The sequence below is a fragment of the Pseudomonas sp. HUK17 genome (genome assembly GCF_001566765.1).
The window spans coordinates 1-56406 of record NZ_LSMW01000011.1; the positions used below are offsets into that span (position 1 = coordinate 1).

The 56406-nt window shown below is 66.5% G+C and carries 53 protein-coding genes (1 of these 53 only partly in view); 25 read left to right on the forward strand and 28 right to left on the reverse strand.

The features are described 5' to 3' along the window. Positions 1-428: 428 nt before the first annotated feature. From AX284_RS06495 to rutA, 12 genes are all read right to left on the reverse strand, one after another. Complete coding sequence (locus AX284_RS06495) at positions 429-1121, reverse strand: cysteine hydrolase family protein (RefSeq protein WP_017642614.1); 693 nt, start codon at positions 1119-1121, stop codon at positions 429-431. Beyond that, the gene (locus AX284_RS06500; protein WP_017642615.1) at positions 1118-2044 is read right to left on the reverse strand and encodes an ABC transporter permease; all 927 of its coding nucleotides are present in this window, start codon (positions 2042-2044) and stop codon (positions 1118-1120) included. Before AX284_RS06500 ends, AX284_RS06495 begins: the two co-directional genes overlap by 4 nt. Further along, entirely contained in the window at positions 2041-3168 is a 1128-nt protein-coding gene (locus AX284_RS06505; RefSeq protein ID WP_068384219.1) for an ABC transporter permease, read from the reverse strand. The genes AX284_RS06500 and AX284_RS06505 overlap by 4 nt, the downstream gene beginning before the upstream one ends. Further along, a complete protein-coding gene (locus tag AX284_RS06510) occupies positions 3161-4675 on the reverse strand; it encodes an ABC transporter ATP-binding protein (RefSeq protein WP_068384221.1) in 1515 nt (504 codons plus the stop codon). Before AX284_RS06510 ends, AX284_RS06505 begins: the two co-directional genes overlap by 8 nt. 118 nt (positions 4676-4793) lie before the next feature. Next, positions 4794-5885, reverse strand: a complete 1092-nt coding sequence (locus AX284_RS06515; RefSeq protein WP_068384223.1) for a BMP family ABC transporter substrate-binding protein — start codon at positions 5883-5885, stop codon at positions 4794-4796. Between the two features lie 20 nt (positions 5886-5905). Then, positions 5906-6292, reverse strand: a complete 387-nt coding sequence (locus AX284_RS06520) for a VOC family protein (RefSeq protein ID WP_068384225.1) — start codon at positions 6290-6292, stop codon at positions 5906-5908. After that, positions 6292-7311: an isopenicillin N synthase family dioxygenase gene (locus tag AX284_RS06525; protein WP_068384227.1), complete on the reverse strand. Its 1020-nt coding sequence runs from the start codon at positions 7309-7311 to the stop codon at positions 6292-6294. Before AX284_RS06525 ends, AX284_RS06520 begins: the two co-directional genes overlap by 1 nt. A 351-nt stretch (positions 7312-7662) precedes the next feature. Then, the gene (locus AX284_RS06530; protein WP_068384229.1) at positions 7663-8187 is read right to left on the reverse strand and encodes a flavin reductase; all 525 of its coding nucleotides are present in this window, start codon (positions 8185-8187) and stop codon (positions 7663-7665) included. A gap of 4 nt (positions 8188-8191) precedes the next feature. Next, positions 8192-8977 carry a pyrimidine utilization protein D gene (gene rutD / locus AX284_RS06535; RefSeq protein ID WP_017642622.1) on the reverse strand — a complete coding sequence of 262 codons (786 nt, stop codon included), beginning with the start codon at positions 8975-8977 and terminating at the stop codon, positions 8192-8194. Positions 8978-9062: 85 nt separating this feature from the next. Then, positions 9063-9446, reverse strand: coding sequence for a pyrimidine utilization protein C (gene rutC / locus AX284_RS06540; protein ID WP_017642623.1), 384 nt, complete (start codon positions 9444-9446; stop codon positions 9063-9065). A gap of 5 nt (positions 9447-9451) precedes the next feature. After that, the gene (gene rutB, locus AX284_RS06545; protein WP_017642624.1) at positions 9452-10180 is read right to left on the reverse strand and encodes a pyrimidine utilization protein B; all 729 of its coding nucleotides are present in this window, start codon (positions 10178-10180) and stop codon (positions 9452-9454) included. Continuing rightward, entirely contained in the window at positions 10180-11268 is a 1089-nt protein-coding gene (gene rutA / locus AX284_RS06550; RefSeq protein ID WP_017642625.1) for a pyrimidine utilization protein A, read from the reverse strand. Before rutA ends, rutB begins: the two co-directional genes overlap by 1 nt. A gap of 342 nt (positions 11269-11610) precedes the next feature. On the opposite strand from rutA, the gene rutR reads away from it, so the two are divergent. Further along, positions 11611-12297, forward strand: coding sequence for an HTH-type transcriptional regulator RutR (rutR, locus tag AX284_RS06555; RefSeq protein WP_082731521.1), 687 nt, complete (start codon positions 11611-11613; stop codon positions 12295-12297). Here the strand turns inward: rutR and AX284_RS06560 are convergent. After that, positions 12294-13199 carry an alpha/beta fold hydrolase gene (locus AX284_RS06560; protein ID WP_017642627.1) on the reverse strand — a complete coding sequence of 302 codons (906 nt, stop codon included), beginning with the start codon at positions 13197-13199 and terminating at the stop codon, positions 12294-12296. The two genes, rutR and AX284_RS06560, sit on opposite strands and share 4 nt — an antisense overlap. 127 nt (positions 13200-13326) lie before the next feature. Between AX284_RS06560 and AX284_RS06565 the strand changes: the two genes are divergently transcribed. After that, positions 13327-13761, forward strand: coding sequence for a GNAT family N-acetyltransferase (locus AX284_RS06565; protein WP_068384231.1), 435 nt, complete (start codon positions 13327-13329; stop codon positions 13759-13761). Positions 13762-13774: 13 nt separating this feature from the next. On the opposite strand, the gene eutC is transcribed toward AX284_RS06565, so the two are convergent. The 3 genes from eutC to eat all read right to left on the reverse strand — a co-directional run bounded on the left by eutC (position 13775) and on the right by eat (position 17746). After that, on the reverse strand, positions 13775-14590 hold the full coding sequence (gene eutC / locus AX284_RS06570) for an ethanolamine ammonia-lyase subunit EutC (RefSeq protein ID WP_068384233.1): 816 nt from the start codon (positions 14588-14590) through the stop codon (positions 13775-13777). A gap of 188 nt (positions 14591-14778) precedes the next feature. After that, the gene (locus tag AX284_RS06575; RefSeq protein ID WP_068384235.1) at positions 14779-16170 is read right to left on the reverse strand and encodes an ethanolamine ammonia-lyase subunit EutB; all 1392 of its coding nucleotides are present in this window, start codon (positions 16168-16170) and stop codon (positions 14779-14781) included. A 211-nt stretch (positions 16171-16381) separates the two neighbouring features. Then, positions 16382-17746: an ethanolamine permease gene (gene eat / locus AX284_RS06580; protein WP_068384237.1), complete on the reverse strand. Its 1365-nt coding sequence runs from the start codon at positions 17744-17746 to the stop codon at positions 16382-16384. Positions 17747-18085: 339 nt separating this feature from the next. Here eat and qhpR point away from each other — a divergent pair, with 339 nt between their 5' ends. From qhpR to ureC, 6 genes are all read left to right on the forward strand, one after another. Next, a complete protein-coding gene (gene qhpR, locus AX284_RS06585) occupies positions 18086-19129 on the forward strand; it encodes an AraC-like transcriptional regulator QhpR (protein ID WP_068384239.1) in 1044 nt (347 codons plus the stop codon). 945 nt (positions 19130-20074) lie between these two features. After that, positions 20075-20914 carry an urease accessory protein UreD gene (locus tag AX284_RS06590; protein ID WP_068384241.1) on the forward strand — a complete coding sequence of 280 codons (840 nt, stop codon included), beginning with the start codon at positions 20075-20077 and terminating at the stop codon, positions 20912-20914. Between the two features lie 83 nt (positions 20915-20997). After that, positions 20998-21300 (forward strand): urease subunit gamma, encoded by a 303-nt coding sequence (ureA, locus tag AX284_RS06595; RefSeq protein WP_007162996.1) that lies wholly within the window; start codon positions 20998-21000, stop codon positions 21298-21300. Between the two features lie 10 nt (positions 21301-21310). Then, on the forward strand, positions 21311-21820 hold the full coding sequence (locus AX284_RS06600) for a GNAT family N-acetyltransferase (RefSeq protein ID WP_017642635.1): 510 nt from the start codon (positions 21311-21313) through the stop codon (positions 21818-21820). Next, positions 21817-22122 carry an urease subunit beta gene (locus AX284_RS06605; protein WP_068384243.1) on the forward strand — a complete coding sequence of 102 codons (306 nt, stop codon included), beginning with the start codon at positions 21817-21819 and terminating at the stop codon, positions 22120-22122. Before AX284_RS06600 ends, AX284_RS06605 begins: the two co-directional genes overlap by 4 nt. A gap of 165 nt (positions 22123-22287) precedes the next feature. Continuing rightward, on the forward strand, positions 22288-23988 hold the full coding sequence (ureC, locus tag AX284_RS06610) for an urease subunit alpha (protein WP_017642636.1): 1701 nt from the start codon (positions 22288-22290) through the stop codon (positions 23986-23988). A gap of 87 nt (positions 23989-24075) precedes the next feature. Here ureC and AX284_RS06615 read toward each other — a convergent pair whose 3' ends face one another. Then, positions 24076-25482: an L-cystine transporter gene (locus AX284_RS06615; RefSeq protein WP_017642637.1), complete on the reverse strand. Its 1407-nt coding sequence runs from the start codon at positions 25480-25482 to the stop codon at positions 24076-24078. A gap of 232 nt (positions 25483-25714) precedes the next feature. Between AX284_RS06615 and AX284_RS06620 the strand changes: the two genes are divergently transcribed. Both AX284_RS06620 and AX284_RS06625 read left to right on the forward strand, forming a co-directional pair. After that, on the forward strand, positions 25715-26044 hold the full coding sequence (locus AX284_RS06620; protein WP_068384245.1) for a hypothetical protein: 330 nt from the start codon (positions 25715-25717) through the stop codon (positions 26042-26044). A gap of 81 nt (positions 26045-26125) precedes the next feature. Then, positions 26126-26674: a glutathione peroxidase gene (locus tag AX284_RS06625; protein ID WP_007163002.1), complete on the forward strand. Its 549-nt coding sequence runs from the start codon at positions 26126-26128 to the stop codon at positions 26672-26674. 866 nt (positions 26675-27540) lie between these two features. Here the strand turns inward: AX284_RS06625 and azu are convergent. Further along, entirely contained in the window at positions 27541-27990 is a 450-nt protein-coding gene (gene azu, locus AX284_RS06630; RefSeq protein WP_068384247.1) for an azurin, read from the reverse strand. 331 nt (positions 27991-28321) lie between these two features. Here azu and AX284_RS06635 point away from each other — a divergent pair, with 331 nt between their 5' ends. The 3 genes from AX284_RS06635 (at position 28322) to AX284_RS06645 (ending at position 30789) form a co-directional block, all read left to right on the forward strand. Then, a complete protein-coding gene (locus AX284_RS06635; RefSeq protein WP_068384249.1) occupies positions 28322-28909 on the forward strand; it encodes a TIGR00730 family Rossman fold protein in 588 nt (195 codons plus the stop codon). 100 nt (positions 28910-29009) lie between these two features. Further along, positions 29010-29867, forward strand: a complete 858-nt coding sequence (locus tag AX284_RS06640; RefSeq protein WP_017642642.1) for an SDR family oxidoreductase — start codon at positions 29010-29012, stop codon at positions 29865-29867. A gap of 64 nt (positions 29868-29931) precedes the next feature. Next, positions 29932-30789 (forward strand): glucose 1-dehydrogenase, encoded by an 858-nt coding sequence (locus AX284_RS06645; protein ID WP_017642643.1) that lies wholly within the window; start codon positions 29932-29934, stop codon positions 30787-30789. 460 nt (positions 30790-31249) lie between these two features. Here the strand turns inward: AX284_RS06645 and AX284_RS06650 are convergent, their stop codons facing one another. Beyond that, positions 31250-31900 carry a TetR/AcrR family transcriptional regulator gene (locus AX284_RS06650; RefSeq protein ID WP_068384251.1) on the reverse strand — a complete coding sequence of 217 codons (651 nt, stop codon included), beginning with the start codon at positions 31898-31900 and terminating at the stop codon, positions 31250-31252. A gap of 55 nt (positions 31901-31955) precedes the next feature. Next, entirely contained in the window at positions 31956-33857 is a 1902-nt protein-coding gene (quiC, locus tag AX284_RS06655; protein WP_068384253.1) for a 3-dehydroshikimate dehydratase QuiC, read from the reverse strand. A gap of 445 nt (positions 33858-34302) precedes the next feature. Here quiC and AX284_RS06660 point away from each other — a divergent pair, with 445 nt between their 5' ends. From AX284_RS06660 to AX284_RS06680, 5 genes are all read left to right on the forward strand, one after another. After that, a complete protein-coding gene (locus AX284_RS06660) occupies positions 34303-35700 on the forward strand; it encodes an MFS transporter (protein WP_064307553.1) in 1398 nt (465 codons plus the stop codon). Between the two features lie 252 nt (positions 35701-35952). Continuing rightward, a complete protein-coding gene (locus tag AX284_RS06665; RefSeq protein WP_068384255.1) occupies positions 35953-37218 on the forward strand; it encodes an OprD family porin in 1266 nt (421 codons plus the stop codon). Between the two features lie 149 nt (positions 37219-37367). Next, positions 37368-38432 (forward strand): PA0069 family radical SAM protein, encoded by a 1065-nt coding sequence (locus tag AX284_RS06670; protein WP_064307554.1) that lies wholly within the window; start codon positions 37368-37370, stop codon positions 38430-38432. A gap of 265 nt (positions 38433-38697) precedes the next feature. Next, positions 38698-40515, forward strand: a complete 1818-nt coding sequence (locus tag AX284_RS06675) for a S9 family peptidase (RefSeq protein ID WP_068384256.1) — start codon at positions 38698-38700, stop codon at positions 40513-40515. Positions 40516-40601: 86 nt separating this feature from the next. Next, complete coding sequence (locus AX284_RS06680) at positions 40602-41336, forward strand: DUF502 domain-containing protein (protein ID WP_068384258.1); 735 nt, start codon at positions 40602-40604, stop codon at positions 41334-41336. A 139-nt stretch (positions 41337-41475) separates the two neighbouring features. On the opposite strand, the gene AX284_RS06685 is transcribed toward AX284_RS06680, so the two are convergent. Next, the gene (locus tag AX284_RS06685) at positions 41476-42273 is read right to left on the reverse strand and encodes an SDR family NAD(P)-dependent oxidoreductase (RefSeq protein ID WP_017642651.1); all 798 of its coding nucleotides are present in this window, start codon (positions 42271-42273) and stop codon (positions 41476-41478) included. A 153-nt stretch (positions 42274-42426) separates the two neighbouring features. Between AX284_RS06685 and AX284_RS06690 the strand changes: the two genes are divergently transcribed. Then, positions 42427-42870 carry a thiol-disulfide oxidoreductase DCC family protein gene (locus tag AX284_RS06690; protein WP_068384260.1) on the forward strand — a complete coding sequence of 148 codons (444 nt, stop codon included), beginning with the start codon at positions 42427-42429 and terminating at the stop codon, positions 42868-42870. Between the two features lie 129 nt (positions 42871-42999). Further along, positions 43000-44265: an Hsp70 family protein gene (locus AX284_RS06695; RefSeq protein ID WP_068384261.1), complete on the forward strand. Its 1266-nt coding sequence runs from the start codon at positions 43000-43002 to the stop codon at positions 44263-44265. Between the two features lie 34 nt (positions 44266-44299). On the opposite strand, the gene bdcA is transcribed toward AX284_RS06695, so the two are convergent. Beyond that, positions 44300-45013, reverse strand: a complete 714-nt coding sequence (gene bdcA, locus AX284_RS06700) for an SDR family oxidoreductase (RefSeq protein ID WP_068384263.1) — start codon at positions 45011-45013, stop codon at positions 44300-44302. Positions 45014-45085: 72 nt separating this feature from the next. Here bdcA and AX284_RS06705 point away from each other — a divergent pair, with 72 nt between their 5' ends. Beyond that, positions 45086-45685, forward strand: a complete 600-nt coding sequence (locus AX284_RS06705) for a TetR/AcrR family transcriptional regulator (RefSeq protein WP_068384265.1) — start codon at positions 45086-45088, stop codon at positions 45683-45685. A 15-nt stretch (positions 45686-45700) separates the two neighbouring features. Here AX284_RS06705 and fdhE read toward each other — a convergent pair whose 3' ends face one another. From fdhE to fdnG, 4 genes are read right to left on the reverse strand one after another with little or no spacing between them, the layout of a single operon-like run. After that, positions 45701-46624 (reverse strand): formate dehydrogenase accessory protein FdhE, encoded by a 924-nt coding sequence (gene fdhE, locus AX284_RS06710; RefSeq protein WP_064307559.1) that lies wholly within the window; start codon positions 46622-46624, stop codon positions 45701-45703. Then, the gene (locus tag AX284_RS06715) at positions 46624-47331 is read right to left on the reverse strand and encodes a formate dehydrogenase subunit gamma (protein ID WP_068384267.1); all 708 of its coding nucleotides are present in this window, start codon (positions 47329-47331) and stop codon (positions 46624-46626) included. The genes fdhE and AX284_RS06715 overlap by 1 nt, the downstream gene beginning before the upstream one ends. Next, entirely contained in the window at positions 47328-48248 is a 921-nt protein-coding gene (gene fdxH / locus AX284_RS06720) for a formate dehydrogenase subunit beta (protein WP_068384269.1), read from the reverse strand. Before fdxH ends, AX284_RS06715 begins: the two co-directional genes overlap by 4 nt. Before the next feature lie 10 nt (positions 48249-48258). Continuing rightward, positions 48259-51324 carry a formate dehydrogenase-N subunit alpha gene (gene fdnG / locus AX284_RS06725; RefSeq protein ID WP_143075308.1) on the reverse strand — a complete coding sequence of 1022 codons (3066 nt, stop codon included), beginning with the start codon at positions 51322-51324 and terminating at the stop codon, positions 48259-48261. 262 nt (positions 51325-51586) lie between these two features. Between fdnG and AX284_RS06735 the strand changes: the two genes are divergently transcribed. Together AX284_RS06735 and AX284_RS06740 are read left to right on the forward strand one after the other, a co-directional pair. Then, positions 51587-52036 (forward strand): GyrI-like domain-containing protein, encoded by a 450-nt coding sequence (locus tag AX284_RS06735; protein ID WP_064307562.1) that lies wholly within the window; start codon positions 51587-51589, stop codon positions 52034-52036. 104 nt (positions 52037-52140) lie between these two features. Next, the gene (locus AX284_RS06740; protein WP_068384275.1) at positions 52141-53046 is read left to right on the forward strand and encodes an NAD-dependent protein deacetylase; all 906 of its coding nucleotides are present in this window, start codon (positions 52141-52143) and stop codon (positions 53044-53046) included. On the opposite strand, the gene AX284_RS06745 is transcribed toward AX284_RS06740, so the two are convergent. After that, on the reverse strand, positions 52973-54118 hold the full coding sequence (locus AX284_RS06745; RefSeq protein ID WP_068384277.1) for an acyltransferase family protein: 1146 nt from the start codon (positions 54116-54118) through the stop codon (positions 52973-52975). The two genes, AX284_RS06740 and AX284_RS06745, sit on opposite strands and share 74 nt — an antisense overlap. A gap of 395 nt (positions 54119-54513) precedes the next feature. On the opposite strand from AX284_RS06745, the gene AX284_RS06750 reads away from it, so the two are divergent. Together AX284_RS06750 and AX284_RS06755 are read left to right on the forward strand one after the other, a co-directional pair. Further along, positions 54514-55116 carry a nucleotidyltransferase domain-containing protein gene (locus tag AX284_RS06750; RefSeq protein ID WP_068384279.1) on the forward strand — a complete coding sequence of 201 codons (603 nt, stop codon included), beginning with the start codon at positions 54514-54516 and terminating at the stop codon, positions 55114-55116. Then, positions 55103-55555, forward strand: a complete 453-nt coding sequence (locus tag AX284_RS06755; protein WP_068384281.1) for a DNA-binding protein — start codon at positions 55103-55105, stop codon at positions 55553-55555. The genes AX284_RS06750 and AX284_RS06755 overlap by 14 nt, the downstream gene beginning before the upstream one ends. 30 nt (positions 55556-55585) lie before the next feature. On the opposite strand, the gene AX284_RS06760 is transcribed toward AX284_RS06755, so the two are convergent. Further along, positions 55586-56406, reverse strand: the 3' end of a protein-coding gene (locus tag AX284_RS06760) for a glucan 1,4-alpha-glucosidase (RefSeq protein WP_068384283.1). 1612 nt of this gene lie beyond the right edge of the window; 821 of the gene's 2433 nt are visible here — the last part of the coding sequence; its start codon lies off the right edge, out of view — the gene reads right to left on this strand; the stop codon is at positions 55586-55588.

Consider the following 56406-nt stretch of genomic DNA (forward strand, 5'->3'; position numbering starts at 1 on the left):
GGGCTTCGCTGCGCTCAGCGCCAACCTACAAGAACCCAATCCCCTTGTAGGTTGGGTTGAGACAGCTCCACCGTCGAAGCCCAACACGCGGGGCCTGGCCTTGGGCACCGTTGGGCTTCGCTGCGCTCAGCGCCAACCTACAAGAACCCAATGCCCTTGTAGGTTGGGTTGAGACGGCTCCACCGTCGAAGCCCAACATGCAGGATCTGGCCTTGGGCACCGTTGGGCTTCGCTGCGCTCAGCGCAAACCTACAAGAACCCAATCCCCTTGTAGGTTGGGTTGAGACAGCTCCACCGTCGAAGCCCAACACGGGGTCTGGCCTTGGGCACCGTTGGGCTTCGCTGCGCTCAGCGCCAACCTACAAGAAACCAATGCTCTTGTAGGTTGGGTTGAGACGGCTCCATCGTCGAAGCCCAACGGACCGCGGTCAGGACCCGCTGCTAGCACCCCAGGCCGCGAGCAGATCCCGGGATTCCATCACCAGCCCCAGGTGCAGGGAGACCATGCTCAGCGCCGCCCGCTCCAGGCTTTCATCGGTTCCTCGCACCAGGTCGCGCAGGACGATCACCCTGTAGGTGCGGTTGCTGGCGTCGAAGGCGGTGTTGAGCACGCAGCAGTCGGTGAAGCCGCCATCCAGCACCACAGTGGTGATGCGCTGGTTGCGCAGCAGGAAGTCCAGGTCGGTGGGATAGAAGGCCGACAGCCGCCGTTTGTTTTCCACCCGCAGGTCTTCGGGCAGGACCTCGGTGAGCAGCTCGGTCCAGGGCGAGCCTTCCAGGGCATGGGCGTCGGCATTGGGAATCGGCCCCACGTGTAGCGGAAAGGTCCGCCGCCAGGCCGCAGGAATACCGCCCAGGTCATCGGCGCCATTGGCGCGCAGCACCGATTTCACATGGACGATGCGCACGCCCAGGGCGCGGGCCTGGCGGTGGAAGGCGTCCACCGGCGCCACCAGGTCACGGGCGCGGGGCGCCGGGCAGGGGCACTTCGGCGAGGCGTCCAGGTGGCCGCGGTGCAGGTCGATGGACAGCACCGCCGTGGTGCTCGGATCCAGATAATCGGCGAAGTCCGCCCGCGCCAGCAGCCGGAGTTCTTCATAGACGAAAGCGCGCAGGCTCATCGGCGTTCCTCCCGAACATAGGCTTCGCCCAGGGCGCCGGGCTGGCTCAGGCGGTCACGCCCGGCCAGGGCGACCCAGATCATCACGCCCAGGGTGACGGCATAGGGCGCCATCAGGATGAAGTATTGCGACAGCCGCACACCGGCGGCAGCCAGCTGCGGAATCAGCGCCTCGATGCAGCCGAACAGCAGCGCCCCGGCCAGGGCGCGCCAGGGCGACCAGCGGGCGAAGATCACCAGGGCCACGGCGATCCAACCACGGCCGCCGGTCATCTCGGCGATCCACAGCTTGGTGCTGAGCACGGCGATGTAGCCTCCGGCCAGACCCACCAGCGCCGCACCGGCGAGGATCGCCAGCAACCGGTAGCCGGCCACCGAGAGACCCGCCGCATCGGCCGCCTGGGGGTTCTCACCCACCGCCCGCAGACGCAGCCCGGGGGTGGTGCGTTCGAGCCAGGCGATCACCGCGAAGAAGATCAGCGGGGTCAGGTAGACCAGCAGGTTCTGCTGGAACAGCCGCCCCACCAGCGGCAGCTCCGACAGCGGCCAGAGCGCCAGCGCCGGCAGGCCGGCCACCGGCTGGTTGGTCCAGCCCCAGAGGGTGCCGAGCAGGCCGGTGAGGCCCTGGCAGAAGAACACCAGGGTCAGGCCGGCAATCACCTGGTTGATGCGCAGCCAGATCACCATGACCGCGAACAGCAACGAGACCAGCGCCGCCGCTCCCATGGCCGCCAGCAGCGCCAGGCCGGCATTGCCCAAGGCCAGCTGCGCGCCGATGCCGAACAGCGCGCCGACCAGCATCAGGCCCTCGGCATGCAGGGCCAGCACCCCGGATCGCTCGGTGAGGATCAGCCCCAGCGCCGCCAGGGCGTAGGGTATGGCGAAGTCGGGGACGTTACCCAGCCAGCTGGCGACCAGATTCAAGCGGCACCTCCCTGGCTGCGTCTGAGCCGATGGCGGATGAAGAAATCCGAGGACGCCACGCAGATGACGATCAGCGCCTGGATCAGCTGCACCATGGCGAAGGGGATCTGGTAGAACACCTGCAGATTGCGCCCGGCGACGAACAGGGTCGCCACCAGGAAAGCCACCACGGCGGCGGCCAGGGGGTTGTTGCGCGCCAGGAAGGCGATGAGGATCCCGGAGAAGCCATAGCCCTGGTAGAAGGATTGGGTCAGCCGCCCCTCCTGCCCGGCCGCCACCACGAAGCCGGCCAGCCCGGCCAGGGCGCCGGAAGCCAGCACCGTGGCAAGGATGGTGGCGCGCACCGGCACGCCGACGGCGCCGGCCACCCGCGGATTGGCGTCGACGAATTTCAGGTAGAGCCCGGCCCGGCTAAGGGCGACGAACCACCAGGCCAGCACCGCCACCAGCAGCGCCAGGGGCACCGCCAGACTCAGCCCGGGCAACAACTCCGGCAGCCGTTCGAAGGGGCGGAACAGCGGTGAATAGGGAAAGGCGTCGCGCGGGTCCTTCCAGGGACCGAACACCAGGTGCAGCAGGAAGTTGGCAGCGATGTAGTTGAGCATCAGCGAGGCGATGATCTCGTTGACCCCCAGGCGCAGCTTGAGCAACAGGGGCGCCAGCGCCCAGAGCAGGCCGCCGAGCAGCGCCGCCACCAGCATCAGCGGCAGGCGCAGGGCTTCCGGGCCGATCTCGAACAGCGACACTGCCGTGGCGCCGATGGCCCCCCAGATCATCTGGCCTTCCAGCCCCAGATTCCAGAAGCGCGCGCGAAAGGCCAGGCAGCCGGCCAGACCGACCAGGATCACCGGCGCGGCCTGGAACAGGGTGGCCTGCAGACTCTGGGCATCGAACAGGGTGGCGACCACGAATTCGTTGAGCAACTCGCCGGCCGGCACCCCGGCCAGCACCAGGATGGCGGCCGACAGCCCCAGGCCGACCAGCAACGCCAGGCCGAGGATCAGCGCCTGCCAGGGCCAGGCCAGCTGCTGGCGGATCTCCAGGGTGTAGCGCCGGCTGAACAGCGGTTGCCGTGGTCGCGGGCCATCGACCTGGGAAAGCGGAGCACTCAGGGGTTCAAGCATGATTCACCATGGCATGGCCGATCGCCTGGCGATCGGCGGGTCGCTGGAATTCGGCGACGAGGCGTCCGGCGCTCATCACCCCGATGCGATCGGCGAGGGCCAGCACCTCGTCCAGGTCTTCGCTGATCAACAACACCGCGGCGCCGGCCTCGCGGGCGGCCAGCAGGCGCGCCTGTACCTCGGAGCCGGCGCGCACGTCGAGGCCACGACTGGGGCTGTGGGCCAGCACCAGCCGCGGTTCGCGGCCGAATTCCCGGGCGATCACCAGCTTCTGGGCATTACCGCCGGAGAGCAGCGCCGCCTTCTGCCGCACCGAGCGCACGCCCTGGACATCGAATTGCGTGACCGCCGCCTGGGTCGCCTCTTCCTGGGCGCGGCGATCCAGGCGGGCGAAGCCACCGAAGCGACCGGCATGCACCGCGCCGATGGCGAAGTTGTCAGCCACCGACAGGGACCCGGCCAAGGCGCTGCCATAGCGGTCGGCGGGAATGGCGGCGATGCGCAGATCGCGGCGGCGAGCGCCGGCAGCCGCGGCCAGATCACCGAAGCCCTCCAGCCGTACCTCGCCTTCGCAGGGCTGCGGCAGGCCCATCAGCACGTCGGCCAGCTCGCCCTGGCCGTTACCGCCAACCCCGGCGATGCCATAGATCTCCCCAGCGCGCAGCTCCAGGTCGATGCCATCCAGGGCGCGGCGCCCGCCACGTTCCGGGGTGCGTAGGCCGCGCACCGTCAGCAGCGGTGCCCCGGCAGCACGTCGCGGGGTGTCGGCGAGCGGCTGGGCGTCACCCACGGTGAGGCGTACCAGTTCGTCCACCGACACCTCGGCGGGGTCCAGGCTGCGCAGGGTGCGGCCGCCGCGCATCACCGTGAGGCGGTCGGCGTAGGTCAGGGCGTCCTGCATGCGATGGGTCACCAGCACCACCGCTGCGCCCTCCGCTGACAGGGCGCGCAGGGTCTCTAGCAACCGCTCGCCTTCGCCATCGGTAAGTACTGCGGTGGGTTCGTCGAGGATGAGGATGCGCGCCCCGGCCAGCAGCACCTTGAGGATTTCCACCCGCTGCTGCTCGGCGATGGACAGGTCCGCCACCCGCTGCTCCGGGCGGATGGCGAAGCCCAGGGCGGCCGCCTGCTGGCGGATACGCTCGCTGATCTCGACCAGGCGCCGGCGATGACTACCCTGCCCCGCCGGCAGGCCGAGCAGGACGTTCTCGGCGACGCTGAAGGGCCGCACCAGCTTGAAGTGCTGGTGGACCATGCCGATGTGCAAGCGCGCGGCGTCCGCCGGACCGCGCAGCCGCACCGGGTTGTCGTCCACCAGGAGCTCACCGGTCTCCGGCGCATAGAGGCCGGCAGCGATGTTCATCAGCGTCGACTTGCCTGCGCCGTTCTCGCCGAGCAGCGCATGCACCTCGCCCCAGCGCACCAGGAAATCCGCCTGCTGCAGCGCCTGGAAGCCATCGAAGGTCTTGCCGACGCCGCGCAGTTGCAGGGCGTTGTGTCTTTTCATGCTGGTCGGCCTTTGTCCAAGGATCGCCTCCGTGGAAAACGCTGCGCGGTTTTCCACCCTACCCAGGCGTTAGCTCCGGTGCCGGGCCTGGAGAGGCCCGGCACCCAGGGGTGAGCCGCTACTTTTGCGTCGTCACGCCCTGGACGAACCAGTCCATCTGCCACAGCGCCGGGTCGGACAGTACCTGGCCGGCGGGGACGCGCTCCTTGCCGTCGCGATCGCTCAAGGGACCGGCGTAGATCTGCTTGCCCTTGAGCAGGGCCTCGCGCTCGGCGAGGATCTTCTCCTGGGCCGCCTTGGGCACGGCGTCGCCAAAGCCGGCGATGTCGGTGCCGCCGTCGGCCATGGACACCAGGGCGCCGTTGGGTGCAGGTTTCCAGTGGCCGGCGATGACCTTCTTGAGCTCGGGCACCAGGAAGCGATCCCAGACCCACACCGAGGAGCAGAGGGTGGCCTTGGGCGCGAACTGGCGCATGTCGCGGTGGTGGCCGGTGCCATAGACGCCGCGCTCCTGGGCGACGATCTGCGGCGTGGGGGTGTCCACGTGCTGGCCGATGACGTCGGCGCCCTGGTCGATCAGGGCGGCGGCCGCGGCGCGCTCCTTGACCGGATCGTTCCAGCTGCCGGTGTAGATCACCGTGAGGGTGGCGTTGGGATTCATCTGCCGGGCGCCCAGCTCGTAGGCGTTGATGGTCCAGTTCACCACGCCGAAGGGATTGGCGGCGACGAAGCCCAGCTTGCCGGTCTTGGAGGCCGCGCCCGCGGCCATGCCGCAGAGGTACTGACTCTCGTAGGTGCGGCCGTAGAAGGATTCCAGGTTACGGCCGTTGGTGGTGCCCGAGGCGTTGAGGAAGGCCACCTCGGGATACTGCTCGGCCAGTTGCTTGAAGGTGTCGGAATAGCCGAAGGCGGTGCCGATGACGATGTTGGCGCCGCGCTTGATGAAACGCTCGGCGGCCGGGCGGATGGCCGAGGCGGTCTCCGGCACGTTTTCCACGAACTGGATCTTCAGGCCCAGTTCCTTCTCGATCTTGACCCGCGCCTCGTCCATGGCCTGGGTCCAGCCGCCGTCGTTCTTGGCGGTGAAATACAGCATGGCGATCTTCGGCTCGCCCTTGAGGGTGAAACCCTCGTCGTCCGCCTGCGCCACGGCGCCCAGTCCCACCAGCGCCAGCACACACGCCACTCTTCCCAGCCATCTGCTCAGCATCGTCTCGTCCTTAGTCTTGTCTACAGCATGTAGTTGATACGGAATACGTTGCCTTCCGGGTCCAGCAGCACGGCCTGGTACCAGTGGTAATAGGTTTCGTAGGGCGCCTTCACCAGGCGCGCACCGGCGGCCTCGGCCACCGGCACCAGCCGGTCCACCTCGGCGCGGCTGCCCACCTCCAGATTGAGCAGGAAGCGGCAGCCTTCACTGCCGGCGAATTCGCCCAGCCCCAGCAGTTCATAGGCCTCCGGCGCGTTGAAGCCGATGGCGGTCTTGCCGGTGTCCAGACCGCGAAAGATCGGCGAGCGGATCGCCTCGATCTCCGGGAAACCGAACACCCGCTGGTAGAAGCCGCTCAGGGCCACCACGTCGCGGGCGAAGACGTTGACGTAGGAAAGACTCGGCATCAGGCCACCCGCACGCCGGTCTGGGTGCCACCAAAGGTGGTCTGCTTGACGAACTTGGATCTCAGGTGGTCGCCCGAGGTGATGGGCGCATGGCGCGGCGGCGTGCCGGGCGTGGCGCAACCGGGCAGGCATTCGATGAGGGTGTCGTAGTTGGGCTGGTGGAAGAACACCAGGGACTGGCGGCGGGTGTCGCAACCGGCATCCGCCGGTGGATTCACCACCCGGTGCAGGGTCGAGACCCAGCGGTCGTTGGTCCACTGCATCATCAGGTCGCCGATGTTGACCACGAAGCTGCCCGGCACCTTGGGCACGTCCACCCACTCGCCGTCGGCATTGCGCACCTGCAGCCCGCCGGGGGCGTCATCGGGACGGACGATGGTCAGGCTGCCGTAGTCGGTATGGGCACCGGCGCGCAGCTGGCCAGGCAGCGCCGCTTCCTTCTGGTGGGGATAGCAGAGGGTGCGGAACATGCTGATGTGGCGATCGATGCGGCTGTCGAAGTAGGTCTCCGGCAAGTCCAGCCCCAGGGCGAAGAGCCGCATCAGGGTGCGCGCCAGGTCGCTCATGGCGGCGAAGTACTCGGCATAGGCCTGGCGAAAGCCGGGAATGGCCGCGGGCCAGACATTGGGCGCGAAGTGCGGCCCGGCTTCGGGGCCGCGGTAATAGGCCGTGGCCGGAACATCCAGAGGGCCAATGGAAAAGGACTCCTTGAGATCCCCCGGCGCCGCCTCTTCCAGGCTGTAGGACAGGCTTTCCTCGGCCACCGCGCTGTAGCCGCGCACCTGATCCGAGCGCGGTCGATCAGCCTTGCGTTTCTCCGCCAGCGGCAGGTCGAAGAAGGCTCGCGACAGGCGCGAGACACGCTCGACCAGTTCTTCGGGCACCTGATGGTGAGTGATGACCAGAAAGCCGATATCGCGGCAGGCCTGGTCGACGGCCTTGGCCACCGCCTGCTTGCCGGCGGCAGAACCTTCGAAGTAGGGAGCCAGATCGATAATGGGAACACTGGACAGCGGCATGACGGACCTCACGAGTGGGACGAAAGGAGACAGCGCGACGCACGTTCACCGGGCAGGACGGCAGCAGGGAAATTGCAACCGTTGTGCCATCTTTGGACCATTTGGTAAAAACTATAAAAGCCAATAAAAACAGCGCGTTGAGGGCGATACTCAGGATCCGCTGATGGTGCGCTGCACCTCGAACGGTCAGCGTGCACCGGGGTGGCGCCTGGGGTGCGGTTAAGGCTGACAGGGAAGGCTTTGGGGTGTTGGATCGGCTGGGCGGTGTTGGGCTTCGCTGCGCTCAACCCAACCTACAGCGGTCATGGGTTGGGTGGAGACGGCTCCCTCGTCGAAGCCCGACAGCCCCCGCTAGGCCAGCTCGTGATAACGCCGATCGAAATACAGTAGGCCACCCTGACCACCCGGCTCGGCCACTCCCAGCACCTCGCAGAGCAGCAGGTCGTGGCTGCCCACCGACTGCACTCCGGCGATGCGGCAATCGCAGGCCACCAGGGCGCCGTCCAGCACCGGCGCACCGGTGGCGAGGCGCGTCCAGTTCGCCGCGGCGAAGCGTTCGGCCATGGCGGTCTTGCCCCCGAAGAGGTTGGCCAGCGTCTGCTGGCCGGCGGCCAGGACGTTGACGCAGAGCACGCCGTTGGCGCTGAAGGCCGGATGCACCGAGGCGCCGCGGTTGAGACAGACCAGCAAGGTCGCCGGGCTGTCGCTGACGCTGCACACGGCGGTAGCGGTAAAGCCGGCCAGGCCGGCCGGACCGTCGGTGGTGACGAGGTTGACCGCGGCGCCCAGGCGCGCCATGGCCCCCCGGAAGAGGTCGCGGTCGACAAGAGTGGCGGGCGTAGTGGCGGATAGGGGCACGGCATGGGCAACGGACATGGCGTTACGCCTCCAGGGCTTGGCTGAGATAGTCGAGTACCACCCGGTCGAAGGTGGCGGGGTCGGTGACACTGGAAGCGTGGCCGCCCCACTCCAGCAACTGGAGGGTGGCCTGGGGCAAGCCTGCGGCCAGGCGCTGGGACGAGGTCCAGGGCACCAGCACGTCGTCGCGGTTGGCCAATACCAGGGTCGGTACCTGGATACGTCCCAGCTCGGCGTCCACATCGAAGGCCAGCAGCGCGCCGATGCGCCGCAGGACATTGGCCTCACCGGGGAAGTGCGCCAGGGCATGGGCTTCGTCGGCGGCCAGGCGCTCGCCCTGTTCGGCGATCCAGGTGGCCGGATAGAGAAAGATCGCCTGGGCCTGGACATAGGCCGCGGCGCCGCTATCGCGCAGCAGCCGTTGGCGCAGGGCGAAGCAGCGCGCGGTGTGCGGATTAGGTCGGCTCCAGGCGTTGACCAGCACCTGGCGACGGATCAGGCCCGGCCGTAGCAGCTCGGCCTGCAGGCCCACCAGACCGCCCAGGGCATGGCCCATGAACAGACAGTGGTCGAGTTCCAGGCGATCGGCCAGCGCCAGCAGGTCCTCGGCCATATGCTGGATGCAATAGTCGGCGGGCAACTCGGCCGGGCTCCTGCCGGTGCCGGTCTGGTCGTAGACCACCACCCGGAAACGTTCGCCCAGAGTCGCCAGCTGTGGCGCCCAGAAGGCCCCGGCGCCGCCCAGCCCGGAGCTGAGCAGCAGGGTCTCGGCCGCCGGGTCCTGGCGGCCATGGAGTTCGAAGTGCATGGGCGGTCCTTGGTGGTTCAGTGGTTGGGGCTTCCCTCACCCCAGCCCTCTCCCAGAGGGAGAGGGGGTAGGTACGGAGCGGGAGCTAGCCGACATGGGCGATGCTGGCGATCTCGATCAGGGCGTCAGGCTTCACCAGGCCGCACTGGATGCAGTAGCGCGCCGGCTTCTCGCCAGGAAAGAATTCGGCGTACACCGCGTTGATGGCGGCGTAGTTCGCCCAGTCGGTGAGCATGATCATGTTGAAGGTGACGTCGGCCATGCTGCCGCCAGCCGCCTCCACCACGCCCTGGATGGTGGTGAGCACGTGGCGTGCCTGGGCGGCGGCGTCGCCGACATGGACCACGTTGTTCTGGGCATCGAACGGCAGGGTGCCGGAGACATAGAGCACGCCATCGGCCAGGCTGCCGGGCACGAAGGGGGCGATGGGGGTACCGGTACCGGCTGGGATCACGGCTTGCTTGGGCATGGTGCTCAGTCCTTGGCGAAGGTGGTGTGGAAGTCGGCGCAGCTGGCGACCCAGCCGAAGAAGGTCTCGATGTTGAACAGCGCGGCGTCGTGGGCCGAACGGGGTCCGGCCTGGTGGCAGGCGTCGTGCAGGCAGACGCCGAAGTATTCGAGGAAGAAGCCGTCCCGGAGGGTCGACTCCACGCAGACGTTGGTGGCGACGCCGACAAACACCAGGTTGCGGATGCCACGGGCGCGCAGCAGGCTGTCCAGGTGGGTGTTGTAAAAGCCGCTGTAGCGGGTCTTGGGCACCACCAGATCGGCGGCCGCCGGCTGCAGCTGATCCACCAGGGCATAGTCCCAGCCGCCCTTGGCCAGCAACTGCCCTTGCAATTCGGGTCGCTTGCGCATGGTCTTCAGGGCATTGGACTTGTGCCAGTTGGGCGAACCCGGTCCGCCCGCCTCGCGATACTCCGGATCCCAGCCATTCTGGAACCAGACCACCTGGATACCGGCGCCGCGGGCGGTCTCCACCACGGCGGCGACATTCTCGATCACCGGGCCGGTAGCGGAGACGTCGAAGCCGGCCAGGTCCAGGTAGCCGCCCTTGCTGGCATAGGCGTTCTGCATGTCCACCACGATCAGCGCCGTCTCGCTGGCCTTGAGCCGCAGCGGTTCGGGCCGCGCCGGCAGCGTCACGGCTTCGGCGTCGCTCGCAGGCAGGGCATAGCCCGCCAGGGTTTCCACAGCGTTCATCAGGCACTCTCCTTGAGCAGCTCGACGTGACGGCGGCTCTGCATCAGCGGCTGGATGCGCTCGCCGAAGTCGGTCACGCCCTGGACGAAGTCATCGAAGGTCAGCAGCACCCCGCTGGCCCCGGGCACCTCGGCGATCTCGTCCAGCATCCGCGCCACGCTGGCGAAGGAACCCACCAGGGTGCCCATGTTGATGTTGACCGCCGAGGTCGGATCGGCCATCTGCCGCACATTGGTGTCGCTGCCGGACTTGGTGTCGGCGGCGGCCTGGGCGCCCAGCCAGGCGATGGCCTCCTCGTCGGCCCCGGCCTTGTAGTGCTCCCACTTGGCGCGGGCCGCCTCGTCGGTCTCGGCGGCGATGATCATGAACAGGGCGATGGAGGAGACCTCGCGCCCGGTCTTGGCGGTGGCCGCCTGCAGCCGCTCCACCGCCGGGGCGAAGGCCTTGGGCGTGTTGACGCCCTTGCCGAAGACAAAGCTGTAGTCGGCATGTTCGGCGGCGAAGGCCAGGCCGGCATCGCTCGCCCCGGCGCAGACGATCTCCATGGGCGCCTGGGGCTGCGGACTGACCCGGCAGTCCTCCATGCGGAAGTGCGCGCCCTGGAAGTCCGACTGGCCGGTGCCCCAGAGATCGCGCAGCACCTGGGCGTATTCACCGAGGTATTGATAGCGACTGGCAAAGAATTCATCGCCCGGCCAGAGCCCCATCTGGCTGTATTCGGGCTTCTGCCAGCCGGTGACCAGGTTGACGCCGAAGCGGCCGCCGGAGATGCAGTCGATGGTGGCGGCCATGCGCGCGACGATGGCCGGCGGCAGGGTCAGGGTCGCGGCGGTGGCGAACAGCTTGATGCGCGAGGTCACTGCCGCCAGGCCCGCCATCAGGGTGAAGGATTCCAGGTTGTGGTCCCAGAATTCGGTCTTACCGCCGAAGCCGCGCAACTTGATCATCGACAGGGCGAAGTCGAAGCCGTAGTGCTCGGCGCGCTGCACGATCTCGCGATTCAGCTCGAAGGTGGGCCGGTACTGGGGCGCGTTTTCCGATAGCAGCCAGCCGTTGTTGCCGATGGGAATGAAGACACCGATGTTCATCGCTCGCACTCTCCCGCAGTCAGGAATCGAAGCGCATCCAGATGCGCCGTTGCTGCAGGATCGGAGCAGAAAGCTTGCCAAGTCTTGAAAGTTCAAGCCAATCAAACACTTGGGGTCTGTTCGAGAATAAAGCTGGACCATTTGGTCCAGATTAGAGCACCTAGTTTGTGCAAGGCGCCCGAATCCGGGGCATGAAGGCCGGCGCGCCATGCTAGAGTTCGGAGACTGACGCGCTACCTTTCGGGGTCCGCCGATGATTCGTCACCAGGAAGGTGCGAAGCTCAACGACCGCGCCTGCAGCCGGCCCGCGTCAGATGTCCAAGAAGGCCCAAGGAGCAGTTCGTGAGTCAGGCCAGTGATCTTCCGCCACGCAAGTCCCGCCAACCCAGCCCTGCCGCCCAGCAACGCCGGCAGCGCCAGATAGAAGCCAAGCGCGCCCAGATCCTCAGCGCGGCGCTCGATATCTTTTCCCGCTTCGGTCTGCACGGCGCCAGTCTGGATCAGGTGGCGCTGCAGGCGGACGTCTCCAAGACCAACCTGCTCTACTATTTCAGCAACAAGGAAGAGCTCTATGTCGCCGTGCTGCGTCAGCTGCTGGCGACCTGGCTGAATCCCCTGCGCACCTTCAGCGAAGACCAGGAACCCCTCGACGCCCTGCGCGGCTATCTGCGCCAGAAGCTGGAGATGTCCCGCGACTATCCCGCCGAGTCCCGGCTGTTCTGCCTGGAGATGGTCCAGGGCGCACCGCTGCTGCTGCCCGAATTGCAGGGCAGCCTGCACGACCTGATGGATGAGAAGGCCCGGGTGATCCGCACCTGGATCGCCGCCGGCAAGCTGGCGCCGGTGGATCCGCACCACCTGATCTTCAGCATCTGGGCCATCACCCAGCACTATGCGGACTTCCGGGTGCAGGTGCAGACCCTGTGCGGCCGCTCGCTGAAGGATCCGCTGTTCTTCGACGAGGTCCTGCAGGGCCTGGAGACGCTGATCATCGACGGACTCAGGCCCCGCGCCGGCGACCCGGCCTAGGCCGCCAGGAAGAAGTCGGCGAACAACTCGCTGAGCCTCGGCCAGAGCGGTGCCGGCAGGTCATGGGCCATGTCCGGTATCAGCTCGAAGCGGGCGCCGGGAATGGCCCGCGCCACGGCGCGACCACAGGCCGGACGCAGCAAGGGATCCCGCGCGCCGTGCACCACCAGGGTCGGCGCCTGGATGCGGCGGGCGAAGACGCGCAGATCGCCGCTGCCGAGCAGGGCGAACAACTGCCGCTGCACCCCCTCCACATCCACCCCGCGCGCCAGGATGCGCTGCACCAGCCGTTCCAGATCGGCCTCGCTCTGGCGATACCTCGGACTCTCGATGCCGCGCAGCAGGGCCTTCTGCCGGGCGAGCGCCGCCTCCGCCGGCAGATCGGCCGGGGGTCGCAGCAGCAGGCTGCCAAGCAGCTTGAACGAGGGTGGCGGCAACAGCGGCTGATTGGTCGACGAGAACAGGATGCCCAGCCGCGCCACCCGCTGTGGCCAGTTGGCGGCGAGGATCTGGGCGATCATGCCGCCCATGGAGCCGCCCAGTACGAAGGCGCGTTCCAGCCCCAGGTGATCGAGCAGCCCGACCGCATCGGCGGCCATGGCTTCCAGGCGATAGGGCACGGCGCTGGGCTTGCCCAGTTGCGCCCGCCCCAGCACCGGCCACAGTGAAGGCGGCCGTCCACCCGGCCAGCTCAGCCGCGAGGACTGGCCGACGTCGCGATTGTCGAAACGGATCACCCGCAGGCCCCGGCGTACCAGGGCCTCGCAGAAGCCTTCCGGCCAGAGCAGCAACTGGGCGCCAAAGCCCATGATCAGCAGCAGCGCCGGATCAGCGGGATCGCCCCAGTCCTCATAGGCCAGCTCGAGGGCGCCGACCCGGGCGCGACCTTCACGTATGTCCATGGCTCCCTCGCGAGACGGCTAAAAGGCCATGCTACCCCAAGGCCGCCCCGGCGAAAGCGGCAGAACCGGGCGGTCACGCAGCACTGCTGCGCTATGCTCGGACAGACCTCTTCCCGAGACCTTCGCCATGTCCGCAGCACCCCTGGTTTACCACCTGACCGACGAAGCACGCGAAGACCTGCGCCAGGCCATCGCCGCGCCGCTGAGGCGCTACAACGACAGCCAGGCGGGCCCGAGCGGTTACCGGGCCCTGGTCATCAGCCTGACCCGCGGCGGCGAAGCCCTCGGCGGCCTCTGGGGCTATACCAGCTATGGCTGGCTGACCGTGCAGTTGCTGGCGGTGGACGAGGCCGTCCGCGGCCAGGGCGCCGGCCGCGAGTTGCTGCTGCGCGCCGAGGCCGAGGCGAGCAGCCGCAGTTGCCACGGCGCCTGGCTCGACACCCATGAGTTCCAGGCCCGCGGCTTCTACGAGCGCCTGGGCTATGAAGTCTTCGGCGAGCTGGCGGACTATCCGCCGGGCTTCGCGCGGTACTTCCTGCGCAAGACGCTCACGCCAGGATGAAGGCCAGTCACGCTCATTGAGCAGTGAGAAAATTACCGACCCGGGCGTTCTCTTCCCCACCCTCCAGCAGGGGCACCTCGGCCTCATCCTTGAGTTGCACCCCAGAGAGCTTACGCCGATCCGCTTCGCGCATCAGGTAGAGCAGCTTGTGCGCCGCCAGGCCATAGGCGAGGCCTTCCAGGCGCACGTTGGAGATGCAGTTGCGATAGGCGTCGTTGAGGCCAGGGCGTGGGCCATAGGTAAAGTAGAGGCCGAGGCTGTCGGGCGAACTCAGGCCCGGGCGTTCGCCGATCAGCATCACCAGCAGCCGCGCCTTGAGCAGGCCGCCGATCTCGTCACCCACCGCCACCCGCCCCTGCTCCACCAGGGTCACCGGGGCCCAGCGCCAGCCCTCAGCCTGGGCCTGGTCGGCCAGGCGCTCGAGGAACGGCAGCGCATGGCGATGCACCGCCAGGGCGGAGAGGCCATCAGCGATGACCACGGCGACGTCGAAGCCCTCGGGATGCTCGGCGGCATAGGCCTGTAGCTTACGGGCGGATTCCTCCGACAGCTTGCGTCCCAGGTCGGGGCGCTGCAGATAGGTGTGTCGATCCGGCGCGGCGCTTCTGAGCACCAGGGTCTCGCGGCCCTGGGCGGTCAGGCCTTCATGCAGCGCCTGGTGGTCGAAGGCCAGGTGTACCGCATCGCGGGCCTGGGCATGGGCGGCCTGGAAGTCCAGCTGGGCAGCGGTGGGCAGGCTGGTGCCGGCGCGGCCCAGGGCGATGCGCGCCGGGGTCAGGCGACGCAACTCGGCCCAGGGATCGGAGCGGGCGGTGTCGGAGTCCTTCATGGCAACCTCCTTGGTAGGTTGGGTTGAGACAGCTCCATCGTCGAAGCCCAACAGGTACGGGATGGACAGGGCACTCGGCCTTTCGTAGGTTGGGTTGAGACAGCTCCACCGTCGAAGCCCAACAGGTACGAATCGGGCCTGGCAACGTTGGGCTTCGCTGCGCTCAGCCCAACCTACGAAAAAACCCTTCACATCTGCGCCAACGCGCGCTGGAACGGCGCGGGCAGGCCGTCGCCGAGGCGGAAGCGGCCGTCTTCCAGGCGCAGGATGCCCAGGCGGTCGAGCCAGGCGGCGAATTCCGGCGCCGGTTGCAGGCCCAGCACTTGGCGGGCGTAGAGGGCGTCGTGGAAGGAGGTGGTCTGATAGTTGAGCATCACGTCGTCGGAGCCCGGGATGCCCATGATGAAGTTGATACCCGCCGCGCCCAGCAGGGTCAGCAGCATGTCCATGTCGTCCTGGTCGGCCTCGGCATGGTTGGTGTAGCAGATGTCGCAGCCCATGGGCACGCCGAGCAGCTTGCCGCAGAAGTGATCCTCCAGCCCGGCGCGGATGATCTGCTTGCCGTTGTAGAGGTACTCGGGGCCGATGAAGCCGACCACGGTATTGACCAGCAGCGGCTGGAATTTGCGCGCCACGGCGTAGGCGCGCACCTCGCAGGTCTGCTGATCGACGCCATGGTGGGCCCCCGCCGAGAGGGCGCTGCCCTGCCCCGTTTCGAAATACATGAGGTTGTCGCCCAGGGTGCCGCGGCGCTGCGACAGTCCGGCTTCATAGCCCTCCTGCAGCAGCGCCAGGCTGATGCCAAAGCTTTCGTTGGCGCCCTGGGTGCCGGCGATGGACTGGAACACCAGGTCCACTGGCGCACCGCGCTCGATGGCGGCGATGCTGGTGGTGACGTGGGTCAGCACGCAGGCCTGGGTCGGGATCTCGTAGCGCTGGATCACGGCATCGAGCATCTTCAGCAGCTCGCAGATGCCGCCCGTGCTGTCGGTGGCCGGGTTGATGCCGATCACCGCATCGCCGTTGCCGTAGAGCAGGCCGTCGAGGACGCTGGCGGCGATGCCGGCCGGATCGTCGGTCGGGTGATTGGGCTGAAGCCGGGTCGACAGCCGTCCACGCAGGCCGATGGTGTTGCGAAAGCGGGTCACCACCCGAACCTTCTGCGCCACCAGGATCAGGTCCTGGATGCGCATGATCTTGGACACCGCGGCGACCATCTCCGGAGTCAGCCCCGGGGCCAGCGCGGCGAGACTGGTCTCGTCGGCCGCCGCACCTAGCAGCCAGTCGCGGAAGCCGCCCACGGTGAGGTGGGCGACCGGGGCAAAGGCCTCGGCATCGTGCGTATCCAGGATCAGCCGGGTGACCTCGTCGGCCTCGTAGGGGATCACCGCCTCGCTGAGAAAGTGCTTGAGTGGCACTTCGGCCAGCGCCATCTGCGCTGCCACCCGCTCCACGTCGCTGCCGGCGGCGACTCCGGCCAGGACATCCCCGGAACGCGCCGGGGTGGCCTTGGCCAGCAGTTCCTTGAGATCGGCGAAACGCCAGGTCTGGCCGCCCACGCTATGCTGGAAACCGCTCATGCTACCTCCCGGGTTGCGCTGCGCAGAGCCTGTTCAAAGGCTCGCGAGCTAGAGACAAACAAGGCCTAGGCAGCCCCACGAAAAGGCCTGAGGAAGCGGATCGGACTCGCGCTCGAGTTTACGAATGGTAAATGAGCATTCCGACGGGGCTGGCCCTCCAGGGCCTTTTCAACGCCGTTTGGCCGACGCGCAGCAGACTTTGAATAGGCTCTCAGGCTTCGCCAAAGGCAGCATCGGGTGCAATGTCGCCCTGTCTACGGCTGAGACCGCAGACCAGCGCGCCTATCACCATCAGCACCACGAAGACGCTGGCGATCACCGGGTTGTACCAGACCATGGCGATGAGGCAGACCACCGCCAGCACCAGGGCGATGGCCGGCACCACCGGATAGCCGGGTGCGCGGAAGGTGCGCTCCAGGTTCGGCTCGCTGCGGCGCAGCTTGAACAGGCTGAGCATGCTCATGATGTACATGACGATGGCGCCGAACACGCTCATGGTGATCATGGCGGCGGTCAGGGTCATGCCCTGCAGGCTGATCACCCCGTCGCTGAAGATGGCGGCGATGCCCACCACGCCGCCGGCCAGCACCGCCCGGTGCGGCGTCTGGAAGCGCGACAGCTTGGCCAGGCCGTGGGGCAAAAAGCCGGCGCGGGCCAGGGCGAAGAATTGCCGGGAATAGCCGAGGATGATGCCGTGGAAGCTGGCCACCAGCCCGAACAGGCCGATGCCCACCAGCAGGTGCAGCCACACGGAGCCCTCGCCCACCACCCCCTTCATGGCCTGGGGCAGCGGATCGTTGATGTTGGACAGCGCCCGCCAGTCGCCCACGCCGCCAGCGAAGATCATCACGCCGATGGCCAGGGTCACCAGGGTGAGGATGCCGGCGATGTAGGCCTTGGGAATGGTGCGCTTGGGGTCCTTGGCTTCCTCGGCGGCCATGGCCGCGCCCTCGATGGCGAGAAAGAACCAGATGGCGAAGGGGATGGCGGCGAACATGCCACCCACCGCCGCCAGCGAGAACTGGTCCTGCCCGGCCCAGCCACCGCGGGTGAAGTTGGCCAGACTGAAATCCGGCGCCACCACCCCCATGAAGATCAGCAACTCGATCACCGCCAGCACCGTTACCACCAATTCGAAGGTGGCGGCGATGCTCACCCCGAGGATGTTCAGCGTCATGAAGATGAAATAGGCCGCCACCGCGCACAGCTTGGGATCGAGGGCGGGAAACTGCACATTGAGGTAGGCGCCGATGGCCATGGCGATGGCCGGCGGGGCGAAGACGAATTCGATCAGGGTGGCGATCCCGGCGATGGTACCGCCCCGGGGGCCGAAGGCGCGGCGGCTGTAGGCGAAGGGGCCGCCGGCATGGGGAATGGCGGTGGTCAGCTCGGTGAAGCTGAAGATGAAGCAGGTGTACATCACCGCCACCACCAGCGCGGTAACCAGAAAGCCCAGGGTCCCGGCGACGCCCCAGCCATAGCTCCAGCCGAAGTACTCCCCGGAGATCACCAGACCCACGGCGATACCCCAGAGGTGCAGGGTGCCGAGGGTCGGCTTGAGTTTCTCGTTGGTCATGACAGGCCACTCCCCTTGTAGCGACGTGATCCGAATGGGTCACCGCGATCCCGCGATGCCCGGCTTTTTCGAGCTTAAACAGCTCGGGGCCGTGGCGACTTGACCGCTCGACACGGTTGCCGAGGCCTGGGGTCAAGTCGGCGTTACTCCTCTTCCCAGGCTGCTACCCAAGGCCGCACCACCCTGGTGCGATGTCCGACTCCTCGCCCTGCGATGGGGCACATCAAGGGGCCGAATAGCGTGAAGCCCTCGACGTTATGGTCCCTGCTCTGGATCGACTGCCACCCTGGGGCACAGCCTTTGCTTCATTCATGCCGATCCCCTCCCTGGACCCACCCCATGCCCCTGGCCGCCTCTGGTTTCGCCGCCCTGACCTCAATATCGCGCAACCTCGGCGTGCTCTCTGCTGCCGCCAGCGGGCTGGACACCGTCATCGCCAGCCACGGTGGCGATGTCGATCGCATCTTCGGCACCGCCGGCATCGATCCGGAACAGTTGCAGCATCCCACCCTGAGCCTGGGGCTGGGCAACTACTGCCGGGTCCTGGAAGAAGCCGCCGCCCAGTCCGGCTGCGACAATTTCGGGCTGCACTACGGGCAGCAGTTCAAGCCGCAGATGCTCGGTCTGCTGGGTTACGTGGGGCTCTGCTCGCCCACCGCCGAGGCGGCCCTGCAGAACTTCGCCGCCGCCTTTCCCTTCCACCAGCACAGCACCCTGATCCAGCTGGTGGACGCCGGCGATTGCTGGCGCTTCGACTACCAGGTACGCCACGGCGCCATCGTCGCCCGCCGCCAGGACGCCGAGCTGACCCTGGGCATGCTGCTCAACCTCTTGCGCCATGTACTCGGCCCGACCTGGGCGCCGCGGGCGGTGCAGTTCGAACACCCCCGGCCCGAGGGCTGGCACGAGCATCGCCGGCTGTTCGACGCCCCGGTCAGCTTCGGCCAGGCCTGCAACGCCATGCTGGTGCCCAAGGCCGACCTGCGCGACCGCGCCATGCCCGACCACGATCCGCTGCTCCTGCTGGTGGTACAGGACGCCATCCGCCAACTCGGCCAGCGCCTGCCGCAGCTGGAACTGCTCGAAGAGGTCCGCGCCTCGGTACGCCTGGCGCTGCCCCTGGGCGAACCCAGCCTGGAGTCCATCGCCCACCGCCTGGACCTGTCCACCAGCCAGCTACAGCGCCGCCTGCGCGACCAGGGCGCGAGCTTCTCGGCGCTGGTCGAGGGTGTCCGCCGCGACCTGGCGCAGCACTACCTGCGGCAGCGGCTACCGGTCACGGATTTGGCGCCGCTGCTGGGCTATTCGGAGACCAGCGCCTTTTCACGGGCGTTTCGGCGGTGGTTTCAGGTGAGTCCGCGGCAGTGGCGGGGGATTTCGTAGGGAAGGGTCGGCGCGCCGAAGACCGGCTGACGTAGATTGGTGCTGAGCGGAGCGAAGCCCAAAGCACCTGTGCTCATCGGTACCCAGCCGATTACTGAAGTCTGCTGAGACTTTTTGTTTCGCCCACCCGGGCGAGTCACTTTTGCCAATCGCGGCAAAAGTAACCAAAAACGCTTGCCCCGGACATCCGGCCCTTCGCTGCGCTCCGGGTCCGCTCACGCCAGCGCCGTTCCGGGGTCGGTCCAGATGGGCCGTCCATAGCCCACTGGACCTCTCGCCGCATCCATGCGGCTCGACCCACTCCACGACACTGGCGCTTGCCCTCCTGAACGGGGCGATTCGCCAGCCTGAAAGTGTTGGTTGAAGAACCATAAAACCCGTAGCCCGTAGCGTGGACAGCGTCGCCTTGTCCACTGATAGTGTCGGTACCTTCCAGTGGAAAACGCTGCGCGGTTTTCCACGCTACAAACCTGTGAACATCCGGACATCAGGCTTGCGCCCCGTCCCCGTCAGTGAGGCCGAGTGTAGGTGTCGTGGAAGGGGATGCGAGGCAGGACGCCGAGCAAGGCGCGAGGGGCAGGAAGCCCCTTCGTGCCGTGCCCCCGGAGCGGCGCCGGAGCGAGGGAGACGTAGCGAAGCGGAGTAACAGCCGCAGGCTGGCCCGAAGGGTGAGCGGAGCGAATCACCCGGAGCGCAGCGGAGGGCCGAAACGTGGGGTGTGCTTTCTTTTGCTTACTTTTCTTTGCACCGGGCGGCGATCCGCAAGCAAAGAAAAGTAAGTCGCCGGCCAGGCGAAACAGGAACTACATACAAAACTCAGCAAATAGCCCGGGCACCTATCCCGACGCCCTCCATAGCGCCCCCGCTTCACAAATACCCCCCACCCGGTCAGATTCTTGCAAGGCCCTCCCCAAACGGCCCAACCAAAACAACGACCAACCCCCGATGACCTCTGCTCTGCCTCCTGCCCTGTTCACCCCTGCCTGGCTGGCGCGCCTGGAGCTGGCCTATGCCCGCCAGGGCGACTGGACCCGGCCGACCACCCGCCGCCACGTCGGCCCCTTGCGGGTGCAGAAACATCTGCACGCCGAAGGTCCCGAGGTCTGCCAGCACATCATCGTCCATCCACCGGGCGGCATCGCTGGGGGCGATCGGCTGGACATCGACGTCAGCGTCGGCGAGAACGCCTGGGCCCAGCTCACCAGCCCCGGGGCGGCCAAGTGGTATCGCGCCGACAGCGCAGCGCATCAGCAGATCGAGCTGCGCGTCGCCGCCGGCGCTACCCTGGAATGGCTACCCCAGGAGACCATCGTCTTCTCCGGCGCCCAGGCCCATCTCGCCACCCGTATCGAGCTGGCAGGCGACGCCCGCCTCTGCTACTGGGACATCGTCGCCCTGGGCCGCCCAGCCAGTGCCGAGCGCTTCACCGAGGGGCTGTTCCAGGCGCACCTGGACATCCGCCGCGACGGCACTCCGCTGTGGCATGAGCGCCAACGCCTGGTCGGCGCGGATCGGTTGCTGGACTCGCCCATCGGCCTGGCCGGTCAGCCGGTGTTCGCTACCTTGTTGATCACCGGCACCCTGGACGCCGACACCCTGGCGCGCTGCCGCGACCTCGCCCTGCCGGTTCGCGGCGACCTGACCCAGCTGCCCGGCCTGGTGGTCGCCCGCTGCCTGGCCACCGAATCCCTGCAGGCCCGCGCCTGGCTGATCGACCTCTGGCGCCTGCTGCGCCCGGCCCTGCTGGGCCGCGCCGCCATGCCGCCACGGATCTGGAGCACCTGAGGCCGCGACACTCTTGTAGGCGCGGCCCATGGCCGCGATGATCGACCGACTTTCCTTGACCGCATCTGCCAACCGGAACACCCATGGACCTGACGCCCCGCGAAAAAGACAAGCTGCTCATCTTCACCGCCGGCCTGGTGGCCGAACGCCGCCTGGCGCGTGGGGTGAAGCTCAACTACCCGGAAGCCATGGCGTTGATCTCAGCCGCCCTGCTCGAAGGCGCCCGTGACGGTCGCACCGTGGCCGAGCTGATGCACTACGGCACCACCCTGCTGACCCGCGACCAGGTGATGGAAGGCGTTCCGGAGATGATCCCGGAGATCCAGGTGGAAGCCACCTTCCCCGACGGGACCAAGCTGGTCACCGTCCACCAGCCGATCGCCTAGGGAGACCGCCATGAGTCTGATCGTCCGCGACGCCACGCCTGCCGACCTGCCGGCCGTGCTGCACATCTACAACGACGCCGTCAGCAACACCACGGCGATCTGGAACGAGACCCCGGTGGACCTGACCAACCGCCAGGCCTGGTTCGACCTGCGCGCCACCCAGGGCTACCCCATCCTGGTCGCCGAGAATGCCGACGGCGCGGTGGTGGGCTATGCCTCCTTTGGCGACTGGCGGCCCTTCGAGGGCTTTCGCCACACCATCGAGCACTCGGTCTACATCCACCCCGACCAGCGCGGCCAGGGCATCGGGCCGCGCTTGATGACAGCGCTCATCGAACGCGCCCGTGCCTGCGACAAGCACGTCATGGTGGCCGCCATCGAGAGTGGCAACCAGGCCTCCATCCGCCTCCACGAGCGCCTGGGCTTCATCACCACCGGGCAGATGCCCCAGGTCGGCACCAAGTTCGGTCGCTGGCTGGATCTCACCTTCATGCAACTGATGCTGGAGCAGCGCCCATGATCCCCGGCGAATACCAGATCCAGGACGGCGACATCGAACTCAACGCCGGCCGCCGCACCCTGAGCCTGACCGTAGCCAACAGCGGCGACCGGCCGATCCAGGTGGGCTCGCACTACCACTTCCACGAGACCAACGACGCCCTGCTGTTCGATCGCGCCCTGACCCGCGGCATGCGCCTGAACATCGCCGCCGGCACCGCCGTGCGCTTCGAACCAGGCCAGAGTCGCGAGGTGGAACTGGTCGAGTTGGCCGGCCTGCGCACCGTCTACGGCTTCGCCGGGCGGGTGATGGGGAAGCTGTAGGGGTACTCCGGCTCTTCGCCTTTTACGCGCTCCCTCACCCCAACCCTCTCCCAAGGGGAGAGGGGGCTCAAGAACAGACACCGAGCTCCCGCTCTTCTCCCTCTCCCTCCGGAAGAGGGTCGGGGTGAGGGCCAACCGGACCACCTTTATTCGGGATCAACGCCTATGAAAATCTCCCGCCAAGCCTATGCCGACATGTTCGGCCCCACCACCGGCGACCGGGTGCGCCTGGCCGATACCGATCTCTGGATCGAGGTCGAAGAGGACCACACCGTCTACGGCGAAGAAGTGAAATTCGGGGGCGGCAAGGTCATCCGCGACGGCATGGGTCAGAGCCAGCTGCTGGCGGCCGAGGTGGTCGATACCGTCATCACCAACGCCCTGATCGTCGACCACTGGGGCATCGTCAAGGCCGATGTCGGCCTCAAGAATGGGCGCATCCAGGCCATCGGCAAGGCCGGCAATCCGGACATCCAGCCCGGCGTCAGCGTACCCATCGGCGCCGCCACCGAGGTCATCGCCGGCGAAGGCATGATCCTCACCGCGGGCGGCATCGACTCCCACATCCACTTCATCTGCCCGCAGCAGATCGAAGAGGCGCTCATGAGTGGCACCACCACCATGATCGGCGGCGGCACCGGGCCGGCCACCGGCACCTATGCCACCACCGTGACCCCCGGTCCCTGGCATATGGCCCAGATGCTCAAGGCCGCCGACGCCTTCCCGATGAACATCGGCTTCACCGGCAAGGGCAACGCCAGCCTGCCTGGGCCACTGGAAGAGCAGGTGCGCGCCGGCGCCATCGGCTTGAAACTCCACGAGGACTGGGGCACCACCCCGGCCGCCATCGACAATTGCCTGGCGGTGGCCGATCGTTTCGACATCCAGGTGGCCATCCACACCGACACCCTCAACGAATCCGGTTTCGTCGAGACCACCCTGGGCGCCTTCAAGGGTCGCACCATCCACACCTACCACACCGAGGGTGCCGGTGGCGGCCACGCGCCGGACATCATCAAGGCCTGCGGCTTCCCCAACGTGCTGCCCAGCTCGACCAACCCGACGCGGCCCTTCACCAAGAACACCATCGACGAGCACCTGGACATGCTCATGGTCTGCCACCACCTGGACCCGAGCATCGCCGAGGACGTCGCCTTCGCCGAGAGCCGCATCCGCCGCGAGACCATCGCCGCCGAGGACATCCTCCACGACCTCGGCGCCTTCGCCATGATCAGCTCCGACAGCCAGGCCATGGGCCGCGTCGGCGAGGTCATCACCCGCACCTGGCAGACCGCCGACAAGATGAAGAAGCAGCGCGGTCCGCTGCCCGAGGACGGCGCCGGCAACGACAACTTCCGGGTCAAGCGCTACATCGCCAAGTACACCATCAACCCGGCGATCACCCATGGCATCAGCCACGAGGTGGGTTCCATCGAGGTGGGCAAGTTCGCCGACCTGGTGCTCTGGCGCCCGGCCTTCTTCGGCGTCAAGCCGACGCTGATCCTCAAGGGCGGCGCCATCGCGGCCAGTCTGATGGGCGACGCCAACGCCTCCATCCCCACCCCGCAACCGGTGCACTACCGCCCCATGTTCGGCAGCTACGCCGGCATGCTCCACGACACCAGCCTGACCTTCATCAGCCAGGCCGCCTTCGAGGCCGGGGTGCCTGAGCAACTGGGGCTGAAGAAGCGCATCGGTGTGGTCAAGGGCTGCCGCACCGCGCAGAAGAGCGACCTCATCCACAATGACTATCTGCCCACCATTGAGGTCGATCCGCAGAACTACCAGGTCAAGGCCGACGGCCAGCTGCTCTGGTGCGAACCGGCCGAAGTGCTGCCGATGGCGCAGCGCTACTTTCTGTTCTAAAAGGGCCTGTTCTAAAAGGGCCTGTTCTGACTAGGCACAGAAGCCACTGGGCTGCGCCAAGGCAGCCCAATGGCAGACGGCTTGGCCTCAGCCGCGACTGATCGGCGCCGCTGGCGCTTCGGCGCGGTCGTCGCGGTCGTAGGCGGCCTTGTCCAGCTGGCCCATCCAGCGCGCGGTCAGGGTGCCGGCGGTCATGGAGCCGTTGACGTTGAGGGCGGTGCGGCCCATGTCGATCAGCGGCTCGATGGACACCAGCAGCGCCACCAGGGTGACCGGCAGGCCGAGGGCCGGCAGCACGATCAGGGCGGCGAAGGTGGCACCGCCGCCCACGCCGGCCACGCCCGCTGAACTCAGGGTGACGATGCCGACCAGGGTGGCGATCCACAGTGGATCGAAGGGATTGATCCCCAGGGTCGGGGCGACCATCATCGCCAGCATGGCCGGATAGAGACCGGCGCAGCCGTTCTGGCCGATGGTGGCGCCAAAGGAGGCGGCGAAGCTGGCGATGGCCGGCGGCACGCCGAGGCGTTCGGTCTGGGCTTCGATGTTGAGCGGGATGGTCGCCGCGCTCGAGCGGCTGGTGAAGGCGAAACTCAGCACCGGCCAGACCTTGGGAAAGAAGCGCGCCGGCGACAGGCCGCTCAGGGTCAGCAGCAGCGCATGGACGCCAAAGAGGATACCCAGGCCCAGGTAGGAGGCGATCAGGAAGGTGCCCAGCTTGAGCACGTCCTGGGGACTGGCGGTGGCGACCATCTTGGTCATCAGCGCCAGCACGCCATAGGGAGTGAGTTGCAGCAGCAGGCGCACCAGCTTCATCACCCAGGCCTGGAGCACGTCGATGCCGGCCAGCACCTTCTCGCCGCGCACCGGATCGTCGCGTTGCAGGCGCAGGGCGGCGACGCCGAGGAAGGCGGCGAAGATCACCACGCTGATGATGGAGGTGGGATTGGCGCCGGACAGATCGGCGAAGGGATTCTTCGGAATGAAGGACAGCAGCAGCTGCGGCACCGACAGGTCCGCCACCTTGCCGACATAGCTGTTCTGCAGCGCGGTCAGGCGCGCGGTCTCCTGGGCGCCCTGCACCAGGCCTTCGGCGCTCAGGCCGAACAGCCAGGTGACCAGCACCCCGACCAGGGCGGCGATGGCGGTGGTGAACAGCAGGGTGCCCAGGGTCAGCAGGCTGATGCGCCCCATGGAGGAGGCTTCGCGCAGCCGCGCCACGGCGGCCAGGATGGAGGCGAACACCAGCGGCATGATGCTCATCTGCAGCAGCTGCACATAGCCGTTGCCGACCAGGTTGAACCAGCCGATGGAGGTCTTGAGCACCGGGGCGTCATGCCCGTAGACGAGTTGCAGTACCAGGCCGAAGGCCACGCCCAGGGCGAGACCGATGAAGACGCGCACGGCCAGGCTCCAGCCGGTGTTGCGGGTACGCGCCAGCAGGCCGAGCAGCACGGCGAAGGCGACGAGGTTGAGGACGAGAGGCAGATTCACACGAGGTCTCCGATACGGCGCCCGACGCGGCCGCCGGACGAAAAGGCGGCGATGGTAGCAGCTCGGGCCGACTCGGCTTAGATCGAGGCGCTATCACCTGATAACCCTGGGACCTTGGGAGGAGCGGTTCTATCGCCGGGGCGAACGATATTTCCGCCGGGCCTGGCACTGCTAGAGTGCGCCCCGTCGGGAAACGATGCCCGACGCTGCCAACTCAAAAAGGAGTGACTCCATGCAACGTTTCGCCAAGCTCGCCGCTTCCTTCGCCCTCGCCGCCGCCGTCGCCGGCTGCACCGGCACCGCAATGAAGACGCAGAACCTGGATCCGTCGCAGTACACCGTCGTCGGTCATGGCGAGGGCAAGGCCACCGGTCTCATGATCCTGGGCTTCATCCCGGTCAAGCAGAACGACCGCTTCGTGCGTGCCCAGCAGGCCGCCATCAAGTCCCGCGGCGGCGATGCCCTGATCAATGCCCAGGTGCAGGAAAACTGGTTCTGGGCCTATGTCCTGAACGGCTACACCACCACCGTTTCCGGCGACGTGGTCAAGCTCAAGCGCTGAGTCCCGCCCGACCGACAGGCGCCGCCCATGGAGGCGGCGTTTTTGCGCTAGGCTGGTCGCTTCTTTCCGAGGAAGCCGACCATGACCGCGACCCTGATGAAACTCCCGCTGCAATCCATCGATGGCGAAACCCTGACCCTGGAACGCTACCTGGGCAAGGTGCTGCTGGTGGTGAACGTCGCCTCCAAGTGCGGCCTGACCAGCCAGTACGAGGGCCTGGAACGTCTCTATGAGGCCCAGCGCGAACGCGGCCTGGAAGTGCTCGGCTTTCCCGCCAACAACTTCAAGCAGCAGGAGCCCGGCAGCGACGCCGAGATCAAGGAATTCTGCACCCTGACCTATGGCGTGCAATTCCCTATGTTCGCCAAACTCAGCGTGGTGGGTGAAGACAAGCATCCGCTCTATGACGAACTCACCCGTGCCCAGCCCGAGGCGACCGGTGACGGCCCCTTCCGTGAACGCATGGTGAGCCGTGGCGGCAGCCCCAATCCCAAGCCCGAGGTGCTGTGGAATTTCGAGAAATTCCTGATCGGGCGCAATGGCGAGGTGGTGGGGCGCTTCGCGCCGGATGTGACGGCGGATGATCCGCGTTTGGTGGAGGCGATTGAGGTGGAGTTGGCGAAGGGTTGAAGCCGCCCTGCCGGTAAATGGCGAGGCGTGACCTGATTCGTAGGTTGGGTTGAGCGCCAGCGAAGCCCAACCCTGCCAGGGTCAACCTTGAATATTGGTGCCCTAGCTGATTATCGAGTTTTGCTGGCACCTCTTGTTTCGCTCTTCCGAGCGACTCACTTTTGCCAGTCGCGGCTGCGCGCCCCGGACTACGCGTCCCGAACAAAAGTAACCAAAAACGCTGTCCCCACGTTTCGGCGTCGCTCCAGGGGCGCGGCACGAAGGGGCGTCCTGCCTCGCATCCCTCTCCGCGACATCTGTGGTCGGCCTCACTGACGGGGAAAGAGCGCAAGCCTGAGGCTTGGGTGTTCAAAGGTTGTAGCGTGGAAAACCGCGTAGCGTTTTCCGCTGTTGGGCACCTAAGCCATCAGTGGACAAGGCTTCGCCGTTGTCCACGCTACGGGCTACGGGTGACGCGTTCTTCAACCAACACTTTCAGGCTAGCGAATCGCCCCGTTCAGGAGGGCGAACGCCAGTGTCGTGGAGTGGGTCTAGCCGCATGGATGCGGCGAGAGGCCTAACGGGCCATGGACGGCCCGTGTAGGCCGACCCCGGAACGGCGCTGGTGTGAGCGGACCTGGAGCGAAGCGGAAGGCCGGATGGTGGGGCAAGCGTTTTTGGTTACTTTTTTGGCGACTGCAAAAAGTGACTCGCCCGGGTGGGCGAAACAAAAACTCCCCAAACACTCAATAAGTAGCCATGGCACGTACTAAAAAAGCATGAGGCCATGCAGCGTTGGGCTTCGCTAAAGCTCAACCCAACCTACAGGCGTCTCCTGCTCAAGAGGTCGGATTGCGACGGTCGACCGCCACAACCAAACCCTCCCCTTACCCCCGCTGCAACACCCCGCGCATGGAGCCGAAATGCCCCGGGAAGGAACAGAAGAAGGTGTATTCCTTGCCCGCTTCCAGAGCCCCGGTATCGAAGGTCACGGAGTCCTTCTCGCCGCCGCCCAGCATGCGGGTGTGGGCGATGATGCGTTCGTCGCCCTCCGGCAGGTAGCCCTTGTCTTCACCCGCGCTCATGCCCGCGGCGTCGACGGCCGAGGCGTCGGTGGCGCGGGTCAGGACCCAGTTGTGGCCCATGACGTTCTTGGGCAGGCTGCCGTTGTGGATCAGCTCGACGGTAAAGGTCTTGCACGAGGCCGGGACCTGGATCGAGGCGCGGCTGTAGGTCATCTGGTCGCCGGCTTCGATCTGGGTGGTACAGCTGTCGGCGGCCCAGGCGCCGGTACTTCCCAGGACGAACAAAGCGGCGGCAAAAAGCGTGGATTTCATGAACCCTCCGGATGCGTGAAAGTCGCCAGTCAGACCGATGCGAGGGTGGCGGGTTCCAGCGATCATGGCAAGGGAGCCGCTCCGCTCTATCGCCTCCATCGAAACCTTTGCCGGGTCGTCGGGCCTTACCTCTAGGTACTATCTCCCTCATTATCCGCCAGCCAAGGACGCCCGCCATGACCCTTACCGCCCTGCTGCACGAGTTGTTCGCCAGCTATGCCCAGGCCGCCAGCGGCAATGCGCCGGAAGAGGCTTCTCTCGCGCGATGACGGTGCTTTGATCGCGCGTGGCGGGCAGCTAGGCTAGGCGTTTTGCCTGCCTAGGAGTCTCCATGTCGCTGAAAACCGTCTGTGTCTTCTGTGGCGCCAAGCCCGGCGCCTCGCCCGTCTTCGCGGAAGCGGCCGCGCGCCTGGGTCGTACCCTCGCCGAGCGTGGCCTCACCCTGGCCTACGGCGGTGGCAAGGTCGGCCTGATGGGTGTGGTCGCGGATGCTGCCCTGGCCGCCGGTGGCGAGGTGATCGGTATCATTCCCCAGAGTCTCAAGACCGCCGAGCTGGGCCATACCGGCTGCACGCGTCTGGAAGTGGTCGACGGCATGCATGCGCGCAAGGCGCGCATGGCGGAGCTGGCCGATGCCTTCATCGCCCTCCCCGGCGGCCTGGGCACCCTGGAAGAGCTTTTCGAGGTCTGGACCTGGGGGCAGCTCGGCTACCATGCCAAGCCCATGGGCCTGCTGGAGGTCGACGGCTTCTATGCCCAGCTGGAGGGCTTCCTCGATCACCTGGTGGCCCAGGGCTTCGTCGCCGCGCCGCATCGCGCCATGCTGCAGGTGGAAGACTCGCCGACCGCGCTGCTGGACGCTCTCGCCGCCTGGCAACCCACGGTGCCGCCGCGCTGGGCGGAATCGGCTCCGCGCTGATCTGGCTACACCGCCCGTCTCGGGTCTCGAACCCTCGCCGCTTGTGGCCTGTCGGTACTGACAGGCCCGCAAACGTTTCAAGAGCGACGAGGATTCTCCCATGACCGATTTTCCCAAAGCCCCCATGCCGGAACAGCAACAAAAGGTTCCCGGCCTGCAATCGCGCATGAATCCGGTCCCGGATTGCGGTGAACAGAGCTACAAGGGCTCCGGCCGCCTGACCGGCAAGAAGGCGCTGATCACCGGTGGCGACAGTGGCATCGGCCGCGCCGTGGCCATCGCCTTCGCCCGCGAGGGCGCCGATGTCGCCATCAGCTACCTGAACGAACACGAAGACGCCGAGGACACCGCCCGCCTGGTGCGCGAAGCCGGCCGCGAAGCCCTGTTGCTGCCGGGCTGCCTGTCCAAGCGCGAGCAGTGCCTGGCGGTGGTGGACCAGACCGTGGCCGCCTTTGGCCGCATCGATGTGCTGGTCAACAACGCCGCCTTCCAGATGACCCACGAGACCCTCGAAGAGATTCCCGACGACGAGTGGGTCTACACCTTCGATGTGAACATCACCGCCATGTTTCGCATCACCCAGGCCGCGCTAAAGCACATGGGCCAGGGTGGCTCCATCATCAACACCACCTCGGTGAACTCGGACATGCCGCGGCCGACGCTGCTGGCCTATGCCACCACCAAGGGCGCCATCGCCAACTTCACCGCGGGCCTGGCGCAGCTGCTCGGCGAGAAGGGCATCCGCGCCAACAGCGTGGCTCCCGGTCCCATCTGGACCCCGCTGATCCCCGCCACCATGCCACCGGAGCAGGTCAAGGAATTCGGTGGCAACACCCCGCTGGGCCGCCCCGGCCAGCCGGTGGAGCTGGCGCCGGTTTACGTGATGCTGGCGTCCGACGAATCCAGCTACACCTCGGGCGCGCGCATCGCCGTCACCGGCGGCAAGCCGATCCTCTAAATGCCCCCTGCGCACCCCGGCACGCGCCGGGGTCGCCCTTCTCGTCTGCATTCGGAGTCCTCTCGTGAGCGAACATCCCAAACCACCCCTCAAACCCCAACCCCAGACCTTTCCCGGCTCCGAAGCGCGCATGGATCCGCAGCCCGACAGCGGCGCCGCGAGCTACCGCGGCTCGGGTCGCCTGGCAGGCAAGAAGACCCTGATCACCGGGGCCGACAGTGGTATCGGCCGCGCCGTGGCCATCGCCTTCGCCCGGGAAGGCGCCGATGTCGCCATCGCCTACCTGGACGAGCACGAGGATGCCCAGGAGACCGCTCGCCTGGTCACCGAAGCCGGGCGCCAGGCCGTGCTCTTGCCGGGCGATCTGGCCGAGCGCCAGACCTGCCTGGACGTGGTGCAGAAAACCGTGGAGGCCTTTGGCCGCATCGACGTGCTGGTCAACAACGCCGCCTTCCAGCAGGTGCGCGACAGCCTCGACGAGATTCCCGACGAGGAATGGGTGCATACCTTCAACGTGAACATCCATGGGATGTTCCGCATCACCCAGGCGGTGGTGAAGCACATGCCGCGCGGCGGCTCCATCATCAACACCGCCTCGATCAATGCCGACATCGCCCCGCCGACCCTGCTGGCCTATTCGGCCACCAAGGGCGCCATCGCCAACTTCACCGCGGGTCTGGCGCAGCTGCTCGGCGAGAAAGGCATCCGTGCCAACAGTGTGGCCCCGGGCCCAATCTGGACGCCGCTGATCGTCAGCACCATGAAGCCGGACGAACCGGAGCAATTCGGTAGCAGCACGCCCCTGGGGCGTCCCGGCCAACCGGTGGAACTGGCGCCGGCCTATGTGTTGCTGGCGTCGGACGAAGGCAGCTACATCTCCGGCGCCATGCTGCCGGTGACGGGCGGGATGCCGGTGCTCTAAGGGTTTTGGCTAGGGTGCTTGGGTTTGCCCTCACCCCGGCCCTCTCCGGGAGGGAGAGGGGTAGCTCCGTAGGTTGGGTTGAGCGCGGCGAAGCCCAACGCGGGATATCTGGCAGTGTTGGGCTTCGACTATGAAACTGTCTCAGCCCCACCTACGGGACTTGCCCTCTCTCAGAGAGAAGATTGCTCAGCGTCCGCGTGGAAAACGCTGCACGGTTTTCCACCCTGCATATCAGGGTTCGCCCTTTCCCCAAAGGGAGAGGGGGCAGGTCCGTAGGTTGGGTTGAGCGCAGCGAAGCCCAACGCGGGGTAGCCGGCGGCGTTGGGCTTCGACGATGAAGCTGTCTCAACCCAACCTACGAGGGTTTTCAACCTGCCAATTCATGCCGGCGACCGGAAGCCTCGGTCAAACGCCCCCTCTCCCCCAGGGAGAGGGCCGGGGTGAGGGTCGCGCAGATGCCCTACGGCTGCAGGTAGCGCACCATCGCATCGCCGATCATGGTCTTGTGCCGCCGCAACACCGCCGGTGCTTCCATGTCGATGTCGTGGATGCGGCCGAAGGTGTGGCGGTTGGAGACGCGGTAGAAGCAGAACGAACACATCAGCAGGTGCACATCCACCGCATCCAATCCGCTGCGGATCTCGCCGCTGGCTTCGCCGCGCGCCAGGATGCGGCGCAGGGCCTCCAGGGCAGAGGAGTTGAGGCTGGAGATGGTCTCGGACTGCGCCAGGTGGCGACCACGGTGGATGTTCTCGATGCTCACCACGCGGATGAAGTCATCGTGACTGCGGTGGTGCTCGAAGAGGAACTCCGCCAGGGTGCGGATCGCCTCCAGCGGCGGCAGCCGGTCCAGCGGCAGTTCGGCCTCGTTGCCGCGCACGTCGCTGTAGAGCTTTTCCAGCACCGTCAGGTAGAGCTGCTCCTTGCTGCCGAAGTAGTAGTAGATCATCCGCTTGGAGGTATGGGTGCGCTCGGCGATGGCGTCCACCCGCGCACCGCTCAGGCCCAGATCGGCGAACTCGGCCACGGCGGCGGCGAGGATGGCCTGGCGGGTCTTTTCGGGATTGTTCTTGCGCGGCGTACGGAGCGCGGGCGCCGGGGTGTCCTGCATCGGGTCTGACTCTTGGCTGGGGAGAGATGCGGGTACCCACAGGTACCCGCCTGGCTCAGAATTCCAGGGGCGCCGGGCGACCCTGGCGGGCCTGCAGCATGGCCGCCAGGCGGACCGGGCTGTTGGCGGCGCCGTAGCCACTGTAATCCTTGCGCTGGAGGATTTCGAAGAAGAATCGGTCGGCGAAGGACTCGGTATAGACGTGGAACAGCTCGCCACCCTGGGCGTCACGGTCGTAGAGCACGTTGTAGTAGGCCAGGCGACTGAGGAAGTCGTCGTCGAAATCGAAGCGCGCCCCCAGGTCGTCGTAGTAGTTCATTGGGATCTCCAGCAGGGGCACCCCGGCGGCCTTGGCCTGTTCCACCGCCTGGAAGATGTCCTGGCAGGCGAAGGCGATGTGGTGCACCCCCGAGCCGCGATAGCTGGACAGCGCCCGGGCGATGGCGGTGTTGCGATTCTCCGAGATGTTCAGCGCCAGGCGCACGCTGCTCTGGCGATTCTTCAGGGCGCGGCTCTTGACCAGGCCATAGGGATCCGGGACCACCACCTCGTCGTCGGCGCTGAAGTCGAACAGGCTCTTGTAGAACAGCACCCAGCTGTCCAGGGCATCGGCGGGCAGAGCGATGGCCACGTGATCGACATGGGTCAGCCCGAGGCCACCGCTGGCGCCGGCGCTGACATCGAAGTCGGTGTCGTAGAGACTGCGGCCATCCGCGCCGCGATCGGCGAGATAGATCAGGCTGCCGTCCGGCGCCCGCACCGCCGGGATCTCCCGCTCGTTGGGGCCGACCAGGCCGCGATAGGGCTGCGCCCGGTATTGCTGGGCGCGCTCCAGGGCGGCCTGGCTATCCGGTACCCGTAGCGCCATGGCGCACAGCGAAGGGCCATGGGCCTCGAAGAAGTTGTGGCCGAAGGAATAGGGTTCGGCGTTGAGCACCAGGTTGATCTCGCCCTGGCGCAACAGGGTAACGTTCTTCGAGCGGTGCCGCCCGGCCTGGGCGAAGCCCAGCTTGCCCAGCCAGCGCGCCAGTTCGGCACCATGGCCGTCGTCCACGGCGAATTCGAGGAATTCGGTGCCTTCCAGGCGCGGCGCCTCGGGTGGAGCGAACAGCGGCGCCGCCACCGGAGTCTCGTCGCGCTGCAGCCGCGCGGCGGTCTGCTCTTCCAGATAGAGCAGGGACCTCAGGCCATCGGCGGCGGTGGCGCGGGTCTGGGCGGCGCGGAAACCGTCGTTGAAGATCTCCAGCGACAGCGGCCCCTGGTAGCCGGTCTGCAGGATGGGCGCGAGAAAACCGGCCAGGTCGAATTCGCCCTGCCCCGGGAAGCAGCGGAAATGCCGACTCCACTCCAGCACGTCCATCTGCAGCAGCGGCGCATCGGCCATCTGCACGAAAAAGATCTTGTCCCCGGGGATCTGGGCGATGCCCGCCGGATCACCGCCGATGGACAGGGTGTGGAAGCTGTCGAGCAGCACGCCGAGATTGGGATGGTCGACCGCCTTCACCAGGCGCCAGACCTGCTGCCAGGTGTTGACGTGCCGTCCCCAGGCGAGGGCTTCGTAGCCGATGCGCAGGCCGCGCGGGGCAGCGCGTTCGGCCAGCAGTTGCAGGTCGTCGGCGATCAGGCGTTCGTCGCCGAGGCTGTCGGCGGCGGTGTTGCTGCACACCAGGATGAGGTCGGTGCCCAGTTCCTGCATGAGGTCGAACTTGCGCTCGGCGCGGTCGAGATTGCGCTGCAGGCGCTCGCGGCGATTGCCTTCGAAGTCGCGGAACGGCTGGAACAGGGTGATGGCCAGACCCAGGTCCTGGGCGCGCTGGCGGATCTCCCGCGGACTGGCGCCGGAATACAGCAGGTCGTTCTCGAAGATCTCCACACCGTCGAAGCCCGCCGCGGCGATGGCCTCGAGTTTCTCGGTCAGGGTGCCACTGATGGATACGGTCGCGATGGAACGCTGCATGCCGGTGCTCCTGGGTTGACGGCCACCGCGCATGCTACTGGCGGAGTGACCGGTATTCGTTAGGGTCTGGCACCGATTATTCGTGGCACCGCACGGCCCAACAATGGATTATGTACGAACCAGTTAGTTTCTGTTCGCTGATCGAACATTTGGTCATCTGGCGAATTGACCCGCCCCAGCGGCGCCTCGCACTATGGATCGCAGAGCCCAGCGCTCGTCGCTTCCGCCGCGTCGACCATAACAAGACAAACAAGAGTGTGCGTCCATGCCCCCGCTATCCACGTTATCCTGCGCCCCCCGTCTCGTCTGCAGCCCCACCGTGCTCGGTCGGCGACGGCCAGGCTAGGTCTTCCCGTCCTTTCCATCTTCGGCTCCCGCTGCCCGAGCGAGTTCGTGCGCGGCGCTGAAACCCTCCTGGCCTGACAATAAAATTCCGGAGACAACCATGGCCACTACCGCCTCCCCCACCCCCGGCTCCCAAGCCAAGAAAGCCACTGCCAGCGGCTGGATCGGCTCGGCACTGGAATACTACGATTTCTTCATCTACGCCCAGGCGGCGGCGCTGATCTTTCCGCAGATCTTCTTCCCCTCCAGCGATCCCAAGATGGCCATCGTCGCCTCCCTCGCCACCTATGGCGTGGGCTATCTGGCGCGGCCGGTCGGCGCCTTCGTGCTCGGTCACTGGGGCGATACCCGCGGCCGCAAGAACGTCCTGCTGCTGTGCATGTTCCTCATGGGCATCGCCACCATGGCCGTTGGCCTGCTGCCCACCTACCACCAGATCGGCATCCTCGCCCCCATCCTGCTGGTGGTGCTGCGCCTGATCCAGGGCTTCGCCGTGGCCGGCGAGATCTCCGGGGCCAGCTCCATGGTGCTCGAACACGCACCCTTCGGGCGGCGTGGCTACTATGCGAGCTTTACCCTGCAGGGCGTCCAGGCCGGTCAGGTACTAGCCGCGGCGATCTTCCTGCCGCTGGCCTACTTCATGCCCGCCGATGCCTTCAACAGCTGGGGCTGGCGCATCCCCTTCCTGCTCAGCGCCTTCGTCCTGCTGGCCGGTTTCATCATCCGCCGGGAAGTCCATGAGACGCCCGCCTTCGTCAAGGAAGAAGCCAAGGCCGAGACCGCCGCCGTGGCCAGACGCTCGCCCATCGGCGAAGCCCTGACCACCAGCTGGAAGGCCATGATCCTGGTGGCCCTGATGGCGCTGATGAACGTCATCCCGGTGGTGGCCACCATCTTCGGCGCCGCCTATGCGGTGCAGCCGGCCTACGGCATCGGCTTCGACAAGAGCGTCTATCTATGGATACCGGTGGTGGGCAACATCGTCGCGGTGCTGGTGATCCCCTTCGTCGGCAACCTCTCCGACCGCATCGGGCGGCGGCCGACCATGATCGGCGGTGCCCTGGGGTCGGGTCTGTTGGCCTTCGGTTACCTCTATGCCATCAGCATCCACAACCTGCCGCTGGCTTTCCTCATGTCGCTGCTGATGTGGGGCGTGGTCTACCAGGGCTACAACGCGGTGTTCCCCAGCTTCTACCCGGAGCAGTTCCAGACCCGCTATCGCGTCTCGGCCATGGCCATCGCCCAGAACATCGGCACCATGTTCACCGCCATGCTGCCGGCGCTGTTCACCCTGGTCGCCCCGCCCGGCACCGACAACATCTGGCTAGTGGTCGGTGGCCTGGCCTTCGGCGTGACCTGCCTGTCGGCCCTGGCGGCCTATCTGTCGCCGGAAACCTACCGGGTGCCCATGAGCGACCTGGGCAAGCCGGGCGCCGTGCAGATGGACAAGCACGCCTATGACACGGCCCGTCAGGACAGCCTCAAGGCCAGCGTCTGACCCCTCGCGAGCCCTCGCCTGGCGAGGGCTCCGCCCTGCTACCTTGGTAGCCTTGCCGTAAGACATACGTTGTCATATAACTATTCAGCCGAATGCGTCGGCCCTAGCTTTCCGATAATTCAAATAAGAAAGGAATCCCTCATGTCGCCTGCACCCTCCTAGCCGTACCTCGCGCCACCGTCCTACCCGCCCTCGTCAGATGCCGCCCCCGCGCCGGCAGGGCACCCCTTACCGACAAGAACAAGGAACACCATGAGCACTCGACTCGCTTCCGGCCGGCTCGCCCGTGCCTGCGCCGCCTTCGCCGCCCTGGTCAGCACCACACCGCTGTGGGCCGCGGACGGCTTCATCGAAGGCACCAAGGCCAATCTCAACCTGCGCAACTTCTACTTCAATCGCAACTTCGTCGATCCGGCCTACACCGCGCAGAACAAGGCCGAGGAATGGACCCAGAGCTTCATCTTCGGCCTGACCTCGGGCTACACCCAGGGCCCGGTGGGCTTCGGCATCGATGCCCTGGGCCTCTACTCGGTCAAGCTCGACGGCGGCGCCGGCACCTACGGCACCCAGCTGCTACCGACCCATGCCGGCAACGAGCCGGCCAAGGACTTCGGCCGCCTGGCGGTGGCGGCCAAGGCCAAGGTCTCCAAGACCGATATCAAGGTCGGCGAGTGGTTCGCCGTGCTGCCGATCCTCAGATCCGACGACGGCCGCTCGCTGCCGCAGACCTTCCAGGGCGCCCAGATCCACTCCACCGAGATCCAGAACCTGGAACTCTGGGGCGGCCAGATGCGCCAGAACAGTCCGCGCAACGACGCCAGCATGGAAGACATGTTCATGCAGGGCCGCGCCAATGCCACCTCCGACCGCTTCAACTACGTCGGCGGCGAATACCGGTTCAACGAGAAGCGTACCCAGATCGGCCTCTGGTACGCCCAGCTCGAAGACATCTACAACCAGAAGTTCATCAACCTGATCCACTACCAGCCAGTGGGCAGCTGGACCCTGGGCGCCAACCTCGGCTACTTCATCGGCGACGACGACGGCTCGGCCCGCGCCGGTGCCCTGGACAACCGCACCGCCTATGCGCTGCTCTCGGCCAAGCAGGGCGGCGGCACCTTCTATGTCGGCCTGCAGCGCGTCAGCGGCGACAGCGCCTGGATGAGGGTCAATGGCACCAGCGGCGGCACCCTGGGCAACGACAGCTACAACTCCAGCTACGACAACGCCCGGGAACGCTCCTGGCAGGTGCGCTACGACCACAACTTCGCCGCCTTCGGCGTGCCGGGCCTGACCCTGATGAACCGCTACATCAGCGGCGACAACGTGCACACCGGCAGCATCACCGACGGCAAGGAATGGGGTCGCGAGTCCGAGGTGCAATACGAGGTGCAGAGCGGTCCGCTGAAGAAACTGCTGATCCGCTGGCGCAACTCCAGCATGAGACGCGACTACAGTGCCAGCGGCTCCTTCGACGAGAACCGCATCATCCTCAACTATCCGATCTCGGTGTTGTAGGGCGCAGTTTCGGCGGCGGCCCGGGTGGCCGCCGCTCGCGCCGACTGGACTCGTTGATAGCCGCTCCTACAGTCCACCCGACCGCTGCACCCTTGCCCCGATCCCTCAGGCCTTATACTGTACAAAGATACAGCTTTCGAGGCCTCCACATGACCCAGCCCCAGCGCCCGCCACGGGGTCGTGGCACCGCCAGCAATCCGCACAATCGCTTCGCCGCGACCCGCAGCGAAGCTGAGCACGATGGCTGGTATGACGAAGCCACCCCGCTGACCTTCACCACCTCGGTACGCCGGGAAACCGCCAAGACGGTGATCAGCCGCAATCAGTCGCCGGACGTGGGCTTCGATCGCTCGGTGAATCCCTATCGTGGCTGCGAGCACGGCTGCATCTACTGCTTCGCCCGCCCCTCCCACGCCTACTGGGATCTCTCGCCAGGCATCGACTTCGAGACCCAGCTGATCGCCAAGACCAACCTGGCGGAGCGTCTGGAAGCGGAGCTGTGCAAGCCGGGCTATCAGCCGCAACCCATCGCCCTGGGTATCAACACCGACGGCTACCAGCCCATCGAGCGCCAGTACCAGCTGACCCGCCAGGCACTGGAAATCCTGCTGCGCTATCGCCATCCGGTGACGATCATCACCAAGAGCGCGCTGATCCTGCGCGACCTGGATCTCTTCGTGCAGCTGGCCGAGCGCAACCTGGTACGGGTCGCCTTCAGCCTCACCACGCTGGACGATGACCTCAAGCGCGTCCTCGAACCGCGCACCGCGGCGCCCCAGGCCCGGCTGCGCGCCATGCGCACCCTGCACGAGCACGGGGTGCCGGTAAGCGCCCTGCTGGCGCCGATGATTCCCATGATCAACGACCATGAACTCGAAGCCCTGCTGGAGGCAGCCCGCGACCACGGCGCCCGCTCGGCCGGCTACACACTGTTGCGACTGCCACTGGAGATCGCCGACCTGTTCGAGGAGTGGCTGCAGACGCACTTTCCAGAACGCGCCGCCCATGTCATGAGCCTGATCCGCCAGTCGCGCGGCGGGAAGAACTACGACAGCCGCTTCGGCATCCGCATGAAGGGCGAAGGCCAGTTCGCCGAGCTCCTGGCCCAGCGCTTTCGCCTGGCCCGCCGCCGCTTCGGCCTGGAGCGCCGCGAGGGCGAAGGCCTGGATTGCAGCCAGTTCGCCCCGCCGGGGGAGCAATTGGGATTGTTCTAGGACAGGCGCCGCACGGGCTGCTCCCTCTCCCCAACCCTCTCCCAGAGGGAGAGGGGGAAAAGCGGCGCACGCCTCGTAGGTTGGGTTGAGCCCAGCGAAGCCCAACGATCTGTCCCTCACCCCAGCCTCCTCCCAGCGGGAGAGGGGGAAAAGCGGCGCACCCGTAGGTTGGGTTGAGCACAGCGAAGCCCAACGGGCCGGCACGCCCCCCAGACCTTCCCACACAGCTGCTAGGCTAACGGCTGTTCCTACTTCCGGAGTCGCCATGACCGCCCCTACCTCGCTCACGCCGGCCCAGGCCGTTGCCGCCGGTATCGACTTCGCCGAACTCAAGGTCGATGCCAGTGGCCTCTACTGGAGTCAGTACGATCCCGCCGACGGCACCACCCGGCTGTGGCTGCGCGAGCCCGGCGGCGCGCCGCGTTGCCTCACGCCGGCGGGCTTCAGCCTGCGCAGCAAGGTCTATGAGTACGGCGGTGGCGCCCTCTGCCTGGGTGACCAGGGACCGCTGTTCGTCAACGAAGGCGACCAGGCGATCTATCGCCAACCGCGGGACGGTAGTACACCCGAACGCCTGGCCGGTGGCGAGCACTGGCGCTATGGCGATCTGCATTGGGACGGGGCCCGACAGCGGGTGCTGGCGGTCGAGGAAGACCGCGGCGAACAGCCGCCGCGGCATCGCCTGGTCGCCCTGAGCTCAGGCGGCGAGCGTCAGGTGCTCGCCGAGGGCGCGGATTTCTATGCGGCGCCGCGTACCAGCGCCGACGGCCGTCGACTGGCCTGGATCGAGTGGGACAGGCCGCACCAGCCCTGGACCCGCACCCGGCTGCTGGCGGCGACACTGGACAAAGAAGGTCAGCCCGTAGCGCCTAGCATCGTTTCAGCCGATCCCGAGGAGTCGCTGCAGCAGCCGCTCTTCGATGAGCATGACCAACTCTGGGCGCTGAGCGATCGCCAGGGCTGGTGGCAACCCTGGTGCGAGACCACGGAGGGCTTCAGGCTACAAGAGGCACCGGCGGCGGATCATGCCGCCGCGCCCTGGCAACTGGGTGGCGCCAGTTGGTTGCCGACGGCGCAAGGCTGGCTGGCGACCTGGCAGGAACAGGGCTTCGGCCTGCTCGGTGAGCGGCGGGCAGCTGGCGAGGTCCGCCGCCTGGCCCCGGACTTCAGCCGTTTCCGCGGCCTGGCCCTGGACGAGACGCACTGCTACTGCATCGCCGCAGCGCCGACCCGGCCCTCGGCGGTGCTGGCCATCGACCGCCAGACCGGCGCGGTGGAGATCGTCACCGGCGGGGTGGCACCCCTGGCGGACGCGGCCATCGTCACGCCCCAGCCGTTGAGCTACCCAAGCGGTGGCGAGCAGGCCCAGGGCTTTCTCTATCTGCCGGAAGGGCACGGCGAAGGTCCGCCACCGCTGCTGGTCAGCATCCATGGCGGCCCCACCTCCTGCACCTATCCAGTGTTCGATGCGCGTATCCAGTTCTGGGTGCGCCAAGGCTTCGCCGTGGCCGATCTCAACTATCGCGGCAGCAGCGGCCACGGCCGGGCCTATCGCCAGGCGCTGCATCTGCGCTGGGGCGAAGTGGATGTCGAGGATGCCTGCGCGGTGGTCGAGCACCTCGGTGCCCAGGGGCTGGTGGATCCGCACCGCGCCTTTATCCGCGGCGGCAGCGCGGGCGGCTATACCGTGCTCTGCGCCCTGGCCTTCCGCGACGTCTTCCGCGCCGGCGCCAGCCTCTATGGCGTCAGCGATCCCCTGGCACTGGCCAAGGCCACCCACAAGTTCGAGGCCGACTACCTGGACTGGCTGATCGGCGATCCCGAGGCCGACCGCGCGCGCTACGAGGCCCGTACCCCGTTGCTGCACGCGGATGGCATCCAGGCGCCGGTGATCTTCCTGCAGGGCCTCAAGGACGCCGTGGTGGTCCCGGCCCAGACCGACGCCATGGCCGCGGCCCTGGAGGCGCGCGGCATACCGGTGGTGGTCAGGCGCTATCCCGATGAAGGCCATGGCTTTCGCCGAGCGGCCAACCAGGCCGATGCCCTGGAGCAGGAGGCCGCCTTCTATCGCCGCTGGCTGTGATCGAGGCGCGCTCAGAAAGTCGGTCCGGGCCGACGCTGAGCGCACCCGGGCCGTATAGAATGGCGCTTTAGCCGTCGAGTTCTTGCATGCCCTTCGTTCGCCGCAGTATCGAAAGCGTCGTCTCCACCTGGCTGGCCGGCCTGCTCTTGCTCCTGCCGCTGGTCCTGACCCTGGCGCTGATCGGCTGGATCGTCAGCTTCCTCAATGGGCTGATCGGCCCCAACACCACCCTGGGCCGGCTGTTCGTGGCGGTCGGTCACCCCTTCGTCGGCAACTCCCTGGCCGCCTATGGCCTCGGCACCCTGCTCTTGCTGGTACTGCTCTATCCGCTGGGACTGGCGGTCAAGCTGGGCCTGCGCCGGCCGCTGGGCTGGTTCGCCGACGTGACCTTCCGCCGCATTCCGGTGGTGGGCAAGCTCTATGGCCTGGCGGAGCGCTTCGTCGAGTTGCTCGATCGCAAGGAAGGCGGCGCGGATATCCGCGCCATGAGTCCGGTATGGTGCTTCTTTGGCGGTCAGGGCGTGGCGGTGCTGGCACTGCTGCCCAATCCGGCGGTGATCGACATAGAGGGTCGCCACTATCACGCCGTGCTGGTGCCCTCGGCACCGGTCCCCGTGGGCGGCGGGCTGCTCTATGTACCGGTGGACTGGGTGAAGCCGGCGGACATGGGCATCGACATGTTCACCAGCATCTATGTCTCCATGGGCATCACCCTGCCGCCGGTGGTCAAGGATCGCCAGGTGGAGTTCATTCCCCTGGAAGAGGCCGTGCGCCGCCAGCAGGAAAACGGGACGACCGAGGAGCCGCCCCGCCCGTCTTAGAATCTGTTCACGGTCTCGCGAGCTAGAGACAAACAAGGCGAAGAGGGCTGAGGAAGCGGAGTTTACAACTGGTAAATGAGCATTCCGAAGCCATTTTCAACGCAGTTTGGCCGACGCGCAGCAGATCGCGAATAGATTCTTAGTTCTGCACCGCCTGGACCGAACCGCCATCCACGCGCAGGTTGCTGCCGTTGATGAAGGAGCCGCGTTCGGACACCAGCAGGGCGATGGCCGCGGCCACCTCCTCCACCTGGCCGCGACGCTTCTGCACGATGCCGGGTCGTTCTTCGTCGAGGAAGCTTTCGATGGCTTCTTCGAAGGAGACCCCTAGTTCCTTGGCGCGTTTTTCCATCATGCCGTCGGTCATGCCGGTCTCGATGAAGGCTGGCGACACGGTGTTGCACAGCACGCCGTGGGCCGCTTCCTTGTAGGAGAGGTTCTTGATGAAGGCGGCCAGGGCGGCCTTGGCGACGTTGTAGACGGCCTCTTCCCAATAGGGCTGGACGGCGTTTTCCGACGTGATGCAGACGAAGCGACCCCAGCCGCGCTTACGCATGCGCGGGATGGCGGCGCGGCCAACGCGCACGGCGGAAAAGAAGTCGGTGGCCCAGGCCTCCTCGTAGTCGGCATCGGCCAGCTCCAGGGGATCGCCCTTGGCGCCGGTGACGCCCGCGGTATGTACCACGATGTCGATCTGGCCGAAGCGGGCCTCGCCCTGCTCTACCAACTGGTCCACCGCGGCCTGGTCAGTCATGTCGGCGGCGATCAGCAGCGGCTCGCCCGGCAGGCCCTTGGCCGCCGCTTCCAGCTTATCCTGCTCGAGATCGGAGAGCACCAGCTTGACGCCCTCTTCGGCCAACAGCTTGGCCGTGGCCAGCCCCATGCCACCACTGGCCCCCGTGATGAGGGCGACACGCCCCTTGATTCCCAGATCCATAGCGACCTCGTTGGTTGTTTGCGTGCAATGCCGTCATTCGGCGTCTCTGATTCCGACTCGCCACGGGGCGCCGTTGCGCTTACCGTTCGGCGGAAAGCGCAACGGCAGCCCCGCGTGCCGGTCCAGATAGACAAGTCCCCTGGGAAGATCACGATGCACGCCCCTCGCCTGCCCCTGACCCTCTTTCACGACGGCGCCTGCCCGCTGTGCGCCCGCGAGATCGCCTGGCTGCGCCGCCATGCCGACCCCAGCCAACTGCACCTAGTGGATCTGGCCGCGCCGGACTACGAGGCGCAGGCGCCCGCCGATGCGCCGCCGCGCCAGGCCATGCTCGATCTGCTCCACGCCCGGGATGCCGATGGCTACTGGTTCAAAGGCCTGGACGCCACCTACTGGAGCTGGCGCACCGCAGGCCTCGGCCACTGGGCCCGACCGCTGGCCTGGCGGCCGTTGCGGCCGCTGCTGGAACTGGGCTATCGCCTGTTTCTCAAGCTGCGCCCAGGCCTGACCTGGCTGCCGCATCCGCAGGGCAGTCGGCGTTGCCAGGAGGATGTCTGCACCCTGGAAGAGCCGCGCGACCGCTCGCGCAAGGGCTGACACCACCGTTCGCCTGCCATCGCTTCAGTCCTGCAGCAGCGCGGGTCAATCCTGCTGGCATCCGGCCAGGGTTCGCCTGGTCGCCGGTCTCGGCTAAACTGCGCGGCTGCTCGCGTTACGGATCCTGACATGTCTGCTGCTCAACCCGCCCGCGCCCTGGGCCTCGACTTCGGTACCTCCAACTCCACCGCCGGCTGGCTCAGGCCGGCCGGCGACGTCCTGCTGCCCCTCGAAGAAGGCAAGGCCACCCTGCCCTCGGTGATCTTCTTCAACGCCGAAGAACGCCGCCCGGCCTATGGTCGCCAGGCGCTGCACGAATACCTGGAAGGCTACGAGGGCCGCCTGCTGCGCTCGCTCAAGAGCCTGCTCGGCTCCAACCTGCTCAAGGGCGAGACCAGCATCCTCGGCAGCGCCCTGCCCTTCACCGAGGTGCTCGGCCTGTTTCTCGGCACCCTCAAGCAGCGCGCCGAACAGCAGGCCGCTCGCTCCTTCGACGCCGTGGTGCTGGGCCGTCCGGTGCACTTCGTCGATGACGATCCGGTCGCCGACCAGGAGGCCGAGGACACCCTGGCCGCCGTGGCGCGCCAGGTAGGTTTCAGCGATATCTCCTTCCAGTTCGAACCCCTCGCTGCCGCCTTCGACTACGAACGCAGCATCGAGCACGAAGAACTGGTGCTGATCGTCGACATCGGCGGCGGCACCTCGGACTTTTCCCTGGTGCGCCTGGCGCCGGAGCGCCGCAACCTGGCCGACCGCGCCGGCGACATCCTCGCCACCGGCGGCGTGCACGTCGGCGGCACCGACTTCGACCGCCAGCTGAGCCTGGAAGGGGTGATGCCCTTATTTGGCTACGGCAGCGCCATGAAAAGCGGCGCCACCATGCCCACCAGTCACTACATCAACCTGGCGACCTGGCACACCATCAACGCCGTCTACGCCAAGAAGAGCGTGCTGGGCCTGCGCGACATGAGATACGACGCCCAGGACACCCGCTGCATGGATCGCCTGTTCAAGCTCATCGAACAGCGCGCCGGCCACTGGCTGGCGATCCAGGTGGAAGACGCCAAGATCGCCCTCACCGACGACTGGCGCCGCACCCTGCGCCTGGATCGCATCGAGACCGGCCTGGCCGCGGATCTGGAACGCCCCCTGTTCGACGCCGCCATCGCCCTGCAACTGGAGCGCCTGAGCCGCGGCGTGGACGACCTGCTGGCCCGCGCCGATCTCGATCCGGCGCGGGTCGACAGCCTGTTCTTCACCGGCGGCTCCAGTGGTATCCCGGCACTGCGCCAGGCCCTCGCCAAGCGCTTCCCCGGCGCCCGCCTGGTGGACGGTGACCGCTTCGGCAACATCGGCAACGGTCTGGCCATCGAGGCGTTCAAGCGCTACGGCTAGGGCTGCCGCCGCGAGTGGCGCCTGTCGCGGACGATCAGGCGCCGAAGGCCCCGTCGATGGTGTGCATGGCGCCGGTGACGAAGCCGGCCTCGGGGCCGGCCAGCCAGGCCACCATGCCGGCCACCTCGTCGGCGCTGCCATGGCGCTTGATCGCCATGAAGCTGTGCATCAGCTCCTTCATGGGGCCATCGGCCGGGTTCATCTCGGTATCGATGGGGCCCGGCTGCACCACGTTGACGGTGATGCCGCGCGGGCCGAAATCCCGCGCCAGGCCGCGGGCCAGCCCCTGCAGGGCGGACTTGCTCACGGCATAGGCGGCCAGGCCGGGGACCGGCATGCGATCGCCGTTCACCGAGCCGATCACGATGATCCGCCCGCCCACGGGCATCTGCCGCGCGGCTTCCACGGCCGCGTGATAAGGCGCCTGCACATTGATGCTGAACAGGCGATCGACGGCGTCCGGGTCCTGCTCCAGGGCATCGCCGAACAGCGCCACGCCGGAATTCACCACCAGCACATCCAGGGGGCCGCTGTCGCGGACCCGGGCGATCACGGCATCACGATTGGCACTGTCGGTCGCCTCGGCGGTGCTGCCCGTTTCCGCGGCCAGCGCCTGGGCGGCGTCCTTCGAGCTGGAATAGGTGAAGATCACCCGGGCACCCTCGGCGGCGAAGCGCCGCACGATGGCCGCACCTATGCCGCGACTGCCCCCCAGGACCAGCACCGACTTGCCTGCAAAATTCGTCATGACCGTACCTCCCGATTAATGTAGTGAATGCTACAATAAACCTCACTCGACCCCTGTCAAAGTATTTTTGTAATGAGCGCTACAAATAAATCCGGCACCCGTGGTCGCCCGCGCCGCTTCGATCCGGATGCGGCAGTGGCCCAGGCGCAACGCCTGTTCCATGAAAGAGGCTATGACGGCGTGAGCGTCGCCGATCTGACCCAGGCATTCGGGATCAAGCCACCCAGCTTCTATGCAGCCTTCGGCAGCAAGGTCGAGTTGTATGGCAAGGTGCTGGAGCGCTATGTCGCGAACGGTGCGCTGCTGCTGCGACAGATCCTGGAGACCGACCAGCCGCTGGCCGTGGCCCTGACGCAGGTGCTGGAAGCGGCGGCGCGCAACTACGCGGCCGATCCGCAGGCCGCCGGCTGCCTGGTGCTGGAAGGTACCCATAGCGACGATCTACAGGCCCGTGCGGCAGCGGACGGCTACCACCAGGCAGCCCAGGCACTCATCCATGCCCACATCGCCACACGCCGGCCACAGCAGGCGCGAGAGCTGACCGATTTCGTCGTCACCACCATGGCCGGCCTGTCTGCCAGCGCGCGGCATGGCCAGAGCCTGGAACGCCTGCTGGCCAGCGCGCGTCTGGCCGGTCTGGCCCTGAACCAGGCGCTTCTCGCAAACCCGTAAAGCGGATCTAGCGCCCTAATCCCCCGCGATGAACAGGGGATTGAAGCCGCTGCGGGCGTAGCGCCCCGCTTCGGCCAGGGCGAAGTCCAGCGGCAGGCTGGCAAGGTCGTCCGCGAGGGGATCGGCGCCCAGGTTGAAGCTCTTGCTGACCAGCTTGAGGTAGCTGTCGCAGCTGTCGCAGGTCTCGGCCTGGGCGGCCAGGGGCGTCTTGCCGGCTTCGTCCTCCAGTGCCAGATAGCGCACCTGGGCACTGGTGTTGCAGCAGCTGCACTTGCTGCGTTCCAGGTGCCACTCGGTGGCGCAGAGGCTGCAGTGCAGATAGCGTACGTTGTCGCGATCACGGTCGGCGTGGACGATACTGGCCAGCGGCGGTGCGGCACAGCAGGGGCAAAGCACCCGGCTGACGTCGCCATGGCGTTGGGGCGGCTGTGGCAGGGTCAGGGCTAGGCGTACCCAGGCCACTTGCAGGGCGGCGCCCACCAGAGGCAGTAACGCCCGGCGCTCGGTGGCGCCAGGCTCCTGCGCCAGAACTTGCTCGGCCAGTTGCTGGCGCTCGGCAGCAGACAAGGCGACCAGCTGTTCGAGCACCGGGCGCTGGCGCTCGGCCACGCGCAGCTCCAGGGTGACCAACAGAGCGTCCAGATCGCCCTGCCAGTCCAGATCCCGTAGCAGAGCCTGGCCCTGCAGGGGCGGCATGCCATGCTCCAGGGCCAGGCTGAAGGCGTCCGGTGCCGGTTGCCAACTGGGCTGGCGTTCCTGCAGGACACCATCCTGGGCCTGGATCAGCAGGGCCATGAAGCCGAGAAAATCACTTAGCTCGGTGCTGCGTTCGGCCAGCTCGCGCAGGCGCCGCGCACGCCGGGCGAACAGCTGCCGATCGGGCAGGACCACCGGCGGCGGATTGAGGATGCCGGTGGGCGAAGTACCGTACTGATGCATCAGGGAGTCCCCTTGTCGGGCATGCGGTGTTCATCCAGGGGGCGGTCGCCCCGCTCGCCCCTTTCGCGGCGCTCCTGCTCGACGATCTCGTCGTACCACAGCCGGTGATGGTGCTTGGCCCAGGCACGGCTGACACGGCCCTGGGTCATCGCCCGGAAGGAGCCCTTCACCCAGATCGCCGAGTAGATGTGGATGATCAGGGTGACGATGGCGATGAAGGCGACATAGGCGTGTACCAGACTGGAAAAGCGCAGCCAGCCGCGTGGCAGGATGTCGGCGAAGTACGGCCGCCAGATGAAGAAGCCGCTGAGCAGCAACGCCGGTACGGACAGCAGCATCACCCAGTACACTAGCTTCTGCCCAGGGTTGTTGGCGCCGATGGGCGGCGCCAGTTCGTCACGGTTGGCGAGGACATCGCTAATGCGCCGGACCCAGGCCACGTCGTGGCGCTTGAACAGGTTGACCCTGAAGAAGCGCACCGCCATGACCACGAAACCCAGGCTCATGGCCACCCCGATGAAGGGGTGCAGGATGCGCGTCATGGTCGGTCCGCCAAACAGCGCCGTGAGGTCGAAAAAGAACGGATGAAAGAAGGCCAGGCCGCTCAGGGTCAGGCAGACGAAGGTGAAGGCGATGAACCAGTGGTTCAGCCGGCTGAAGGTGGTATAGCGCAGGATGCCGCGCTTGTTGTCCGACGGCGTAGTCATGGCCGATCCTCCTCGCGCGCGGCGTGGCGCTCTTCCTCGTCCGGCGATTCCTCGGGTTCTTCCTTGGGACCCTTGGTCAGGTAGTGGGCGATGCCCGCGATGGCGGTAACCCCCAGCAGCGCCGACATGATCGGCTTGGTCACGCCCTTCCACAGACTGACCATGGGGCTGATCTGCGGATTGGCCGGCAGGTGGGTATACAGCTCGGGCTTGTCGGCGTGCTGCAGCACGTACATCACATGGGTGCCGCCCACGCCGGCCGGATCGTAGATGCCGGCGCCGGGAAAGCCGCGATCATTGAGTTGGCCGACCCGCATCTCGGCCTGTTCCGTCATGTCCTCCTTGGTGCCGAACATGATCGCCCCGGTCGGGCAGGATTTGACGCAGGCGGGCTCCATGCCGTGATAGACGCGATCGGAACAGAGGGTGCACTTGTAGGCTTTCTGGTCCTTCTTGGAAATGCGCGGTACGTCGAACGGGCACCCCGAGACGCAATAGCCGCAGCCGATGCAGTGCTCGGAGTTGAAGTCGACGATACCGTTGGCGTACTGCACGATGGCCCCGGGCGCCGGGCAGGCCTTGAGGCAGCCCGGGTCGGCGCAGTGCATGCAGTTGTCCTTGCGGATCAGCCACTCCAGGTTGCCCTTCTCGTTGACGTATTCGTCGAACCTCATCACTTGGAAGGTCTCCGGGGTGAGGTCCGGCGGATTGTTGTAGGTGCCGTTGCAGTGGCCGACCTCATCGCGCAGATCGTTCCATTCCGAGCACGCCACCTGGCAGGCCTTGCAACCGATGCAGCGCGACACGTCGATCAGCTTGGCTACCTTTTCCACCCCGCCGATGCGGGTATGGGGCGACTCCTCGGAGGTAGCCGAGCGTGCGACGATGTTCTGGAAGTTGACTTGATCGCCTCTCATAAGACCTTCCTCAGACCTTTTCCACGTTCACCAGGAACGACTTGAATTCCGGTGTCTGGGTGTTGGCATCGCCCACGAAGGGGGTCAGGGTGTTGGTGAGGAACCCGGGTCGGGTCACGCCCTTGAAGCCCCAGTGGATGGGGATGCCGACGTGGTGCACGGTACGGCCTTCCACCTGCAGCCCGCGCATGCGCTTGGTCACCACTGCCACCGCCTTGATATAGCCCCGCTTGGAGCTGACCTTGACCCAATCGCCGGCCTTGATGCCGAGTTCGTTCGCCAGGTCCTCGCCGATCTCGACGAATTTCTCCGGCTGGGCGATGGCATTGAGCCGCGCATGGGTGGTCCAGAAGTGGAAGTGCTCGGTCAGCCGGTAGGTGGTGGCCGCATAGGGAAACTCCTCGCGGGTACCTAGGCGTGCCCGGTCGCCGGGGAAGATCCGTGCCGCCGGGTTGTTCTTGGCCCGAGGGTTGTCCGGGTGCAGGGGGTTGTTGTCCAGCGGCGATTCGAAGGGCTCGTAGTGCTCAGGGAAGGGGCCTTCGGCCAGGAGGCTGCCACCAAAGAAGTGCGCGACGCCCTCCTGGTTGAGGATGAAGGGCCCGGCCTTGGCCGAAGGTGGCGAGGTCCAGGGGAAATCGGGGACGTCGGCCCCTGCCCAGCGCTCGCCGTTCCACCAGATCAGCCGCTTCTCCGGGGCCCAGGAGGTACCGTCCGGCCGGGCGCCGGCGCGGTTGTAGAGGATGCGGCGATTGAGTGGCCAGGACCACGCCCAGCCCAGGGTCATGCCGATGTTGTAGGGATCGGCGTTGTCGCGCCGGTCCATGTTGTTGCCGTGACGGGTGTAGGAGCCAGAGTAGATCCAGCAGCCACAGGTGGTGCTGCCGTCGTCGGCCAGGAAACCGAAGTCGTCGAGCAACTCGCCGCGCTTGTGGGAGATGGTGCCATTCGGCCCGGGCAGGTCGGCCAGGGCCCTGCCGTTGTACTCCTGGGCGATGTCCTCGGGATTGGGTTCCTCCGGATTGCTGTAGGGCCAGGTCAGGTTGAGGATCGGATCAGGAAAGGCACCACCCTCGTCGCGATACATGCCCTGCAGGCGATGGAACAGCCCGGCCATGATGGCCACGTCCGGGCGCGCCTCGCCGGGTGGGGGCGCCGCGCGCCAGTGCCACTGCAGCCAGCGCGAGCTGTTGACGATGGCACCGTTCTCCTCGGCGAAGCAGGTGGTGGGCAGGCGGAACACCTCGGTCTGGATCTGGCTGGGATCCACGTCATTGAGTTCGCCGTGGTTCTGCCAGAATTCGGCGGTCTCGATGGCCAGCGGATCCATCACCACCAGGTACTTGAGCTTGGCAAGCGCCTGGCTGACCTTGTTCTTGTCTGGGAAGGAGGCCAGCGGGTTGAAACCCTGGCAGAAATAGCCGGTGATCTCGCCGTGGTGCATGCGCTCGAAGGTGTGGAGGACGTCGTAAAGCGGCTCGCTGAGCTTGGGCAGCCAGTCGTAGCACCAGTCGTTGTCCTTGGTCGCCGCCTCGGAGAACCAGGCTTTCATCAGGCTGACATGGAAGCGCTCATAGTACTTCCAGTAGGAGACCTCGCCCTCACGCAGGGGCTGCTTGGCCCGCCGCTTGATGTACTCGCGGTACTCCTGCTCCTCGTGGGAAGCCAGATAGAGATAGCCCGGCAGCTGGTTGGAGAGCAGGCCCAGGTCAGTCAGGCCCTGGATGTTGGAGTGGCCGCGCAAGGCGTTGACCCCACCGCCGAGCATGCCGATGTTGCCCAGCAGCAACTGCACCATGGAGGCGGTACGGATGATTTGGGCGCCGATGGAGTGCTGGGTCCAGCCTAGCGCATAGAGGATGCTCATGGTGCGCTCGGGGCGCGCCGTCTCGGCGATCATGTCCCAGGTGGTCTGGATCTGCTCGCGGGGCATGCCGCAGACGCGCTCCACCAACTCGATGGTGTAGCGGCTGTAGTGCGCCTTCATCAGCTGGTAGACGCAGCGCGGGTGTTGCAGGGTGGGGTCTTCCTTGACCATGCCGCGCTCGTCGAACTCGTAGCTCCAGCTGGACTTCTCGTAGGCACGGCGCTTGTCTTCGCCAAAGCCGGAGAAGAGACCGTCGTGGAAGCCGTAGTCTTCCTTCACGATGATGGCGACGTCGGTGTAGGCCCTTACGTACTCATGCTGGATCTGGTCCGTGGTGAGCAGGAAGTTGATCAGCCCGCCCAGGTAGACGATATCGGTCCCGGTGCGAATATAGGCGTGGTAATCCGCCACCGCCGAGGTACGGGTGAAGCGCGGATCGATGGTGATCAGCTTGGCGTTGTTTTTTTCCTTGGCTTCCACCATCCAGCGAAAGCCCACCGGGTGCGCCTCGGCCGAGTTGCCGCCCATGGACAGGATGAGATTGGCGTTGCGGATGTCGACCCAATGATTGGTCATGGCACCGCGGCCGAACGAAGGGGCAAGACCTGCCACCGTCGGTCCGTGTCAAACGCGCGCCTGGTTGTCGATTGCCAGCATGCCGAGGCTGCGGATCACCTTCTGGGTGAGGTACGCGGTCTCGTTAGAAGAGGCCGACGCCGCCAGGAAGCCAGTGGTGGTCCAGTGGTTGACCAGATGACCATCGGCGTCATGGGTGACGAAGTTCTTGTCCCGGTCCTCCTTCATGTAGCGGGCGATGCGGTCCAGCGCCTCGTTCCAGCTGATGCGCTTCCACTCGTTGCTGCCAGGCTCGCGGACCTCGGGATGGGAAAGGCGCGATTCGCTCTTGATGAAGTCCAGCACTCCCGCGCCCTTGGGACAGAGGGAGCCGCGACTGACCGGATGATCTGGATCGCCTTCGACGTGATAGATGTCGCTGACGGTATTGATGCCGCCATCGCCACGGCTGTAGAGCAGCATGCCGCAACCCACCGAGCAGTAGGTGCAGGTATTGCGCGTCACCTTGGCGGCGGCGAGCTTGTAGTAGCGAATGGACGCCAGCGCGGGTTCAGGGGCGAAGCCGAGCATGGCCATGCTCGAGGTGGCGACCCCTGCCGTACTGAGTTTGAGAAAGTTGCGGCGCGATACCTTGATCGACATTTTTTAGGTAACTCCAGGCACATCACGGTAGGACTTCGTCCTAACCGAGGCCTGGCAGTTCGAGCGAAGCGTTGACTTTCTTCGTCAAAAACCATTCAAACTAGCATTTTAGCGAAGCGGCGAAGGGCCTTCGCAAGGTCTGGATTAAGCCCTTGCGGCGGCTGCGACCTTTCGTCCGACGGCCTTCACGGCTGACCGCAGGGCGCCGCTGGAGTAAGGTGGCGGCCTTCATCGCATCTTCGAGAGAGTCTGTCCCATGTCGCTGGAAATCGTCGACCATCCCGCCCTGGAAGTGACCGGTCTGCTGTTCGAGCCTGGCCAGGGCGAAGACATCGCCGCCCTCTGGCGGCGCTTCGCCGACCGCGCCGGGGAAATCGCCGGCCGCGAAGGCGACGCCGAATGGTACGGCCTGAGCTGGCGCCAGGCCGGCGCCATGCACTACCTGGCTGCCGTGGCGACCGCGCCGGGCGCGCCCCTGCCCGCCGGCATGGTGCGCCAGGAACTGCCGGAGGGTCGCTATGCCCGCTACGTGCACCTGGGCACCGCACCCAGCGTGGCCAAGAGCCTCGGTCGACTGTTCGCCGAGCTGCTCCCCGCCCGTGGCCTGCAACCGCGTCCAGGCGCCTGCTTCGAGCACTACACAGAGGCCTTCACCGGCGTGGACGCCCAGGATTCGCAGATCTACATCTACGTCCCGGTCTACTAGACCTGCGAGCGCCGCACGACGGACAGGACGTTCGTCAGCTGCGGCTTGCCTCCCGGCATAACCCTTTCCAAGCTGGGGGTATCGTCCGCAACTCCAGGTGCCCGATGTCCCTGCCCGAGCTTCAGTCCTTTATCGCCCGGCACGAGCGGATCTTCCTGCTCACCGGTGCCGGTTGCAGCACCGATTCCGGCATTCCCGATTACCGCGACCGCGACGGCGCCTGGAAGCGCCCGCAACCGGTCACCCTGCAGGCCTTCGTCGGCGACGAACTCTTGCGCCGCCGCTACTGGGCGCGCAGCCTGATCGGCTGGCCGCGCTTCTGCCAGGCGCGGCCCAACGCCACCCACCAGGCCCTGGCGGCCCTGGAGCGACGCGGCCAGGTGGAGATGCTGCTGACCCAGAACGTCGATCGCCTGCACCAGGCCGCCGGCAGCGAGGCGGTGATCGACCTGCACGGCCGCCTCGACCAGATCCGCTGCCTGGGTTGCGAGATGCGCCTGCCGCGCCAGGAATTCCAGCAATGGCTGGGCGAACTCAATGGCGACTGGCTGCAGCTGGACGCGGCTACCGCGCCGGATGGCGATGCCGATCTGGAAGGCGTGGACTTCATGAGTTTTCGCGTGCCGGATTGCCCGCGCTGCGGCGCCCTGCTCAAACCGGACGTGGTGTTCTTTGGCGAACACGTGCCCGGCGCGCGGGTGGAGCGCGCCTTCGCCCACCTGGGCCGCGCCGATGCGCTGCTGGTGGTGGGCTCGTCACTGATGGTCTATTCGGGCTTTCGCTTCGCCCAGGCAGCAGCCCGTGCCGGGCTGCCCATCGCCGCCCTGGGCTATGGCCGGACACGGGCGGACGAGTTGCTGAACCTCAAGGTGGAGGCCTCCTGCGCCCAGGCCCTGGCCTTTCTGCTGGAGTATCCTGCAGCTGCGGCGCCTCCCCCTACGCGGGGACTTGCTGACGCCGCGGCGCCCTTCCCAGATGCATCAGCGGACGCTCGATCCAGCGGTAGCTGAGCATCGACAGCAGACAGGCGAGCACCAGCACCGGTGGCAGCAGCGACATGAAGCCGAGCGTGCCCAGGGTCTCGACCGAGCCGAGGTTGAGCAGGGTGAAGAGGCCATAGAGCAGCAGGCCGTGGGTGAGATAGAGGCTGTAGCTGATCTCGCCCAGCACCTTGAGACCGCGACTGCGCAGGAGGCCGAAGAGATCGTTGCCGGCGGCCATGGCGGCGAAGGGCAAGCCCAGCGCGAGCATCTGCCTGAGGCTGTAGTCCGGCTGGGTCATGGCGTAGCCCACCAGCGCCAGCGACAGCGCCGCCACCAGGGGCGTACGCAGCCGCGCCAGTAGGCCCGGCAGATGAACCTTGACGAACACCGGCAGGAATCCCAGCAGGAACAGCAGCCCGAAGCGCGCGCCCAGTACCTGATAGTGATAGCCGGCGGCGACCAGCCCGCCCACCAGCAGCACCGAGACCAGCAGCGGCAGCCCGAAACCGCGGCGGTTGAACAGCGCGGCGATGATCGGCAGCGCCAGATAGAACAGCGCCTCGTAGCGCAACGTCCAGTGGGCGCCGGCGGTCATCCAGCCACTCTCCTCCAAGCCATTGAGGGTAAAGCCGGAGAACAGCTCCCAGCTGAGCAGTTCGAGCATGAAGTGCTGGCCGTCGCCGATGACGAAGTGGGTGCGGATCAGGGTGAAGAGCACCACCACGGCCACCACGCAGAGGTACAGCGGCATCACCCGCAGTACCCGTGAACGGAGCAGCTCGCCCCAGTCCGGCGTGCGCCGGTAGACCTTTCCGAAGAACAGGTAGCCGGTGATCATGAAGAACAGCGACACCGGCACCACGCCCATGTTGTAGAGCAGATCGCTGTCGGGTTCGCGCCACTGACCCTCGGCCTTGAGATGATAGGTCAGCACGAAATGCAGGCAGACCACGGCGGTGGCGAGAATGCCGCGCAGGGCATCCAGCGGCGAGGAGCGCGCCAGGGTCTCCTGGGTGAGCAGCGGGCTGCGGCGCAGGGCGAAGGCCAGCAACACCAAGGTGCCCAGGTAAAGGGCGATGGGGAGAGCGACGTCAGTCATATCCGTGACCTTCTTGACAGGAACCGGCAAAGACTCGCCCCCAGACCGCCGGAGCGGTCGCCGGAGCGAGCGAGAGAAAACCGTGACAGCCGGGCACGCTACCGCGCGGTACGCGACCGAGGGCAGACGGACCGGAAAGAGAGGAGAACCGCGGCGAGCGGAAGGATCCGCTGCCTCAGCTAAGCGCGAGAACGCCCATCTGACAAGTCTTGTTACAGGCGTTCCCTTGGGTTCAACGTTTCGCTGCCCTGGGTCAGCAGCCCTGGCACGGGCATTAGTAACGCGCTACCGTTGGTCGGCTGTTCAGGCGCTGGAATACACCAAGGGCAATCACACTGGTTGTTTGCTGCCTTTTAGGCTTCAATTGCAGCCCAAAAGGCAGCAAAAAAATTCTTATGTCCCTTGCTTCCGTTCTATTTCCCGACTATCGCCGCAAGGTCCTGGCACTTCTTCTGCTCCATCCGGAGAGCAGCTACCATCAGCGCGAAATCGCGCGCTTGACCGAGACCCAGTCTGGCACCCTGAGCCGTGAGCTCGTCAAGCTGGTCGCGGCAGGTCTGGCCGTGAAGACGCGCGTGGGTAATCAACAGCACTATCGCGCCAATCGGGAGTGCCCCATCTTCGAAGAGCTGGCGAGCATCTTGCGCAAGACCAGTGGCCTGACCGATATTCTGGCCGAGGCGCTGAGCCCCATTGCAGACCGAATATCGGCAGCTTTCGTCTTCGGCTCGATGGCTAGCGGCAAAGCAAGCGCTGGAAGCGATATTGACCTCATGATCCTGGGTACCGTGACCTTCCGCGAGGTAGTGACATCGCTCTATCCCTGTCAGGAGACGCTTGGGCGCGAGATCAATCCCAAGGTATACCCGCGAGAGGAATGGCAGAGGCTGTTGGCGGAAGGAGGAGCCTTCATCACGGACCTGCTGGAAAAGCCCAAGGTGTTCGTCATCGGCGACGCTTCGTACCTGTCACAAGGAAGGACAGATGACCCTGGATAATCTGCTCGGCAAGAGTCTTGAGGCGATCACACCGGACCCTGCGAGCATCCAGCGCTTGCTGGAGGCAGCGCAACGTAGCTTGACCGATGCGTGTCTACCAATACTGAGCAGCGAAAGCCGCTTCGATCTGGCCTACAAGGCAATCATGCAGGGCGCGAACGCAGCGCTTCAGGCCAATGGCTATCGGACCCTGACTAGCCGGCCCGGTCACCATCAGACCATGATCCAGTCACTGCCCCGGACCGTCGAGCTTGATACATCGACAATGTTGGTACTGGATACCTTGCGCAAGCAACGCAACGTCATCGACTACTCGGGCGATCTAGTCAGCGATTCGATGGCGCAGGAGGCCTTGCAGCAGGCCGAGGTCCTGCTCCAGCACGTCACGCATTGGCTGAAGCAAAATCGACCAGAGCTGCTATCGGATCGCGAGCGCTAACAGCGCTCGCGATCCGACAACTGGCTTGCTTCAGGGCGCCAGTGCCCGCGCCACTACCGGGTAGTGATCCCACACCTGGCCGTCCGCCAGGGAGCGCAGCAGCTTCACGTATTCGGCGTGGGACCAGGCCAGCGGCGTCGCCGAATCGGTGCCCTGCCCCTGGGTGTAGCCGTGGCGCTGGTTGTCACCCACGCCATCCCAGACCTGCTCGGGCAGCATCAGGCCGGCGTTGGCGAACAGCTCCAGGCCGCGGACGTAGGTGTCACGCAGCTTGCCCAGCGCCGCCGGGTCCGGCTTGCCCTGCAGGACCAGGCGCGCCAGCTCGTAATGGCCGCGCTCGCCGGTGAAGATCGGCCAGACCCGGCCACGCAGCCCCGAGTTGGGCACCGGCTGCTCGGTGGCCGGGAAATTGATGCCAGAGCTTTCGCTCTCGCCATAGCCGTCGTTGCCGTAGCGCCGCCAGCCGGGGAAGGTGCCGCTGACGCCGGGGTACTGGAAGCTGTACTTGACCCGCAGATTCTCCGGCAGGCCTTCGTCATCCAGCACCGCCAGGCTCTGCTGCACCAGGGGATCGCTGGCCGGTCGCACGCCGTAGCGCACCAGTTCGAGGAACCCGGCGTCCAGCACCTGGTCCTCCGGCAGGCCCGGACGGCTGTTGTTGTCCACCAGCTTGCCCTTGTCGTTGGGATCGTCGTTCTGGGTGATGCGCAGGTAGTAGTTGCCGGCGCCCAGGCTGCCCTGGGTGGTGGCCATGGTCTTTTCCACCTGGCCGGAATAGTGCCGGGCGGTATCGCGGTAACGGCTGGCATTGGCCTCGTCGCCGGCATGGCGCGCCAGCTCGCTGGCGGTGG

Excerpts from the sequence above, each read along its gene's own strand:
- AX284_RS06495 (WP_017642614.1), bottom strand. The coding sequence starts at position 1,121 with ATGAGCCTGCGCGCTTTCGTCTATGAAGAACTCCGGCTGCTGGCGCGG.
- AX284_RS06505 (WP_068384219.1), bottom strand. The coding sequence starts at position 3,168 with ATGCTTGAACCCCTGAGTGCTCCGCTTTCCCAGGTCGATGGCCCGCGA.
- AX284_RS06510 (WP_068384221.1), bottom strand. The coding sequence starts at position 4,675 with ATGAAAAGACACAACGCCCTGCAACTGCGCGGCGTCGGCAAGACCTTC.
- AX284_RS06515 (WP_068384223.1), bottom strand. The coding sequence starts at position 5,885 with ATGCTGAGCAGATGGCTGGGAAGAGTGGCGTGTGTGCTGGCGCTGGTG.
- AX284_RS06520 (WP_068384225.1), bottom strand. The coding sequence starts at position 6,292 with ATGCCGAGTCTTTCCTACGTCAACGTCTTCGCCCGCGACGTGGTGGCC.
- AX284_RS06525 (WP_068384227.1), bottom strand. The coding sequence starts at position 7,311 with ATGCCGCTGTCCAGTGTTCCCATTATCGATCTGGCTCCCTACTTCGAA.
- AX284_RS06530 (WP_068384229.1), bottom strand. The coding sequence starts at position 8,187 with ATGTCCGTTGCCCATGCCGTGCCCCTATCCGCCACTACGCCCGCCACT.
- rutD (WP_017642622.1), bottom strand. The coding sequence starts at position 8,977 with ATGCACTTCGAACTCCATGGCCGCCAGGACCCGGCGGCCGAGACCCTG.
- rutC (WP_017642623.1), bottom strand. The coding sequence starts at position 9,446 with ATGCCCAAGCAAGCCGTGATCCCAGCCGGTACCGGTACCCCCATCGCC.
- rutB (WP_017642624.1), bottom strand. The coding sequence starts at position 10,180 with ATGAACGCTGTGGAAACCCTGGCGGGCTATGCCCTGCCTGCGAGCGAC.
- rutA (WP_017642625.1), bottom strand. The coding sequence starts at position 11,268 with ATGAACATCGGTGTCTTCATTCCCATCGGCAACAACGGCTGGCTGCTA.
- AX284_RS06560 (WP_017642627.1), bottom strand. The coding sequence starts at position 13,199 with ATGGACATACGTGAAGGTCGCGCCCGGGTCGGCGCCCTCGAGCTGGCC.
- AX284_RS06565 (WP_068384231.1), top strand. The coding sequence starts at position 13,327 with ATGTCCGCAGCACCCCTGGTTTACCACCTGACCGACGAAGCACGCGAA.
- eutC (WP_068384233.1), bottom strand. The coding sequence starts at position 14,590 with ATGAAGGACTCCGACACCGCCCGCTCCGATCCCTGGGCCGAGTTGCGT.
- AX284_RS06575 (WP_068384235.1), bottom strand. The coding sequence starts at position 16,170 with ATGAGCGGTTTCCAGCATAGCGTGGGCGGCCAGACCTGGCGTTTCGCC.
- eat (WP_068384237.1), bottom strand. The coding sequence starts at position 17,746 with ATGACCAACGAGAAACTCAAGCCGACCCTCGGCACCCTGCACCTCTGG.
- qhpR (WP_068384239.1), top strand. The coding sequence starts at position 18,086 with ATGCCCCTGGCCGCCTCTGGTTTCGCCGCCCTGACCTCAATATCGCGC.
- AX284_RS06590 (WP_068384241.1), top strand. The coding sequence starts at position 20,075 with ATGACCTCTGCTCTGCCTCCTGCCCTGTTCACCCCTGCCTGGCTGGCG.
- ureA (WP_007162996.1), top strand. The coding sequence starts at position 20,998 with ATGGACCTGACGCCCCGCGAAAAAGACAAGCTGCTCATCTTCACCGCC.
- AX284_RS06600 (WP_017642635.1), top strand. The coding sequence starts at position 21,311 with ATGAGTCTGATCGTCCGCGACGCCACGCCTGCCGACCTGCCGGCCGTG.
- AX284_RS06605 (WP_068384243.1), top strand. The coding sequence starts at position 21,817 with ATGATCCCCGGCGAATACCAGATCCAGGACGGCGACATCGAACTCAAC.
- ureC (WP_017642636.1), top strand. The coding sequence starts at position 22,288 with ATGAAAATCTCCCGCCAAGCCTATGCCGACATGTTCGGCCCCACCACC.
- AX284_RS06620 (WP_068384245.1), top strand. The coding sequence starts at position 25,715 with ATGCAACGTTTCGCCAAGCTCGCCGCTTCCTTCGCCCTCGCCGCCGCC.
- AX284_RS06625 (WP_007163002.1), top strand. The coding sequence starts at position 26,126 with ATGACCGCGACCCTGATGAAACTCCCGCTGCAATCCATCGATGGCGAA.
- azu (WP_068384247.1), bottom strand. The coding sequence starts at position 27,990 with ATGAAATCCACGCTTTTTGCCGCCGCTTTGTTCGTCCTGGGAAGTACC.
- AX284_RS06635 (WP_068384249.1), top strand. The coding sequence starts at position 28,322 with ATGTCGCTGAAAACCGTCTGTGTCTTCTGTGGCGCCAAGCCCGGCGCC.
- AX284_RS06640 (WP_017642642.1), top strand. The coding sequence starts at position 29,010 with ATGACCGATTTTCCCAAAGCCCCCATGCCGGAACAGCAACAAAAGGTT.
- AX284_RS06650 (WP_068384251.1), bottom strand. The coding sequence starts at position 31,900 with ATGCAGGACACCCCGGCGCCCGCGCTCCGTACGCCGCGCAAGAACAAT.
- quiC (WP_068384253.1), bottom strand. The coding sequence starts at position 33,857 with ATGCAGCGTTCCATCGCGACCGTATCCATCAGTGGCACCCTGACCGAG.
- AX284_RS06660 (WP_064307553.1), top strand. The coding sequence starts at position 34,303 with ATGGCCACTACCGCCTCCCCCACCCCCGGCTCCCAAGCCAAGAAAGCC.
- AX284_RS06665 (WP_068384255.1), top strand. The coding sequence starts at position 35,953 with ATGAGCACTCGACTCGCTTCCGGCCGGCTCGCCCGTGCCTGCGCCGCC.
- AX284_RS06670 (WP_064307554.1), top strand. The coding sequence starts at position 37,368 with ATGACCCAGCCCCAGCGCCCGCCACGGGGTCGTGGCACCGCCAGCAAT.
- AX284_RS06675 (WP_068384256.1), top strand. The coding sequence starts at position 38,698 with ATGACCGCCCCTACCTCGCTCACGCCGGCCCAGGCCGTTGCCGCCGGT.
- AX284_RS06680 (WP_068384258.1), top strand. The coding sequence starts at position 40,602 with ATGCCCTTCGTTCGCCGCAGTATCGAAAGCGTCGTCTCCACCTGGCTG.
- AX284_RS06685 (WP_017642651.1), bottom strand. The coding sequence starts at position 42,273 with ATGGATCTGGGAATCAAGGGGCGTGTCGCCCTCATCACGGGGGCCAGT.
- AX284_RS06690 (WP_068384260.1), top strand. The coding sequence starts at position 42,427 with ATGCACGCCCCTCGCCTGCCCCTGACCCTCTTTCACGACGGCGCCTGC.
- AX284_RS06695 (WP_068384261.1), top strand. The coding sequence starts at position 43,000 with ATGTCTGCTGCTCAACCCGCCCGCGCCCTGGGCCTCGACTTCGGTACC.
- bdcA (WP_068384263.1), bottom strand. The coding sequence starts at position 45,013 with ATGACGAATTTTGCAGGCAAGTCGGTGCTGGTCCTGGGGGGCAGTCGC.
- AX284_RS06705 (WP_068384265.1), top strand. The coding sequence starts at position 45,086 with ATGAGCGCTACAAATAAATCCGGCACCCGTGGTCGCCCGCGCCGCTTC.
- fdhE (WP_064307559.1), bottom strand. The coding sequence starts at position 46,624 with ATGCATCAGTACGGTACTTCGCCCACCGGCATCCTCAATCCGCCGCCG.
- AX284_RS06715 (WP_068384267.1), bottom strand. The coding sequence starts at position 47,331 with ATGACTACGCCGTCGGACAACAAGCGCGGCATCCTGCGCTATACCACC.
- fdxH (WP_068384269.1), bottom strand. The coding sequence starts at position 48,248 with ATGAGAGGCGATCAAGTCAACTTCCAGAACATCGTCGCACGCTCGGCT.
- AX284_RS06735 (WP_064307562.1), top strand. The coding sequence starts at position 51,587 with ATGTCGCTGGAAATCGTCGACCATCCCGCCCTGGAAGTGACCGGTCTG.
- AX284_RS06740 (WP_068384275.1), top strand. The coding sequence starts at position 52,141 with ATGTCCCTGCCCGAGCTTCAGTCCTTTATCGCCCGGCACGAGCGGATC.
- AX284_RS06745 (WP_068384277.1), bottom strand. The coding sequence starts at position 54,118 with ATGACTGACGTCGCTCTCCCCATCGCCCTTTACCTGGGCACCTTGGTG.
- AX284_RS06750 (WP_068384279.1), top strand. The coding sequence starts at position 54,514 with ATGTCCCTTGCTTCCGTTCTATTTCCCGACTATCGCCGCAAGGTCCTG.
- AX284_RS06755 (WP_068384281.1), top strand. The coding sequence starts at position 55,103 with ATGACCCTGGATAATCTGCTCGGCAAGAGTCTTGAGGCGATCACACCG.